At 68.1% G+C, this 41,109-nt stretch carries 34 protein-coding genes and 1 tRNA gene; 28 read left to right on the top strand and 7 right to left on the bottom strand.

The features are described 5' to 3' along the window. From GZ67_RS0113085 to GZ67_RS0113055, 7 genes are all read left to right on the top strand, one after another. Positions 1–936, top strand: a 936-nt coding sequence (locus GZ67_RS0113085) for an Ig-like domain-containing protein (RefSeq protein WP_029273913.1), incomplete at its 5' end; no start/stop codon positions are given. Between the two features lie 86 nt (positions 937–1,022). After that, positions 1,023–2,201: a sensor histidine kinase gene (locus GZ67_RS0113080; RefSeq protein WP_029261817.1), complete on the top strand. Its 1,179-nt coding sequence runs from the start codon at positions 1,023–1,025 to the stop codon at positions 2,199–2,201. Continuing rightward, positions 2,198–2,833 carry a response regulator gene (locus GZ67_RS0113075; RefSeq protein ID WP_029261818.1) on the top strand — a complete coding sequence of 212 codons (636 nt, stop codon included), beginning with the start codon at positions 2,198–2,200 and terminating at the stop codon, positions 2,831–2,833. The genes GZ67_RS0113080 and GZ67_RS0113075 overlap by 4 nt, the downstream gene beginning before the upstream one ends. Before the next feature lie 107 nt (positions 2,834–2,940). Next, positions 2,941–3,702, top strand: coding sequence for an ABC transporter ATP-binding protein (locus GZ67_RS0113070; RefSeq protein WP_029261819.1), 762 nt, complete (start codon positions 2,941–2,943; stop codon positions 3,700–3,702). Continuing rightward, on the top strand, positions 3,699–5,159 hold the full coding sequence (locus GZ67_RS0113065; RefSeq protein ID WP_029261820.1) for an ABC transporter permease: 1,461 nt from the start codon (positions 3,699–3,701) through the stop codon (positions 5,157–5,159). Before GZ67_RS0113070 ends, GZ67_RS0113065 begins: the two co-directional genes overlap by 4 nt. Before the next feature lie 18 nt (positions 5,160–5,177). Then, positions 5,178–5,837: a 2-phosphosulfolactate phosphatase gene (locus GZ67_RS0113060; RefSeq protein ID WP_029261821.1), complete on the top strand. Its 660-nt coding sequence runs from the start codon at positions 5,178–5,180 to the stop codon at positions 5,835–5,837. Positions 5,838–5,968: 131 nt separating this feature from the next. After that, entirely contained in the window at positions 5,969–6,391 is a 423-nt protein-coding gene (locus GZ67_RS0113055; protein WP_051662528.1) for a DUF3054 domain-containing protein, read from the top strand. A 14-nt stretch (positions 6,392–6,405) separates the two neighbouring features. Here the strand turns inward: GZ67_RS0113055 and GZ67_RS0113050 are convergent, their stop codons facing one another. From GZ67_RS0113050 to GZ67_RS0113035, 4 genes are all read right to left on the bottom strand, one after another. Continuing rightward, entirely contained in the window at positions 6,406–6,894 is a 489-nt protein-coding gene (locus GZ67_RS0113050; protein WP_029261823.1) for a SprT-like domain-containing protein, read from the bottom strand. A 47-nt stretch (positions 6,895–6,941) separates the two neighbouring features. Next, positions 6,942–7,469, bottom strand: a complete 528-nt coding sequence (locus GZ67_RS0113045) for a hypothetical protein (RefSeq protein WP_029261824.1) — start codon at positions 7,467–7,469, stop codon at positions 6,942–6,944. A 136-nt stretch (positions 7,470–7,605) separates the two neighbouring features. After that, positions 7,606–8,466, bottom strand: coding sequence for a spermidine synthase (locus tag GZ67_RS0113040; RefSeq protein ID WP_029261825.1), 861 nt, complete (start codon positions 8,464–8,466; stop codon positions 7,606–7,608). A 29-nt stretch (positions 8,467–8,495) separates the two neighbouring features. Continuing rightward, positions 8,496–9,764 carry an LCP family protein gene (locus GZ67_RS0113035; RefSeq protein WP_029261826.1) on the bottom strand — a complete coding sequence of 423 codons (1,269 nt, stop codon included), beginning with the start codon at positions 9,762–9,764 and terminating at the stop codon, positions 8,496–8,498. A gap of 206 nt (positions 9,765–9,970) precedes the next feature. Between GZ67_RS0113035 and GZ67_RS0113030 the strand changes: the two genes are divergently transcribed. From GZ67_RS0113030 to GZ67_RS0113010, 5 genes are read left to right on the top strand one after another with little or no spacing between them, the layout of a single operon-like run. Next, positions 9,971–11,257 (top strand): sugar ABC transporter substrate-binding protein, encoded by a 1,287-nt coding sequence (locus GZ67_RS0113030; RefSeq protein WP_029261827.1) that lies wholly within the window; start codon positions 9,971–9,973, stop codon positions 11,255–11,257. Between the two features lie 15 nt (positions 11,258–11,272). Then, the gene (locus tag GZ67_RS0113025) at positions 11,273–12,247 is read left to right on the top strand and encodes a carbohydrate ABC transporter permease (RefSeq protein WP_029261828.1); all 975 of its coding nucleotides are present in this window, start codon (positions 11,273–11,275) and stop codon (positions 12,245–12,247) included. Beyond that, positions 12,244–13,077: a carbohydrate ABC transporter permease gene (locus GZ67_RS0113020; RefSeq protein ID WP_029261829.1), complete on the top strand. Its 834-nt coding sequence runs from the start codon at positions 12,244–12,246 to the stop codon at positions 13,075–13,077. Before GZ67_RS0113025 ends, GZ67_RS0113020 begins: the two co-directional genes overlap by 4 nt. Continuing rightward, on the top strand, positions 13,074–14,582 hold the full coding sequence (locus GZ67_RS0113015) for a glycoside hydrolase family 3 N-terminal domain-containing protein (RefSeq protein ID WP_029261830.1): 1,509 nt from the start codon (positions 13,074–13,076) through the stop codon (positions 14,580–14,582). Before GZ67_RS0113020 ends, GZ67_RS0113015 begins: the two co-directional genes overlap by 4 nt. Before the next feature lie 15 nt (positions 14,583–14,597). Continuing rightward, positions 14,598–15,467 (top strand): MurR/RpiR family transcriptional regulator, encoded by an 870-nt coding sequence (locus tag GZ67_RS0113010; RefSeq protein ID WP_029261831.1) that lies wholly within the window; start codon positions 14,598–14,600, stop codon positions 15,465–15,467. A 54-nt stretch (positions 15,468–15,521) separates the two neighbouring features. Here the strand turns inward: GZ67_RS0113010 and GZ67_RS0113000 are convergent, their stop codons facing one another. After that, a complete protein-coding gene (locus tag GZ67_RS0113000) occupies positions 15,522–16,442 on the bottom strand; it encodes a sugar kinase (RefSeq protein WP_029261832.1) in 921 nt (306 codons plus the stop codon). Between the two features lie 163 nt (positions 16,443–16,605). On the opposite strand from GZ67_RS0113000, the gene GZ67_RS0112995 reads away from it, so the two are divergent. From GZ67_RS0112995 to GZ67_RS0112955, 9 genes are all read left to right on the top strand, one after another. Then, entirely contained in the window at positions 16,606–18,279 is a 1,674-nt protein-coding gene (locus tag GZ67_RS0112995) for an ABC transporter substrate-binding protein (protein WP_029261833.1), read from the top strand. Positions 18,280–18,369: 90 nt separating this feature from the next. Then, positions 18,370–19,374 (top strand): ABC transporter permease, encoded by a 1,005-nt coding sequence (locus tag GZ67_RS0112990; RefSeq protein WP_029261834.1) that lies wholly within the window; start codon positions 18,370–18,372, stop codon positions 19,372–19,374. A 34-nt stretch (positions 19,375–19,408) separates the two neighbouring features. Beyond that, on the top strand, positions 19,409–20,374 hold the full coding sequence (locus GZ67_RS0112985; RefSeq protein ID WP_029261835.1) for an ABC transporter permease: 966 nt from the start codon (positions 19,409–19,411) through the stop codon (positions 20,372–20,374). Beyond that, positions 20,371–22,077 (top strand): ABC transporter ATP-binding protein, encoded by a 1,707-nt coding sequence (locus GZ67_RS0112980; protein WP_081860001.1) that lies wholly within the window; start codon positions 20,371–20,373, stop codon positions 22,075–22,077. Before GZ67_RS0112985 ends, GZ67_RS0112980 begins: the two co-directional genes overlap by 4 nt. 232 nt (positions 22,078–22,309) lie before the next feature. Further along, positions 22,310–25,813, top strand: a complete 3,504-nt coding sequence (gene rpoB, locus GZ67_RS0112975; protein WP_029261837.1) for a DNA-directed RNA polymerase subunit beta — start codon at positions 22,310–22,312, stop codon at positions 25,811–25,813. A gap of 80 nt (positions 25,814–25,893) precedes the next feature. Continuing rightward, positions 25,894–29,769, top strand: coding sequence for a DNA-directed RNA polymerase subunit beta' (rpoC, locus tag GZ67_RS0112970; protein ID WP_029261838.1), 3,876 nt, complete (start codon positions 25,894–25,896; stop codon positions 29,767–29,769). Positions 29,770–29,956: 187 nt separating this feature from the next. Further along, on the top strand, positions 29,957–30,886 hold the full coding sequence (locus GZ67_RS0112965; RefSeq protein ID WP_029261839.1) for a PfkB family carbohydrate kinase: 930 nt from the start codon (positions 29,957–29,959) through the stop codon (positions 30,884–30,886). Between the two features lie 86 nt (positions 30,887–30,972). Next, positions 30,973–31,057: transfer RNA gene (locus GZ67_RS0112960), tRNA-Tyr, on the top strand. Between the two features lie 202 nt (positions 31,058–31,259). Beyond that, positions 31,260–31,733, top strand: a complete 474-nt coding sequence (locus GZ67_RS0112955; protein ID WP_029261840.1) for a heme-binding protein — start codon at positions 31,260–31,262, stop codon at positions 31,731–31,733. Positions 31,734–31,825: 92 nt separating this feature from the next. Here the strand turns inward: GZ67_RS0112955 and GZ67_RS20220 are convergent, their stop codons facing one another. After that, positions 31,826–32,299 (bottom strand): hypothetical protein, encoded by a 474-nt coding sequence (locus GZ67_RS20220; protein ID WP_029261841.1) that lies wholly within the window; start codon positions 32,297–32,299, stop codon positions 31,826–31,828. A 309-nt stretch (positions 32,300–32,608) separates the two neighbouring features. On the opposite strand from GZ67_RS20220, the gene GZ67_RS0112945 reads away from it, so the two are divergent. The 3 genes from GZ67_RS0112945 (at position 32,609) to GZ67_RS0112935 (ending at position 37,214) form a co-directional block, all read left to right on the top strand. Beyond that, positions 32,609–33,349 carry a hypothetical protein gene (locus GZ67_RS0112945; protein ID WP_136025646.1) on the top strand — a complete coding sequence of 247 codons (741 nt, stop codon included), beginning with the start codon at positions 32,609–32,611 and terminating at the stop codon, positions 33,347–33,349. A gap of 56 nt (positions 33,350–33,405) precedes the next feature. After that, entirely contained in the window at positions 33,406–35,226 is a 1,821-nt protein-coding gene (locus GZ67_RS20215) for a VaFE repeat-containing surface-anchored protein (protein ID WP_029261843.1), read from the top strand. 179 nt (positions 35,227–35,405) lie between these two features. Next, positions 35,406–37,214 carry a sigma-70 family RNA polymerase sigma factor gene (locus GZ67_RS0112935; RefSeq protein WP_029261844.1) on the top strand — a complete coding sequence of 603 codons (1,809 nt, stop codon included), beginning with the start codon at positions 35,406–35,408 and terminating at the stop codon, positions 37,212–37,214. A gap of 22 nt (positions 37,215–37,236) precedes the next feature. Here the strand turns inward: GZ67_RS0112935 and GZ67_RS0112930 are convergent, their stop codons facing one another. Continuing rightward, the gene (locus tag GZ67_RS0112930; protein WP_051662527.1) at positions 37,237–37,755 is read right to left on the bottom strand and encodes a DUF2087 domain-containing protein; all 519 of its coding nucleotides are present in this window, start codon (positions 37,753–37,755) and stop codon (positions 37,237–37,239) included. Between the two features lie 136 nt (positions 37,756–37,891). Between GZ67_RS0112930 and GZ67_RS0112925 the strand changes: the two genes are divergently transcribed. The 4 genes from GZ67_RS0112925 to GZ67_RS0112910 all read left to right on the top strand — a co-directional run. Further along, a complete protein-coding gene (locus tag GZ67_RS0112925) occupies positions 37,892–38,791 on the top strand; it encodes a bile acid:sodium symporter family protein (protein ID WP_029261846.1) in 900 nt (299 codons plus the stop codon). 9 nt (positions 38,792–38,800) lie between these two features. Continuing rightward, positions 38,801–39,292 carry an FBP domain-containing protein gene (locus tag GZ67_RS0112920; protein ID WP_029261847.1) on the top strand — a complete coding sequence of 164 codons (492 nt, stop codon included), beginning with the start codon at positions 38,801–38,803 and terminating at the stop codon, positions 39,290–39,292. Between the two features lie 45 nt (positions 39,293–39,337). Continuing rightward, positions 39,338–40,138 (top strand): enoyl-CoA hydratase/isomerase family protein, encoded by an 801-nt coding sequence (locus tag GZ67_RS0112915; protein WP_029261848.1) that lies wholly within the window; start codon positions 39,338–39,340, stop codon positions 40,136–40,138. 117 nt (positions 40,139–40,255) lie between these two features. Then, a partial coding sequence (locus GZ67_RS0112910) for a hypothetical protein (RefSeq protein ID WP_029273911.1) occupies positions 40,256–41,109 on the top strand: 854 nt, incomplete at its 3' end.

The raw sequence follows: 41,109 nt of genomic DNA, 5'->3' as shown, positions 1-41,109 counted from the left end.
GATGGTGCTGTGGTGACGGATGCGACGCCGACGTTCACCGGAGCCGGTGACGATGGCGACACGATCACGGTGACCGATGGCGACGGTACCGTGCTCTGCACGACCACCGTCGTCGACGGCGCGTGGTCCTGCACGCCGACCGATCCGCTCCCGGAAGGCGCGAACACGATCACCCCGACCGCGACCGACCCTGCCGGGAACACGACGGCGGGCGACCCGATCGACGTGACCGTGGACGCGGTCGCCCCCACGGCCCCGGTGATCACGGGCCCGGCTGACGGTGCTGCGGTGACGGATGCCACGCCCACCTTCACGGGCACCGGTGATGATGGTGACACGATCACGCTGACCGACGATGACGGTACCGTGCTCTGCACGACCACCGTCGTCGACGGCGCGTGGTCCTGCACCCCGACCGATCCGCTCCCGGAAGGCGCGAACACGATCACGCCGACCGCGACCGACCCCGCCGGGAACACGACCGCGGGCGACCCCATCGACGTGGTCGTCGACACGGTGCCGCCCGCTCCGGTCCTGAACCCGGTCTGCGTCCAGAACCCGGATCTCACGATCACCTGTTCGGGCACCGGCGAGCCGGGGACGACCGTGGTCGTCACTGCGCCGGACGGCACAGAACTGTGCCGCACCGCTGTGGTCATGCCGGAGTGGAGCTGCACGTCGTCCGGTCCTGCCGACCCGCAGGAGGTCACCATCACGGTCATCGATGCGGCAGGCAACGTCTCGACGCCCACGATCGCTCCCGTGACGCCGTACGTCCCGCAGCCGTCCGGCGGGGGCGGCGGCACGCTGGGAACCACCGGTGCCGACAGCTCTGCGGCTCTCGCCCTGGGAGCCCTTCTGCTCTTGATGGGCGGGGCGGCGCTCCTGCGCTCGAGGCGATGGGCGCCCGTGGAATCCGATTCCTCGACCGCTTGACGGGAGATCCTCGCCCGCGTACGACACCGCACGGATACATCCACGGACGGATGTGTCCGTGCGGTGAGCTCGCGTAGCGTGGGGGAGTGATCCGGCCACTCTCCCGCACGGCGCTCGCGCTCGACATCGTCGGGGCGACGCTGCTCTTCCTCGTCCTGATGCCGACGTCGCTCGTGTTCTACGGGCCGGGCACCGGGAACGCGGCGATCGGAGGCATATCGGTCGTGGCGGTGGTCTTCGCTGCCGTGCTGATGTTCGGCGGCGTGGCGATCGGCCGCCTCGCGCCGGGCTGGGCGCTGGCCGCCGCGTGGGCCGGCGCGATCCTGCAGATGATCGCCGGGTTCGGCCCGCTGCCGATCGACTTCGCCATCCTGCTCATCCTCTACGCCACGGCCGCGTGGGGCACGCGGCGGGTGCTCTGGTGGGGCTTCGCCTCCGCGCTCGCCGGTGGGCTCGTCGCCGCCCTCTACATGGTGGTCGTCAATGGCGTCGCCTTCGGCGTCGGCACCGGATGGGAGCAGGTGACGACGGGCACGCTCCTCCTCATCGTCTCCGTCATGGCGCTCGGGTTCGCGTGGGTCTGCGGACTGCTGTGGCGGGTCGTGCTGCGCGCGCGCAGCACCCGAGCCGCCCAGCTGCAGGCCGAGTCGCTCGCCGTCGAGGAGCAGGAGCGCGTGCGCATCGCCCGCGACATGCACGACATCGTGGCGCACTCCCTGGCCGTCGTCATCGCGCAGGCTGACGGCGCGCGATACGCGGCTGCGGCGAAACCAGAGATGGCGACCGAGGCGCTCGGAACGATCGCGCAGACAGCGCGCGGCGCGTTGAGCGACGTGCGCATGCTGCTGACCCAGCTCCGGCACCGGCAGGGCGACGGCCCGCAGCCCACGCTCGCCGACCTCGAAGCCCTGTTCGCGCAGGTGCGGCAGGCAGGGATCGAGCCGCGGGTCACCGTCGACCCGATGCCTCCGGGGGAACCACCGGGGGCGATCCAGCTCGCCGTCTACCGCATCCTCCAGGAGGCGCTGACGAATGCGATCCGCCATGGCGACGGCGCCGTCGACGTGCACCTGGCCTGGTTTCCCGATCGGGTCGACATCGACGTGCGGAACACGGTGCAACGGGAGACGACGGTCGCACCCGGTGGGCACGGGGTCATCGGCATGCGCGAGCGGGCACAGCTCGTCGGCGGTAGTCTGCAAGCCGAGCTCCGAGGGGCTCAGTTCGTCGTCCACGCCTCGCTTCCGATCGGAGCATCCGAATGATCAGAGTCGTGCTCGTCGACGACCAGGCGCTGTTCCGCGCCGGCATCCGCATGCTCGTCGCCTCACAACCCGACCTGGAAGTCGTCGGGGAAGCCGGCAACGGACAGGAAGCGCTCGAAGTCGTCCGTGCCACGCGGCCCGACGTGGTGCTGATGGACATCCGGATGCCGGTCATGGACGGTCTCACGGCGACCGCCGAGATCCTCACCCGGCCGGAGCCGCCGCGCATCGTGATGCTCACGACGTTCGACCTCGATGAGGCTGCCGCTCGGGCGATCCGGCAGGGCGCCAGTGGCTTCCTCCTCAAGGACGCCGATCCGGAGTTCCTGCTCGCCGCGATCCGTACCGTGCATTCCGGGTCGAGCGTGATCGCCGCCTCGGCGACGCGCGACCTGTTCGCGCACTTCGCCGAGGCACCCAAACCCGTCCCGCCGCAGTACACCACGCTCACCGACCGGGAGAAGGAGATCTTCGCGCTCGCGGCTCGTGGCCTGTCGAATGCCGAGATCGCGGGCCGGGAATACCTGAGTGAGGCGACCGTGAAGACGCACATCAGCCGGATCCTCACGAAGCTCGCGCTTCGCGACCGGGTGCAGCTGGTGGTATTCGCCTTCGAGCACGGCCTCGCCTGACCGCCGATCGACCGGGGAAGGGCCGAGTGCGGATCATCCCTGCGATGTACGCGGATGCTCCGGCCGGGCGATGACCGGCGCGGGGCTGCGGAAATAGCGTCGAAGGCATGGAGATCACGACCACCGACCTGGGGCTCGCCGCCCGCGTCCAGCACCTGAAGAAGACCTACGGCTCGGGCGAAGGCACCGTCCGTGCGCTCGATGACGTCAGCGTCGGCATCCGTCGCGGACAGTTCACCGCGATCATGGGCCCCTCCGGTTCCGGCAAGTCCACGCTGATGCACATCATGGCGGGGCTCGACAGCCCGACGGAGGGGCGCGCGTGGATCGGGGACACCGAGATCACCGGCCTCGGTGACATCGACCTGACGATCCTGCGCCGCCGCCGCGTCGGTTTCATCTTCCAGGCGTTCAACCTGGTGCCCACTCTCGACGCGTTGGGGAACATCATGCTCCCGTTCGAGCTCGACGGCCGTCGGCCGAGCGCGATCGAGCGGGCGCGCATCGACGGACTGATCGAGACGCTCGGACTCGGCTCGCGCCTCAACCACCGCCCGCATCAGCTGTCGGGCGGACAGCAGCAGCGTGTGGCCATCGCCCGCGCCCTCGCCACCGCCCCCGACCTGGTGTTCGCGGATGAGCCCACCGGCAACCTCGACTCCAAGACCGGGCGCGAGGTGCTGCGTCTGCTCGCCACCGCGAGCCGCGAGCACGGGCAGTCCATCGCGATGGTGACGCACGACGCGATCGCGGCGAGCCATGCCGACCGCGTGCTCTACCTCGGCGACGGCCGGATCGTCGCCGACCACCCGCGCCAGACCGCGGAGGAGATCTCCGCCTACATGCTCGCTGCCGAGGTGGCGGCATGACCGCCGTCGCCACGGTCGTCCCCGAGACGCGGGCGACAGGTCCTCGACTGGCCTGGCTGCGCGACCGGGGCATGGGCGCCAGCATCCTCGTCGCCGCGCTCTCGGCCGCGTTCGGTGTGCTCCTCGTAGAGATCACGGCATACATCGGCGCTGTCCTGCAGGCAGACCCGTTCATCGGAGACAGTGAGACGCTCGCGTTCGTGGTCGCGCTGCTGTCGGTGCTGCTCACCGTGGTCGCGATGTACGTGGCCGCGATCGTCACGGCGAACACCTTCTCCACGATCATCGCCGGACGCACGCGGCAGATCGCGCTCATGCGTCTGATCGGGGCGACCGCGCGCTCGCAGCGGGCTCAGGTCGGACGACAGGGTCTCGTCGTCGGTGTCCTCGGCGCCGTGATCGGCCTGCTCGCCGGGCTCGTGCTGGCGGTGATCGGTGTGCAGGTCGGGACGCAGCTGATCGAGAACACCCCGGCGTCCTTCTCGCTCGCACAGCCGTTCGTCGCCCTGCCCGCGATCGGTGTCGCACTCACGACTTGGGCAGCCGCCTGGGCCGGTTCCCGGCGGGTGCTCTCGGTGACCCCGCTGCAGGCACTGGGCGGCTCCGTCGAGCGGACCCACGACGAGGTATCGGGCAAGGCCGGACGGCACGTCGGCGCCTGGATCCTGCTGATCACCGGAGCCGTGCTCCTCGCCGCGGGCGTGGTCGTCGGACTTCTGACTCCGCTCGGCGTCGTCATCGCCTTCTTCGGCGGTGTGCTGTCCTTCACCGGGCTCGCTCTCGGATCCGTGCTGTTCATGCCGCCGGTGCTGCGCCTGGTGGGCCGGATGTTCGGCTCGAGCGCGACCGCGCGCCTCGCCGCCGAGAACGCGCTGCGCTATCCGGAGCGGTCGTCCCGCATGGCGATCGGCGTGGTGATGGGCGTGACGCTGGTGACGATGTTCGCGGTCGCGCTCGAGTCCGCGAAACGTCTGATGATGAGTCAGGTGACCGGCGAGATCCCCGAGGAGTTCTTCGCCCCGTTCGACGCGTTCGCCGCGATCATGATGGTACTGGTCGCCGTCTCCGCGGTCATCGCGGCCGTCGGCCTCGTCAACCTGCTCACGATCGGCGTGGTGCAGCGTCGCCGCGAGCTCGGACTGCTGCGCTCGATCGGGCTGTCGAACCGTCAGGTGCGTCGCATGGTGCTGCTCGAGGCCACGCACATCACGGTGGCCGCGACGCTGACCGGTCTCGTGCTGGGCGTCACGTATGGGTGGATCGCGGCACAGTCGCTGCTCGGCTCGGTTCCGACCCTGCCGGAGTTCACTCCAGCCGGGCTCGTGGCCCCGCAGATCCCGTGGATCCCCGTCGCCATCATCGTCGTCGCCACGGCGGTGCTCACGCTGGTCGCTGCTGCCACACCCACGCGACTGGCCACTCGGGTGGCGCCGGTCGAAGCACTCGCGGCCGACTGACGGCTCTAGGCTTGTCGGATGCCGTCGCCGTTCGATCAGTCCACGTATCAGGTCCGTCTCGACTGGGGCACGGCGGGTCTCGCCCGTCTCGCACCCGCCGACATCGTCGTGGTCGTGGATGTCCTGCGATTCTCGTCCACCGTGATCGATGCCGCAGTCGCCGACACCGAGGTGGTTCTGGCCGAGGCCGAGGGATGGTCGCGGAATGGCGCCGCCGTCGCCGCCGCGGCCTCCCCGGATGCGATCGTCCTCGTCGGCGGCATCCGCAACGCCACTGCTGTCGCCCGCGCAGTGCAGACCGTGCAGGAGCGTCGACAGGCACGCACCTCGGTGGCGGTCATCGCCGCAGGAGAGGTCGATGCCGGGGGTGTGCTGCGGTTCGCGGTCGAGGATCAGCTCGGCGCGGGCGCCGTCATCCTGGCGCTCTCGGATCGGGGCATCGATCACACGTCGCCGGATGCGGCGGTCGCCGCCGAGGGCTTCCGCGCGCTCCGCGGTGCGCTGCGGCACATGATCGGCGCGAGCGGGTCGGGGCGCGAGCTCGCCGATGGTGTGGCCTCCACCGCTCGTATCGACGCATCCGGCCTGACGCCGACATCGACGACCGATGCCGCCGTGCTCGACGCGGTCGACGTCGTCCCCGTCTTGCGCGAGGGATCGTTCGCCCGGTTCGAGTGAGCCGCGCCGCTCGGGCGGACGTCTCCCCGTCGGGCGGATGCTCGTCGTCGCACTCTCCTCCCCACGCGGAGATCTCCGCCCGACGCCGCGCGGGAGACGATGGTTCGGCCGGCGCGACGTAGGGTCGTGGCATGAGGTACCTCCCCGCCGTCATCGTCGACATCGTGCTCGTGCTCGTCTTCGCCGCGATCGGTCGTGCCTCGCACGATGAGAATCCGGCGGGGTTCCTGCTGACCGCCTGGCCGTTCCTGATCGCTCTCGCGGTCGGTCATGTGCTCGCGGCACTGCTCCCCGGCAGGCCGCGTCGGCCGTGGTCGGTGCTGTGGGGCACGGTGGTCTGGGTCGTGACGGTCGCCGGCGGCATGCTCATCCGCGTGCTCAGCGGTGACACCGCCGAGGTGCCGTTCATCATCGTGGCCACGATCGTGCTCGGGGTGTTCCTCGTCGGCTGGCGGGCGATCACCGCCCTGCTGCGTCGACGCCGTGCTGCCGGGGAGGCGCAGGAAGACGCCGTCGTTCTCGAGGACGAGCACCCCGACGGTCTGCCGCGCTAAGCGCTGAGCGGCGGTCAGCGCGGCATCTGAGCGGCGAGACGCACGTCGGACGGGATCTCGCGGCGGGTCCACGCGAAGACGTGCCTGGCGTCGAACGTGCGTGAGCAGCGTGCGCACGAGGTCGCCCTCGTCGGCCGCCGATGCCGGTAGGTCACGTGGCCGGCAGGGCAGCTTCCCACCCACGGCGCGAGCTCGACAGCGGTCTCCCCGTGATGGGTCGTTCCGCCGACGTAGCCGAGTTCTTCCGCCACGCGTTTCCATGCCGGTCCGTGTGCAGCCGCATGTCCGGCGAGTGCATGCGCGACCTCATGCAGCAGCACCTGGTGGATCTCGTCGTCTTCGAAGCGGGCGGCGAGATAGCGCGAGACCGTGATGCGCTTCTTCGTGTAGTCGCATTGCCCGGCCCGGCGCTTGGCATGGTCGAAGCCGAAGGTCCAGCTGTCGTCGAGATGCAGCGTGATCAGTGCTTCGCCCCAGACGCGCACACGGTCGAGTTCCGCCATGCGCCCAGATTATGCCCTGCGACCGACATCGTGGTCGCAGGGCATGCTCAGCCCGCGACGAGCTGCGAGGGGCGGCGGCGCTCGGCGGCCTCGATCGCGAGCAGCACGGTCTCGAGTTCGCGGTCCTCTGCGCCGGACTCGCGTCGCAGGAACAGCGACTGCTTGAAGCTCTCGCGCGCCGTCTCGTAGTCGCCGGCCTCATAAGCGTTCTTGCCGTGGTGCTGGTACGCGAATGCCGCGATCGACAGCCAGCGCTGGCCTTCGGCCTCGGTCGCGCAGGTCGCCAGCTCTTGCTCGGCAGCGGCGTGTGCCCCCCGATACTGCAGGATCGTGGCGTGCAGCACTCGAGCGCGCAGGACGTCCTTGCGGGTGCCGGCCATGCGCGCCTGGCGCACGGTCTCGTCGGCCAGCACGAGCGCCTCGTCCAGACGGTCGAGCACCTTCAGCAGCCACACGCGCTCGAGCAGTGCGGGCAGGCTGCGCTGCGACTCGATCTCGGCAAGGCGCGTCGCGCACTCGTCGAGATCGACCTTTTCGCGGAGCGTCTCCTGGTCGTATCCCCGGATGAAACTCATTGCTCTCCTTCCGCAGCGTCCCCGTCCAGTCTGCCTTCCGGTCGAGCGCTCGTCGGGGCGGCGCGCCCTGGTCGGCGCATCCGACCCGTGACATACCGCGGCACGGCCGGGGCACACCCGATCGATCCGGTCGAGGTCAGCGGAGGAAGAGCGAGGCGTCGGGGCGAGGCGACGCGACGGCATCGGCATCCGTGACGACCCGCGCCCCCTGCAGGAAGGCCTCGGCCTCGGCTCCCTGCGCGATCTTCGCCGGGTGCGGGCCGGCCGCCAGCATCCGCGGCAGCCACTCCGTCGGCAGGGGAGAGGCGGATGCCGCGATCACGAGGTTTCCGAACCGACGTCCCTTGAGCACCTGCGTGTCGGCGAGGATGCCGATCTCGGGCAGGACTTCGGCGATCGTCGCAGCCTGGCGGCGGGCGAACGCGAGGCCCGGGCCGTCCGCGACGTTGACGAGCAGCACGCCGCCGGGCGCGAGCAGCCCGGTGAGCTCGCGGTAGAACTCGACGCTCGTGAGGTGGGCGGGAGTCTGCGCTCCGGAGTACACATCCGAGACCACGAGGTCGCAGCTCGCCTGCAGGGCGCCCGGAAGCCGGCCCACTCCCTCCCGTGCATCACCGATGCGGATGCGGATGGCGGCGCCCTTCGGCAGCGGCAGATGTTCGCGGACCAGCTGGGCGAGCGGCGCTTCGAGCTCGATGACCTGCTGGCGGGAGCCGGGGCGGGTGGCGTCGATGTAGCGGGGGATCGTGAGCGCGCCGGCGCCGAGGTGCACGGCGGTGAGAGGCCCGGGCGCGAGCTGATCGATCACCGCGCCCATGCGCACGATGTACTCGAAATGCAGGTGCGTGGGGTCATCGAGGTCGACGTGCGACTGCGGGGTGTCGTCGACGATGAGCTCGAACCCGCTGGTGAACTCCGACGGCACGATGCTGGCGATGCCCCCGTGGTCCAGGCGGACCTGCGGGTGCTCGACGTCGCGCGATCGGTTCCGGCCCATGGCCCGAGCCTACGCGTCAAGGGAATGCGTCAGCGCAGCTTGCCGTTGGCGCAGGTCTCCTGCTCGACCGTCTGACCGGAGATGGCCGGGTCGAGCGTCGCGCGCGGTGCGGGAGTCTCGGTCGCCGGGGCGCCCGTGGCCGGAGGGGTCGTCTCCGGGGCCTCGGGGTCGGTGCCCGGTGCGGGCTCGACGAGTTCGACGCCCCCGTTGTTGCTGACGCCGCCGGTGAGCTGCACGGGCTGGCCCGCTTTCAGCGCGTCCCAGATGGTGGCTGCGGCGTCGTAGTTCGGGACGACCCGGTCGGAGTCGTCGGGGTCACCGAACACCGGGTACTGCAGGAAGACGAAGTCCGAGAAGGGCACGTCCTTGATCGAGAGCGCGAGCTGTGCGAGCCGGACGGGATTGGCCAGCTCGTCGCTCGGGTCGATGTTGTCGACGACGGTGTCGGCGAGTCCCAGCACCTTGCCCGGATCGCTGAGCACCTCGTCGCTCATGATCTTCTTCACCAGGCGCGACATGTACTGCTGCTGGTTCGAGACGCGGGCCATGTCGCTCTCATCGCCGACACCGTGCCGGGTGCGGATGAACTGGAGCGCCTCGTAACCCGAGACGGTGCGCGGCCCCGGCTCCCAGTCGAGAGCCGTGTGCCGGTCGCGGATGCCTTCTCCACCGATGCATACCTCCACACCGCCGATCGCGTCGGTGACCTCCATCACTCCGTCGAAGGCGATCTTCGCGGCGAACGGGATCTCGATGCCCGTGAGCTGGGTGACCGTCTTCGCGACGCAGGAGAGCCCGGCTCGTTGGAAGATCGAGTTGATCTGCGTCTTGCTCGTGGCCGAGGCGACCGATCCGTCCGGGAGCGTGCACTCCGGGGTCTCGATCATCAAGTCGCGGGGGAGGGAGACCACCGTGACGTTGCGGGGCTCGGCCGAGACGTGCACGAGCAGATTCACGTCATTGAGGATGCCGCCGTCGGCCTCTGAGCAGCGCTCTCCGAGAAGCCCGGTCGAAACCTCGCCGCATTCATCGGTGCCGATGATGAGCATGCTGAACTCGCCGGGGAAGGCGCCGATCTGGGGAGGCTCCACCTCGGGGGCGTCTTCGAGAGTGACGGCACCGTCGCTGAAGCGATTGAAGTAGTCCGTCACGATGAACGCGGCGACAGCGATCGCGGAGACGAGGATGACGGCCAGCGTGATCCCGGCGATCTTCAGGAGGCCTTTGGCGGGCCCGGGAGTGGGAAGAGTCGCATGGCGCGCGACCGTGGAGCGGTCGGCTTCGTCGTGGCGGCGCATGCCCGCGAGCCTACCGGCGGACCCTGCGGGCGCCGCGCAGGCCGAGCCTGGGCAATACCTGGGAGAGGCCGCAGTGGCGGGGATGTTACGGCCGCATGACGATTGTGAGAGGAACTTGCAGGTAATTAGTTAGTCGTGGATACTTTTTCCTAACCCCCGGCGAATACCCGATATTCGCCTGGACTTTTCAAAGAGGAGATCCCCGCATGCACAAGCGCATTCTTCCGGCCGTGGCGCTCGGCGCCGTGGCCACGCTCGCCCTCGCCGGCTGCGCCGGCGGCGGTGACACCGGCTCCACCGACGGCGAGGGCAAAGAGCTCACCGTCTGGATCATGAAGGGCACCAACCCGGACGCGTCGGCCTTCTACGACGACGTCGCCGAAGCCTTCGAGAAGGAGACCGGCGCCACCGTCAAGATCGACGAGATCCAGTGGGCAGACGCGCACGACCGTTTCGTGACCTCGATCGCCGGAGGCACGACTCCTGACATCGCCGAGACCGGCACCACCTGGACCGCCGAGTTCGCCGACGCGGGCGCGCTCCTCCCGATCGACGAGTACGTCGACGGCGAGAAGGGCCTGCGCGACGACCTGGTCGAGGGCCTCGAGGTCGCCGGCACCTACGAAGACGAGCTTTACGGCATGCCGTGGTACGCCGGTGTCCGCTCGCTCATGTACCGCGCCGACGTGTTCGAGGAGCTCGGTCTCGAGGCTCCGAAGACGTGGGACGACATCGTCGCCGCGGGTGACGCCATCAAGGCCGCAAAGCCCGACATGCTGCCGTTCCCGGTTCCGGGCGACGCCGAGTTCCAGGTCTACCCCTGGGTCTGGGGCGCCGACGGCGAGATCGCCACGAAGGACGGCGACACCTGGACCAGCGAGCTCGACAGCGCCGAATCGCAGGCCGGCATCGAGTTCTACACGGGCCTCGCCACCGAGCACGGCTTCTCTTCCGCAGGTGCCACCACCTGGAAGGAGACCGACCTCCGTGACGCGTTCACGCAGGGCAACGTCGCCATGATGCTCTCGGGCTCGTGGACGCCGAACTCGCTCATCGAGGCGAACCCCGACCTCGAGGGCAAGATCGGCGCCGCGGTCATCCCCGGGAAGGACGGCGGCATCGCCCCGTCGGTGCTCGGTGGATCGCACCTCTCGATCTTCAACACGACGAAGAACGCCGACCTGGCGTGGGAGTTCGTGAAGCTCGTCACGACCGGCGAGTTCGCCGAGCAGTGGTCGGACGAGACCGGCTACTTCCCGGGCGTGCAGTCCGCGATGGAAGAGGCCCTCGCCTCGACCGACCCGCTGGTCGCACCGTTCGCCGAGCAGATGGTCGACGGCGGAGCATCCGTCCCGGTCACCCCGAACTTCGGCGCCGTCCAGGCGAAGAAGACGACCAACTCCATGATCCAGGCCATCCTCAGCGGACAGAAGGACGTCGCGACCGCGACGAAGGACGCTTCCGCCGAGATGACCGAACTGCTCAACCAGTAAGGAAGCATCCCTTCCATGTCGATGGTGCAAGCGCCACTGCCGGCCACGAAGGCGGAGTCCACCTCCGCCTCCGTGGCCGGCGGCCGGAAGCGACGCGGTCTCTCGATCGTCGCGGCCCGCCCCTGGCTTCTTCTCGCGCCCGGGCTGGTCATCCTCGCGGTGCTCATGCTCTGGCCTCTCATCCAGGTGTTCATCTACTCGCTGCAGGACTACGGCCTGCGCGAGATCAACACCGGGGAGAACAACTGGATCGGTCTCGACAACTACGTCGAGGCGCTCACCAACCCGACTCTCTGGACGGTGGTGCTGCCCAACACCGTCGGCTTCGCCGCTGTGGCGGTCTTCGTCACCGTGGCAGTCGGCACGCTCGTGGCCCTGCTGCTCGCGCGGCTCGGCACCACGTGGCGCGTCATCGTCTCCAGCTGCATCATGGTCGCGTGGGCGATGCCCGCCGTGACCGGTACGTACGTCTGGACCTTCATCTTCGATGCCGACCGCGGCATCTTCAACCAGGTCCTCACCGACCTCGGGCTCATGGACGATCCGGTCAACTGGTTCACGAACCAGTGGTCCTTCTACGCGATCGTGCTCCTGAACGTCGTGCACCACGGCTTCCCGTTCGTGGCGATCACCGTGCTCGCCGGACTCCTCGGCGTCTCGAAGGAGATGCTCGAGGCGGCGGCTCTCGACGGCGCCGGCGCCTGGCGTCGTTTCTGGAAGATCATCTTCCCGACGCTCCGCCCGGTGTTCTCGGTCGTGATCATCCTCTCGACCATCTGGGACTTCAAGGTCTTCGCGCAGGTGTACCTGATGCCCGGCGGCGGTGGCGGAAACCGCCAGGTGCTGAACCTCGGCGTCTGGTCGTACGTGGAGTCGTTCGGCCAGAACCGCTACGGCTTCGGTGCAGCGCTCGCCGTGCTGCTCACGCTCGTCCTGATCGGCATCACCATCGTCTACATCCGCTCCCTCATGAAGGAGGACGAGCTGTGAACCCGCGCCCCCGGCTCCGCTCCCGGATCGGACTCGGCATCGCGGTCGCCGCGGTCCTGATCTTCACGTTGTTCCCCGTGTACTGGATGGTCTCCAGCGCGTTCGACGGCAAGGCCTCCAGCGGTGGGCAGTCGCTGATCCCGCAGGAGTTCACGTGGGACAACTTCGCGTTCGTCCTCACCGACGGCGGCTTCGGCACGTACCTGCGCAACTCGGCCATCGTCGCCCTCGTGACGGTCCTCGTCAGCGCCCTCGTGTGCCTGCTCGCTGCCGTCGCTGTCGCGCGGTTCAAGTTCAAGTTCCGCACGATGATCCTGATGATGATCCTCGTGGTGCAGATGGTGCCGCTCGAGGCACTCGTCATCCCACTATTCCTCCAGGTCAAGAGCCTCGGCCTGCTCAACAGCATCCTGGGCCTCATGGTCGTCTACGTCGCCCTGTCGCTCGCCTTCGGCATCTGGATGCTGCGCGGCTTCGTCGCCGCCGTTCCGGTCGAGCTCGAGGAGGCCGCCTACATCGACGGTGCCAGCTGGTGGCGGATGTTCCGCTCGGTGCTGCTGCCGCTCGTCATGCCCGGCCTCGTCGCGACGAGCATCTTCAGCTTCATCACGGCGTGGAACGAGTTCATCTTCGCGATGACGATCCTCGGTGCCCAGACCGACCAGTACACGGTCTCGATCGGCCTCAAGTCGTTCTTCGGCCTGCACTCCAACGACTGGGGCAGCATCATGGCCGCGTCGACCATCATCACCGTCCCGGTCATGATCTTCTTCGTGCTGGTGCAGCGCAAGCTCGCCTCCGGCATGGTCGCGGGAGCCGTGAAGGGATGACCGACGAGCTCGCGCGCCTCGCGAACGGGGTGCTGTGGCCGGGGTTCTTCGGCACCGAGGCGCCGGAGTGGCTGCGCGCCGAACTGCGTCACGGCCTGGCCGGGGTCGTGTACTTCGGTCAGAACGTGGGCGAAGGACTCCCGGCGCTCAGCGCGGCGATCCTCGACGCGAACCCCGACGCCCTGATCGGCATCGACGAAGAGGGCGGCAGCGTCACCCGGCTCGAGTCGGCCACCGGCTCGACGGTTCCCGGAGCAGCCCAGCTCGGTCTGCTCGACGACCTGGTGGCCTCGGAGAAGACCGGCGCAGAGCTGGCTCGGCGCGTGCGCGCGGTCGGCGCCAACGTGGTGCTCGGCCCGGTCGCCGACGTCAACACCGACCCCCGCAACCCGGTCATCGGCGTGCGGGCGTTCGGAGACGACGAAGCGCTCGTCTCACGGCACGTGGTCGCAACGATCGACGGCATCCAGGATGCGGCGGTCGCCGCATGCGTCAAGCACTTCCCCGGTCACGGCGACACCCACATGGACTCGCACCACTCCCTCCCCGAGATCACCCTCGATCTCGAGGAGTTCGAGCGGGTGCACCTCGAACCGTTCCGCGCGGCCGTCGACGCGGGCGTGGATGCCGTGATGACCGCGCACATCGTGGTCCCGGCGTGGGGCGAGCAGCCCGCCACGCTCAACCCCCGGGTGCTCGGCAAGCTGCGCGACTGGGGGTATGACGGCGTCATCATCACGGATGCGCTCGACATGGCCGCCATCCGCGAGACCGTCGGACTCGGTGGGGGAGCAGCCCTGGCCCTCGCCGCCGGTGCCGACCTGCTCTGCATCGGAAACCCGACCAACCCCGGCGACGCCGCGCTTCCCGACCAGGACGAGCGGGACTTCCGTGCGGCCCGTGACGGGATCGTCGCCGCACTGCGTGACGGCTCGCTCTCGCGTGAGCGCGTCGAGGAGGCCGCCCGTCGGGTCGCCGCCCTCGCCGCCAAGCTCCGCGCGGCCGCCGACCGCGACCAGGAGACCGCCGACGACTTCGATGCCGCGGAGGTCGTGCGTCGCGTGCTGATGGTCACCGGTGACACCCCCGCTGCCGCATCCGAGCTCGCGGTGATCGATGCCCGTCGCCGCTCGACGCTCGCGGTCGACAGCGCCGGCTCGTATGTCGCGAACGCGCTCGCCGACGACGGTCTGCGCGTGCGCCTCGATGTGGCATCCACCCCGCTCGCCGAGCAGGACCGTGTGCTGGACGAGGTCGTCGCAGCGCCCGGAACCACGGTGCTGCTGATCGACCGTCCGGATACCGATGCCGCGCAGCGGGCTCTCGTCGAACGGGCGGCGGTGCGGGATCCGGCAGCGGTCGTCGTCAATGTCGGTCTACCGACGACGAACCCGTTGCCGCTGCCGACCGTCGAGGTCGCCGCGGCCAGTAGGCTCGGTGCGCAGATGGCGCGCGATGCGCTTCTGGGGCGTTTCGCCGTGAAGCAGAGGGCCAGCGCCGACTGAGGACAGGATCACTCCATGGACGATGACGTTCTGGCACGTGTGCGGCGCTCGCTCTCGAAGCTGAGCGCCGCGGAGGCGCGGGTCGCGGAGACGATCCTCGGCGACCCGACGCTCGTCGTCGACCTGGCCATCAACGACCTCGCCCAGCTCTGTCGGACCTCGCTGTCGACGGTGGCCCGGTTCTCCCAGTCGCTGGGGTACAGCGGTTACCGGGAGCTGCGCGTGGCGGTCGCCCGCGCGATCACGCTCGCCCAGGCGCAACAGGCGCGGTTCGGTCTGGACACCACGGCCATCGATCCGGACGACGGGCCGACGGCCATCGCCGCGAAGCTCGCCGCGCAGGAGATCGACGCGATCGAGAAGACCGCCCTCGCCCTCGATGCCGCAGCCCTCGACCGGGTAGCCCGTGCGGTTGTCGATGCCCGGCACATCGACCTCTTCGGACAGGCGGCGTCGTCGCTGACGGCGCAGGATCTGCTGCTGAAGCTGTCGCGCATCGGGTGCTCCGTGTCGCATTCGCCGGACCCGCATCTCGCGGTGACGACGGCTTCGCTGCGCACGGCGGATGACGTCGCTATCGCGTTCTCGCACGGCGGGGAGACCGCAGAGACCCTGCGGGCGCTCGAGGTCGCCCGAGATGCCGGTGCGCTGGCTGTCGCGGTCACCAGCGTCGCGGAGTCCACCCTCGCCCTCGCAGCGGATGTCGTGCTGCTCACGCACGCGCACGAGTCGCCGTTCCGGATGGCGGCGATGTCGAGCCGCATCGCCCAGCTCGCTCTGGTCGACGTGCTGTTCGTGCGCGTCGTGCAGCACCGCGGCGAACCGGTGGCCGTCTCTCTGCAGCGCACCCACGACGCGGTTCCCGCGCGTCGCCGCCGCACCTGACTCCCCGCCCATCTCTCCGTGTCGGGAGGAGTTCTCCGCCCCGCGGCGCACGGCTCAGTCGACGTGGTCGCGGGTGCTGAGGAGCGCGCGGGTCGCGATGCGGTGCCCGCGGGCGACGCTCCCGGTGAGCGACAACCCGGTCAGCACCCCGGCGAGGAAACCCGCGGCGAAGGCGTCTCCCGCGCCGATGGTCTCCACGACCGGGGCATCGAGCGCGTCGCTCTCGGCACGCTCTTCGCCGTCGAAGGCGACGGCCCCGCTGGTGTCGGTGACCGCCAGGTAGCGCGGCTGGGGGAACTGCGCGCGCAGTTCCTGAGGATCGCTGGTCCCGAACACCGCTTCCGCATCGGGGCGCGTGCAGAACACGATGTCGGCGCGGCGGGCGAAGCCGGACACGATCTCCCTGCCCTCCGCCTCGCGGCCACGCCACAGCGCCGGGCGCCAGTTCAGATCGAAGCTGACGAGCCGGCCGGGACGATGGTCGGAGTACAGCGCCTCCTGGGCGGCGAGCGCGGATGCGGAGATGGCGGGCGTGATCCCCGAGGTGTGCACGAGCGCGGCTTCGGCGAGCAGGGCGGATGCCACCGGCGCCGCCAGCGTCTCGGGCGACATCGCGGCGGCCGCGGAGCCCGCGCGGTAGTAGTGCATCGTCCCGTCGACCGCGCCGTCCGCACGGGCGACGAGCTCCTTCACATAGAGCCCGGTCGGCGCCTGATCGTCGATCTCCACGGCCGTGTCGTCGACGCCGTGTGCGCGCAGCTCCGCGGTGAGGAACCGGCCGAAACCGTCGTCGCCGACCCGGGAGAGGACAGCAGTTCGGATGCCGGCCGACGACAGAGCGATGGCGGTGTTCCATTCCGCTCCGGCCAGGGAACGGTGAAAGGTGCGGCAGTCCTCCAGCGGTCCGGCTGTGGCGGCGACGAGGGCGACCATGCCCTCGCCGAAGCAGATGGCGAGCGGGGTGGAGTCGGACACGGTCTGGACACTACCCGATCGGCAGGGCGCCCGCCGATACCGGATTGCAATGCGGATGCGTTTGGCATCTGCCGATCTGCTGGGTACCGTCTAGTCATCACCGTCGCCGAGGCGAAGAAGCCTCGGGACGCGCAAAGAAGCGCCCGACAGGGAAGGTCACACAATGCACCAATCAGTCAAGCGTCGGCGAGGACTCATCGCCGTAACCGGAGCCACGATCGCCGCGATCGCCCTCGCAGGGTGCGTCGCGAGCGAGCGGGGCGACGACGATGCGGACGCGGGAGGCGATGTCGACGGGACGTTCGTGTTCGCGGCATCCTCCGACCCGGCCAGCCTCGACCCCGCGTTCGCGCAGGACGGCGAGAGCTTCCGCGTCTCACGCCAGATCTTCGAGGGTCTGGTGGGCACCAAGCCCGGCACGGCAGACCCGGCACCGCTGCTCGCCGAGGAGTGGGAGTCATCCGACGACGGCATGTCGCACACCTTCACGCTGAAGGAGGACGTGACCTTCCAGGACGGCACCCCGTTCAACGCCGAGGCCGTCTGCGTCAACTTCGACCGCTGGTTCAACTGGACCGGTCTCGCCGCCTCCGAAGCGTTCGGCTACTACTACAACAAGCTCTTCAAGGGCTACGCGTCCAACGCGGCCGATGCCGTGTACAAGTCGTGCACCCCCGATGGCGACTACTCGGTCACGATCGAGCTGAACAAGCCGTTCGCCGGTTTCATCCCGTCGCTCTCGCTGCCGTCGTTCGCGATGCAGAGCCCGTCGGCGCTGCAGGAGTTCGGTGCGGACGAGGTCGCCGGCTCCGCCGAGGCGCCGCAGCTGTCCGAGTACGCGATGGGGCATCCGGTCGGCACCGGCCCGTACCAGTTCGACGAGTGGGCACCGGGTGAGCAGGTCACGCTCAAGGCCTACGGCGACTACTGGGGCGAGGCGGGGCAGGTCGATGAGATCATCTTCCGCACGATCGACGACCCGACCGCTCGCCGCCAGGCGCTCGAGTCCGGATCGATCGACGGTTACGACCTGGTGGGCCCGGCCGACACCAAGGCTCTCGCGGACGACGGCTTCACGATGGTGTCGCGCCCGCCGTTCACGATCCTCTACCTGGCGTTCAACCAGGCGATCCCGGAGCTGCAGGACCCGAAGGTCCGCGAGGCGCTGTCGTACGCGGTCGACAAGGACGCGCTCATCAGCCAGGTGCTCCCCGAGGGCACCGAGAAGGCGACGCAGTTCGTTCCGGACACGGTCAACGGGTACAACCCCGATGTCACGACCTACGACTACGACCCCGAGAAGGCCAAGGACCTGCTGGCCGAGGCCGGCTACGACGAGGCGAATCCGCTGAAGCTCACGTTCAACTACCCGGTCAACGTCTCGCGTCCGTACATGCCGGACCCCGAGCAGATCTACACCGTCCTGTCGTCGCAGCTGTCCGAGGTCGGCGTCGAGACCACTCCGGTCTCGGAGGAGTGGGTAGAGTACCTCGACCGCACCACCGGCACCGCGGATCACGGCATCCACCTGCTGGGCTGGACCGGCGACTACAACGACACCGACAACTTCGTCGGCGTCTTCTTCGGACAGAAGAGCTCCGAGTGGGGCTTCGACAACCCGGAGCTGTTCCAGAAGCTGACCGAGGCGCGCGGCGTCTCCAGCCTCGAGGAGCAGACGCCGCTGTACGAGGAGATCAACGAGATGGTCGCCGAGTTCATCCCCGGCGTCCCGCTCGCGCACCCGGCGCCGACCCTGGCGTTCGACCCCCGCGTGAAGAGCTATCCGGCCAGCCCGGTGAACGACGAGGTCTTCACGGACATCGTCCTCACCAAGTAGTCGGCCTGACCATCTGATATGCCGAGTCCCGGTCCCGCACACATGCGCGGGACCGGGACACGGCGTACCTTCTGATCGACGGAGATCTTCGTGCTGCGCACCATCGGCAGGCGACTGCTGTTCCTCATTCCCACTCTGTTCGGGCTCAGCATCCTGCTGTTCGCCTGGGTCAGAGCCCTTCCCGGCGGCCCCGCGGTCGCCCTACTCGGCGAGAAGGCCACACCGGAGGCCGTCGCCAGGGTCAACGAGCTCTACGGCTTCGACGAACCCCTCATCCAGCAGTACTTCACCTGGATAGGGCGACTGCTCCAGGGCGACTTCGGAACGTCCATCCAGACGAACCGCCCCGTCGTCGAGGAGTTCATGCGCCGCTTCCCGGCGACGCTCGAGCTGAGCGTCATGGCGCTGATCTTCGCGATCGGCGTCGGCATCCCTCTCGGATACTGGGCCGCTCGTCGTCACGGCAAGCTCACCGACCACGCGTCGGTGGTGCTGAGCCTGATCGGCATCACCATCCCGGTGTTCTTCCTGGCGTTCATCCTGAAGTACGTCTTCGCCGTGCAGCTCGGATGGCTGCCGTCGGACGGCCGTCAGGATCCGCGAATAGACGCCACCCATCCCACCGGGTTCTACGTGTGGGACGGCATCATCACGGGCGAGTTCGATGCCTCGTGGGATGCGATCCTGCATCTGATCCTGCCGGCGCTCGCGCTGGGCACGATCCCGCTCGCCATCATCGTCCGCATCACCAGGGCCAGCGTCCTGGAGGTGCAGAACGCGGACTACGTGCGCACCGGACGGGCGAAGGGCGTCGGAGCCCCGACGCTGCGCAACCGCTTCATCCTGCGCAACGCGATGCTGCCGGTGATCACGACGATCGGCCTGCAGACCGGACTCCTGATCTCGGGCGCCGTGCTCACCGAGACGGTGTTCGCGTTCCCGGGCATCGGTTCGTTCCTGGCGCGGGCGATCTTCACCAGGGACTTCCCGGTCCTCCAGGGATTCATCATCGTCATCGCGATCGCGTACGCGCTGATCAACCTGGCGGTCGATGTCTCCTACAGCTTCATCGACCCGAGAGTGAGGGTGCAGTGATGTCCCTCGTCATCGTCCGAAAGGAGGCGGTCTCATGAGCATCGCCCTCCCACCCGCCCAGGGCCCGTCGGCCGAGAGCGGCGGCAGCATCGACACCGTCGCGATCGCCCAGGCCGACCTCAAGAAGGGCTCCGGCGGTTTCTGGCGGGATGTGTTCCGTCGGCTCCGCCGCAACCCGACCGCATGGATCGGCGCGGTCATCGTGGTGCTGTTCCTCCTGGTCGCCGCTCTCGCTCCGTGGCTCGCCCCGTACCCGGAGACGGCGCTTCCCGGCGCGAAGTACATCACGCCGACCTACATCCCGGGTCCGGGCGAGGTGCCGGGGTTCCCGCTGGGCCTCGACCGTTTCGGCGGCGACGTGCTGTCCAAGCTCATCTGGGGTGCGCAGGCCTCCCTGATGATCGGCGTCATCTCCACCGCGATGGGACTCGTGGGCGGCATGATCCTCGGCCTCCTCGCCGGCACGTTCGGCGGGTGGGTCGACACCCTCATCATGCGCGTCGTCGACATCATCCTCTCGGTGCCGAACCTGCTGCTGGCGGTGTCGATCGCCGCGATCCTCGGGCAGACGCCGTTCGCGGTGATGATCGCGATCGGTGCTTCCCAGGTGCCCATCTTCGCCCGGCTGCTCCGTGCGTCGATGCTGCAGCAGCGGTCGAGCGACTACGTGCTCTCGGCGCAGACACTCGGTCTCGGCCGCGGCAGCATCACGATGTCGCACGTGCTGCCGAACGCCATCGGCCCCGTGATCGTCCAGGGCACGTTGACGCTCGCGACGGCCGTGATCGATGCGGCCGCGCTGTCGTTCCTCGGTCTCGGCGGCGGCGGCCCCGCGACCGCCGAGTGGGGGCGCATGCTCACCTACGCGCAGGCCGAGCTCGCGATCGCCCCGTGGCTCGCGTTCCTCCCGGGTATCTGCATCGCCGTCACCGCGCTCGGCTTCACCCTGCTGGGCGAAGCGCTGCGTGAGGCGATGGACCCACGGACGAGGGCACGATGAACGCCCGCGACGAAGGCGCGATGCGCGCCGCGAAGGAGAATCAGATGTCCACCGAGCCGCTGCTGTCCGTCCAGGGGCTCGCCGTGGACTTCGCCACCATGGACGGCGTCGTGCACGCCGTCGAGGGTGTCGACCTCGAGATCCGACCCGGTGAGACCGTCGCGATCGTGGGCGAGTCCGGTTCGGGCAAGTCGACGACGGCCATGGCCATCATCGGGCTGCTCGCCGGGGGAGGGAAGATCGCGTCGGGCAGCATCCGGCTCGACGGGAAGGAGATCTCCCACGCGCCGGAGCACGAGCTGCGCACGATCCGGGGTCGCGACATCGGCCTCGTGCCGCAGGACCCCATGTCGAACCTGAACCCGGTCGCGAAGATCGGCACGCAGGTGGCGGAGACACTGCTCGCGCACGGACTCGCCACGCGGCAGAACGTGCAGGCGAAGGTGGTCGAGGCGTTGACCGCCGCCGGCCTCCCCGATCCGGAGCGGCGCGCCAAGCAGTATCCGCACGAGTTCTCCGGCGGCATGCGTCAGCGCGCCCTGATCGCGATCGGTCTGGCGTGCAAGCCACGGCTGCTGATCGCCGACGAGCCGACCAGTGCACTCGACGTCACGGTGCAGCAGACGATCCTCGACCAGATCGGCGCGATGACCCGTGAGCTGGGAACGGCGGTGCTGCTCATCACCCACGACCTGGGCCTCGCCGCTGAGCGGGCCGAGCGGGTGATCGTGATGCACCGGGGCAAGGTCGTCGAGCAGGGCGACGCGCGACAGATCCTCGAGGATCCGCAGCATCAGTACACGAAGTCGCTCGTGCAGGCGGCACCATCGGTCGCCGTCGCCCGGCTGCAACCTCAGGCGTTCCAGGTGAAGGAACGGGTGGACGGAGCAGACGCCTCCAGCGCGGCGGCACCGGTCGACAACATCGTCGAGATCGAGAACCTCACCAAGGTGTACCCGGTGCGCGGGCGCGGAGAGGACTTCGTGGCCGTCGACGACGTGTCGCTGGTGATCCCGCGCGGGGAGACCGTGGCGATCGTGGGGGAGTCCGGCTCGGGCAAGACCACGACCGCGCGGATGCTGCTCAAGGTGATCGAACCCACGAGCGGGCTGATCCGCTACGAGGGCAAGGACATCGCGTCGCTGAGCCGAGCGGAGACCAAGGAGTTCCGGCAGCAGGTGCAGCCGATCTTCCAGGATCCGTATTCGAGCCTGAACCCGATGTTCACGATCGAACGTCTGATCGCCGAGCCGCTCGACTTCTACAGGCGGGGGAGCAGCGCCGACCGGCGCAAGCGCGTCCGGCAGCTGCTCGACGACGTGGCGCTGCCGCAGTCGATGCTGCGCCGGTATCCGTCAGAGCTGTCCGGCGGCCAGCGGCAACGTGTCGCGATCGCCCGGGCGCTCGCGCTGTCTCCGGATCTGATCGTGTGCGACGAGCCGGTGTCGGCGCTGGACGTGCTGGTGCAGGACCAGATCCTGACGCTGCTCGGCGACCTGCAGAGCGAGTACGGGCTGAGCTACCTCTTCATCTCGCACGACCTCGCGGTGGTGCGCCTCATCAGCGATTACGTGTGCGTGATGAAGGACGGGAAGCTCGTCGAGGCGGCGACCTCGGAGGAGATCTTCACGAACCCGCGCGACCCGTACACGCGGCGTCTGCTGGCGTCGATCCCGGGCAACGAGCTGAACATCGCGTCCTGACATCACCGGGTCGGCCGTGCGCCGACCCGGTGATCGGATGCTCATACCGCAGCATCCGAGATTGGTCAAGGACTCCGCTTGCCATGTCGCACAATCGTGCGTATAGTTGGTAGTTGCGCTCGCTTCTCCCTGCCCTCATATGGTGGTCGGCATCTGTTGAGTTCCCGGGCGCACACTCCACCTGACGACAAAGGAATCGAGAAGCCCTGCGGGGCTCACGGAGGTTATTCCCTTGGCTGCTGCTCGCAACGCATCCACATCCACCACCACCAAGAACGGACGCGGAGCTTCCCGTCTTTCGTTCGCCAAGATCTCCGACACGCTGACTGTCCCAGACCTTCTTGCCCTGCAGACCGAGTCCTTCGGTTGGCTGGTCGGAAACGACGCCTGGAAGGCGCGCGTCGCCGAGGCCAAGAAGCAGGGTCGCACCGACGTCAACGAGAACAGCGGTCTCGGCGAGATCTTCGAGGAGATCTCTCCGATCGAGGACCTCGGCGAGACGATGCAGCTGTCGTTCACGAACCCGTACCTCGAGCCGGAGAAGTACTCGATCGAGGAGTGCAAGGAGCGTGGCAAGACCTACGCCGCTCCGCTGTACGTCGAGGCCGAGTTCATGAACCACCTCACGGGTGAGATCAAGACCCAGACGGTCTTCATGGGCGACTTCCCGCTCCAGACCGACAAGGGCACGTTCATCATCAACGGCTCCGAGCGCGTCGTCGTCTCGCAGCTCGTGCGCTCGCCGGGTGTCTACTTCGACAAGACCCCCGACAAGACGAGTGACAAGGACATCGTGTCGGCTCGCGTCATCCCGAGCCGTGGTGCATGGCTCGAGTTCGAGATCGACAAGCGCGACCAGGTCGGCGTGCGCGTCGACCGCAAGCGCAAGCAGTCGGTCACGGTCTTCCTCAAGGCGCTGGGCATGACCAGCGAGGAGATCCTCGCCGAGTTCGCCGGCTACACCTCGATCGAGGAGACGCTCGCGAAGGACACGATCGTCACGAAGGAAGATGCGCTCCGCGACATCTACCGCAAGCTCCGTCCGGGCGAGCAGGTGGCCGCCGAGGCAGCCCGTGCGCTCCTCGACAACTTCTACTTCAACCCGAAGCGCTACGACCTGGCCAAGGTCGGTCGCTACAAGATCAACCACAAGCTGGGCCTGGACCAGCCGCTGAACTCGTCGGTGCTCACCGTCGAGGACATCGTGGCCACGATCAAGTACCTCGTCCGCCTGCACGCAGGCACCGAGGAGACCTTCACGGGCATCCGCGGTGGCAAGAAGGCCGAGATCCGTCTCGCGACCGACGACATCGACAACTTCGGCAACCGTCGCATCCGCGCGGTCGGCGAGCTGATCCAGAACCAGGTCCGCACCGGTCTGTCCCGCATGGAGCGCGTCGTCCGCGAGCGCATGACCACGCAGGACATCGAGGCCATCACGCCGCAGACCCTGATCAACGTGCGCCCCGTCGTCGCCGCGATCAAGGAGTTCTTCGGAACGTCGCAGCTGTCGCAGTTCATGGACCAGAACAACCCGCTCGCGGGTCTGACGAACAAGCGTCGTCTCTCCGCGCTCGGCCCCGGTGGTCTCTCGCGTGACCGCGCCGGCGTCGAGGTCCGTGACGTCCACCCGTCGCACTACGGCCGCATGTGCCCCATCGAGACGCCTGAAGGCCCGAACATCGGTCTGATCGGTGCTCTCGCGACGTTCGCGCGCATCAACTCGTTCGGTTTCATCGAGACCCCGTACCGCAAGGTCACCGGTGGCGTCGTCACCGACCAGATCGACTACCTCACCGCGTCCGAAGAGGTCGACTTCAACATCGCGCAGGCCAACGCCCCGCTCGATGCCAAGGGTCGCTTCCGCGAGAGCCACGTCCTGGCACGCCCCAAGGGCGGCAGCGGCGAGGTCGACCTGTTCGTCCCCGAGGAGATCGGCTACATCGACGTCTCCCCGCGCCAGATGGTCTCCGTCGCGACCTCGCTCGTCCCCTTCCTCGAGCACGACGACGCACAGCGCGCCCTCATGGGTGCCAACATGCAGCGTCAGGCTGTGCCGCTGCTCCGCAGCGACTCGCCGCTCGTCGGAACCGGTATGGAGGGCTACACGGCCATCGACGCCGGTGACGTGCTCACCGCCGACAAGGCCGGTGTCGTGTCCGAGGTCTCCGCAGACCGCGTCGTCGTCATGCTCGACGAGGGCGGAACGCAGGAGTACCACCTGCGCAAGTTCGACCGCTCCAACCAGGGCACGTCGTACAACCAGAAGGTCGTCGTCAACGCCGGTGAGCGCGTCGAGGTCGGAGAGGTCATCGCCGATGGCCCCGCCACCGAGAACGGCGAGCTGGCCCTCGGAAAGAACCTCCTCGTCGCGTTCATGACGTGGGAGGGCTACAACTTCGAGGACGCGATCATCCTGAGCCAGGACCTGGTGAAGGACGACACCCTCTCGTCGATCCACATCGAGGAGTACGAGGTCGATGCTCGCGACACCAAGCTCGGCAAGGAGGAGATCACCCGTGACCTCCCCAACGTCAGCCCGGAGCTGCTGAAGGACCTCGACGAGCGCGGCATCATCCGCATCGGCGCCGAGGTCCGTCCCGGCGACATCCTCGTCGGCAAGGTCACGCCGAAGGGTGAGACCGAGCTGTCGGCCGAGGAGCGTCTGCTCCGCGCGATCTTCAACGAGAAGAGCCGCGAAGTCCGTGACACCTCGCTGAAGGTGCCCCACGGTGAGCAGGGCACGATCATCGCCGTCAAGGAGTTCAACGCCGAAGACGGCGACGACGAGCTCGGCTCCGGCGTGAACCGCCGCGTCGTGGTCTACATCGCCCAGAAGCGCAAGATCACCGAGGGTGACAAGCTCGCCGGCCGTCACGGCAACAAGGGTGTCATCGCGAAGATCCTCCCGATCGAGGACATGCCGTTCATGGCGGACGGCACCCCGGTCGACATCGTGCTGAACCCGCTCGGTATCCCGGGTCGAATGAACTTCGGTCAGGTCCTCGAGACCCACCTCGGGTGGATCGCGAAGCAGGGCTGGAAGGTCGAGGGCACCCCGGAGTGGGCGGCTCGTCTGCCGGAGCAGGCCTTCGAGGCGGCTCCCGGTACGAAGGTCGCCACCCCGGTGTTCGACGGTGCGAGCGAGGAGGAGATCGCCGGTCTCCTCGACGCGACCATCCCGACCCGCGACGGTGTCCGCCTGATCGACTCCACCGGAAAGGCCCAGATGTTCGACGGCCGCTCGGGTGAGCCGTTCCCTGCTCCGATCTCGGTCGGCTACATGTACATCCTGAAGCTGCACCACCTGGTCGACGACAAGATCCACGCGCGTTCCACGGGTCCGTACTCGATGATCACCCAGCAGCCGCTCGGTGGTAAGGCGCAGTTCGGTGGACAGCGCTTCGGTGAGATGGAGGTGTGGGCCCTCGAGGCCTACGGCGCCGCGTACGCGCTCCAGGAGCTCCTCACGATCAAGTCCGACGACATCCTCGGCCGCGTCAAGGTGTACGAGGCGATCGTCAAGGGCGAGAACATCCAGGAGCCCGGCATCCCCGAGTCCTTCAAGGTGCTCATGAAGGAGATGCAGTCGCTCTGCCTGAACGTCGAGGTCCTCTCGGCCGACGGCACGCTGGTCAACCTCCGCGACACCGACGATGAGGCGTTCCGCGCCGCAGAAGAACTCGGTATCAACATCTCCAGCCGCTTCGAGGCCGCCTCGATCGACGAGATCTAATCCGCTGGTGTGCTCGGGAGCCTCGCTCCCGAGCACACCCCAGCAGACTTCTCAAAAAGAATTCCGACACAGGAGAATCAGTGCTCGAGTCAAACACTTTCGATGAGCTTCGCATCGGCCTGGCCACCGCGGACCACATCCGCGCGTGGTCGTACGGTGAGGTCAAGAAGCCCGAAACCATCAACTACCGCACCCTGAAGCCGGAGAAGGATGGTCTCTTCGGAGAGCAGATCTTCGGCCCGTCCCGCGACTGGGAGTGCGCCTGCGGCAAGTACAAGCGTGTCCGCTTCAAGGGCATCGTCTGCGAGCGCTGCGGCGTGGAGGTCACCAAGAGCTCCGTCCGTCGTGAGCGCATGGGTCACATCGAGCTCGCCGCTCCCGTCACCCACATCTGGTACTTCAAGGGCGTGCCCTCGCGTCTCGGCTACCTGCTCGACATGGCGCCGAAGGACCTCGAGAAGGTCATCTACTTCGCCGCCTACATGGTCATCTCGGTCGACGAGGATGCTCGTCACCGCGACCTGGGCACGCAGGAGAACAACATCCGTCTCGAGCTGAAGACGCTCGGCGACCGCCGCGACTCCAAGATCGCGGAGCGCCTGGCCAAGCTGGAGGAGGAGCTCGCTGCTCTCGAGGCAGAGGGTGCCAAGGCCGACGCCAAGAAGAAGGTGAAGGACGCCGCCGAGAAGGAGATGTCCCTCATCCGCAAGGGTGCCGACGAGCAGATCGCCAAGCTCGAGCGCGTGTGGGAAGACTTCCGCACCCTCGAGGTCGGGGCGCTCCGCCCGGAGGACGATGTCTTCCACGAGCTGCAGGACCGCTTCGGTCAGTACTTCGAGGCCTACATGGGCGCCGAGTCGATCCAGCGTCGCCTCGCGGCGTTCGACCTGGTCGCCGAGGCGGAGAACCTGCGTCTGCAGATCTCCGAGGGCAAGGGCCAGCGCAAGATCCGTGCGATCAAGCGCCTCAAGGTCGTCAGCTCGTTCCTCGAGACCGGCATGAGCCCGGCCGCGATGGTCCTCGACGTCGTGCCGGTGATCCCGCCGGAGCTGCGCCCGATGGTCCAGCTCGACGGTGGCCGCTTCGCGACCTCCGACCTGAACGACCTGTACCGCCGCGTCATCAACCGCAACAACCGTCTTCGTCGTCTGATCGACCTCGGTGCCCCCGAGATCATCGTCAACAACGAGAAGCGCATGCTGCAGGAGGCCGTCGACGCACTGTTCGACAACGGTCGCCGTGGTCGTCCCGTCACCGGTACCGGAAACCGTGCCCTGAAGTCCCTCAGCGACATGCTGAAGGGTAAGCAGGGTCGCTTCCGTCAGAACCTGCTCGGCAAGCGCGTCGACTACTCCGGCCGTTCGGTCATCATCGTCGGCCCGCAGCTGAAGCTGCACCAGTGCGGTCTGCCCAAGCAGATGGCTCTGGAGCTCTTCAAGCCGTTCGTCATCAAGCGTCTGATCGACCTCGGTCACTCGCAGAACATCAAGGCCGCCAAGCGCGCGGTCGAGCGCACCCGTCCCGAGGTCTGGGACGTGCTCGAGGAGATCATCCGTGAGCGTCCGGTTCTGCTGAACCGTGCACCCACGCTGCACCGCCTCGGCATCCAGGCGTTCGAGCCGCAGCTCGTCGAGGGCAAGGCCATCCAGCTGCACCCGCTCGTCTGCGCGGCGTTCAACGCCGACTTCGACGGTGACCAGATGGCTGTGCACCTGCCGCTGTCGGTCGAGGCTCAGGCCGAGGCCCGCGTGCTGATGCTCGCGTCGAACAACATCCTGAAGCCGTCGGACGGCCGTCCGGTCACCCTGCCTTCGCAGGACATGATCATCGGTCTGCACCACCTGACCACGGTCAAGGAGGGCGCAGCCGGTGAGGGCCGTGCATTCGGTTCGGTGGGCGAGGCGATCCTGGCCAAGGACGAGGGCACCCTCGACCTGCAGGCGAAGATCCGCATCCGCATCCCGGGTCTGACCTTCCTCGAGGGCGAAGCTCCCGAGGGCTACGAGCGCCACGGTCTCGTGGACGCCTCGCTGGGTCAGGCGATCTTCAACGACACGCTGCCGAAGGGCTACCCGTTCGTCCGCGAGCAGGCTGACAAGAACAAGCTGTCGCAGATCGTCAACAAGCTGGCCGAGGAGTACCCCAAGGTCGAGACCGCTGCATCGCTGGACCGCATCAAGGACGCCGGCTTCTACTGGGCCACGCGCTCCGGTGTGACCGTCGCCCTGAGCGACATCCTCACCCCGCCGAACAAGGCGGAGATCGTCGCCGGCTACGAGAAGCAGGCCGCGAAGGTCCAGTCGCAGTACGAGAAGGGTCTGACGACCGACTCCGAGCGTCGCCAGGAACTCATCAAGATCTGGACCGAGGCAACCGACGAGGTCCAGGCCGCGATGAAGGCGAACTTCCCGGAGGACAACACCATCAACCGCATGGTGTCCTCGGGCGCCCGTGGTAACTGGCTGCAGATCCGGAACATCGCCGGTATGCGTGGCCTGGTGAACAACCCCAAGGGTGAGATCATCCCGCGTCCGATCATCTCCTCGTACCGCGAGGGTCTGTCGGTTGCGGAGTACTTCATCGCGACGCACGGTACCCGTAAGGGTCTGGCCGACACCGCTCTGCGTACCGCCGACTCGGGTTACCTGACCCGTCGTCTGGTGGATGTCTCGCAGGACGTCATCATCCGCGAAGAGGACTGCGGCACGTCGAAGGGCCTCGAGCTCCCGATCGCCGCTCCGAACTCGCAGGGCGAGCTGGTGCGCGACGCGAACGTCGAGAACTCGGTGTTCGCTCGTACGCTGGCCTCCGACGTGGTCGACAGCAAGGGCGAGGTCCTCGCCTCTGCCGGCGACGACGTGGGTGACGTGCTGATCGACAAGCTGGTCGCTCTGGGTGTCGAGACCATCAAGGTGCGCTCGGTCCTGACCTGCGACTCCGCCGTCGGTGTCTGCGCGCAGTGCTACGGCCGTTCGCTCGCGACGGGTAAGACCGTCGACATCGGCGAGGCCGTCGGCATCATCGCGGCCCAGTCGATCGGTGAGCCCGGTACCCAGCTGACGATGCGTACCTTCCACACGGGTGGTTCGGCATCGGCGGATGACATCACGCAGGGTCTTCCCCGCGTGCAGGAGCTCTTCGAGGCGCGTACCCCCAAGGGCGCGTCGCCGATCGCCGAGGCCGATGGCCGCATCGCGATCGACGAGACCGACAAGGGCAAGAAGGTCATCCTCACGCCCGACAGCGGTGAAGAGCCGGTCATCTACCCGGTGCTGAAGCGTGCGACGCTTCTCGTCGAGGACGGGCAGCACGTCACGGTCGGTCAGCCGATCCTGGTGGGCACGCTCGACCCCAAGGAGATCATGCGCGTCATGGGTGCTCGCGAGGTGCAGCGTTACCTCGTCGGCGGCGTCCAGGGCGTGTACCGCTCGCAGGGTGTGCCGATCCACGACAAGCACATCGAGGTCATCGTCCGTCAGATGCTCCGCAAGGTCACGGTCGTCGATCACGCCGACACGAACCTGCTGCCGGGTGAGATGGTCGACCTCAAGCGCTACCAGTCGATCAACCGCGAGACCGTGGCAGAGGGCAAGCGCCCCGCGTCGGGCCGACCGGAGCTGATGGGTATCACGAAGGCGTCGCTCGCGACCGAGTCGTGGCTGTCGGCCGCCTCCTTCCAGGAGACGACCCGCGTGCTCACCGAGGCTGCGATGCAGGGCAAGCGCGACCCGCTGGTCGGTCTCAAGGAGAACGTCATCATCGGTAAGCTCATCCCCGCCGGAACCGGTCTCTCGAAGTACCGCGACGTCACGGTCGAGGCCACCGAGGAAGCCAAGAGCGAGCGTTACCCGAACCGGATCTTCGCATCCGACGGTGCGTACGCCGACGGCGACTTCGGCTACGTCGACTTCGACGCGTTCTCGACGGACGACATCACCCCCGGTACTTACAACTGAGTACTGAGTGATTGAGGAAGGCCCCGGGGTTCGCCCCCGGGGCCTTCTTCGTGCGCGCTGCCATCCGCCGAGTGCACGGTTTGCTGCCGAGCGCACGGCGAGTTCGCGTGGACGACCCGTGCGCTCGACACGAGGCCGTGCACTCGACGGCGGGGTGGCGGGGAAGCGGGCGCGGTAGTGTCGGCGGGTGAGCAACGACACATCTTCCGCTCGGTCCGTGGTCGTGATCGGCGATGCCTTGATCGACGAGATCCACGATGCCGCGGGCGTGCGTGAACTGGTCGGCGGCGCCGCGCTGAACGTCGCCGTGGGCCTGCGTCGGCTCGGCGTCGAGACGACTCTGATCGCCATGGTGGGTGACGATGAGGCCGGCGCGCACATCCGCGAGTACCTCTCCGATCACGGCGTGCGTCTGATCTCGAGCGCGGCACCCCTCGGGTCTTCACGCGCGATCGTGCGGCGGGCGGCGAACGGTGAACCGGAGTACGTGTTCAACGAGGCGGCCCGGCAGCGCAGCATCCGTTACTCGGACGAGGCGCGCGAGGCGATCGCGGATGCTGGGCTCGTCGCGATCAGCTGCTTCCCCTTCGACGTGCCGAGCGAGGTGGACGCTCTCGTCGGTGCCCTCGCTGATGCCCGTGTCGCCGTGGACCCCAATCCGCGCCTCGGGATGCTGCATGATCATGTCGAGTTCGTCCGAGGGTTCGAACGGATCGCCGCATCGGCAGCCATCGTCAAGGTCGGCGCCGACGATGCCGCGCTCCTCTACGATGGCGATCTCGACGCGCTGCGAATGCGGCTTCGCGAGATCGGTGCCGCTGCGGTGCTGGCGACCGCGGGTGCGGCCGGTGCGTCGCTCGACGCGGAAGCGGGCATCGCCTCCGCGCCGGTCACCCCGCTCGCCGGTGACGTGATCGACACGGTAGGCGCGGGAGATGCGACGCTCGCGGCCGTTGCCGCTGGGCTGGTGTCCACGTCCCCGACCGAGCTGGAGGAGTGGCATGTGCTCCTCCTCCGCGCCATGGACATCGCCGCCGCGACGTGTCGTGCGGAGGGCGGTCTGCTGCGGACTCCGGAGTCGTTGGCGGACGCTCAGCGCGGGGTCCAAGGCAGCTGACGGTTCGATTTCTTCGACCCGCCTCGGGCAGGTATGCTTATCTTTCGTGCCCCCGGTTGGCTGTTCAAGTCGGACGGGTGCGCTCTGGCGAGTTACCCAAGCGGCCAAAGGGATCTGACTGTAAATCAGACTGCTCAGCATTCGGGGGTTCGAATCCCTCACTCGCCACCACGGAGGTCCTCGGACCCGACCAGGACGTTTCGAAAGGCCGCTGACTCGAGTCAGCGGCCTTTCGGCTTGATCCGCTCGTCTCGGCGAGAGGACGCGACGGGGGACCGTGCCCACGGTCCCGTGCCCGGCCGCCGACGGAGTCCTCGAATTCTGCCCTCGCCCGCTACAGTCTCACTCGAACCACCTACGAGAGGCAGCACCGATGGCCGATGACGCAAGGCTCGCCCAGCTGGAGAACGAGCACGTCGAACTCGTCCTGCGCCGGTTCGACCGCAAAGACGGGTGGGAACTCGGGCGTTCCCTCGCAGAACGGGCACTCGCAGCTGGTCATCCGGTCGCCGTCGACGTGCGCACCTCGTCAGGGATCCTGTTCCACGCGTCGCTGCCGGGCGCGACCGCCGATAACGACTCCTGGGTGGAGAAGAAGGCCGCGACGGCCCTCCGCTTCGACACCAGCACCGCGCTGCTGGAAGCGCGCATCGAGAACGGCGGGCGCGACATGCACGAACCGGGGTGGCTCGATCCCGCCGTCTACGCCGTCGCCGGCGGTGCTGTCCCCATCCGCGTGGAGGGTGTGGGTGTCGTCGCGGTCGCGACGATGTCGGGGTTGCCGTCTGCGCAGGACCACGACAATGTCGTCGACGGCATCCGCGGGCTCGGACTCCTCGCGGGATAGCGCCTCCGGCCCGGCTGCCGGTCAAGGCTGGAGCGATGTAACGCAGATGGCCGGCCCGCATCGGCGGGCCGGCCATCTCCGTCCTGATCGAATCAGCGCAGCGTGACGTCGATCGTCTCGGTGAACGGATCGATGTCGATGTTGGTCGTGATCGCGTAGCCGGATCCGGACGCACCCGTGGGGCGGAACTGGATGCGGATGTTGGTGATGTCGTTCGCGGTGATGATGCCCGTGATCGAGCCGTCAGGGTTCGTCGTCACCACGATGCCGATGGCGTTGGTGACTGCCAGGGTGACGCCAGGGTCGGGCACGATCGTCACGCTCGTACCGGCGGGAAGCAGCGCGAGGTTCCCGTCCGCGTCGCTGCCCTCCACCGTGAAGTTGGTGACGTTGCCGCTCACGACGCTCACGGTTGCTCCCGTCGCCCAGAAGGTGGCGGGCGGTGCCGTGGTGGAGGCCGCGGCCAGCGGAGTGGCGACCGCGACAGCGACGACCGGCACCGACCACGCCGCCCCCTTGACGAGCGTCCGGCGGGAGAGGCCGTGGGTGTCGAGTTCTTCCTGCATGTTGTTTCCTTGTCCGGCTCTGTCGAGCCCTCTGTTCCGTGGGCTCTCTGTCGTCCCTCGGTAAGGAGTCGGAACGCACTCGGAGGTGACGCGAGGGGGTCAGGAAAGTGGATTCGCGTCACGTTCTCCGCCTTTTCGGCTCTTTCTTCTCCACCTCGCGTCACTTTTCGAGACCGCCTGACTCCTTGTAGGTGTATCGACGCACAGGCGTCCACACCGGAGGCATCGGCGTCCAATCGAGGGGATTCGGAACAGATGAATGAGAACGAGGTAGCAGTCCCGGGGCGCGGCATGTCGCGCAGGACGATCGTGAAGGGAGCAGCATGGTCGCTGCCCGTGATCGCCGCCGCCGTGGCCACACCACTGGCGGCTGCATCGACGACGAACTGCACGGCGACGGTCAGCACGAGCACCGCCACGTACACACGGCTGAGCGCCACCTCGTCCGTGTTCACGTGGACCGACCTCTTCGGTGACGGCAAGGACTTCACGCTCACGCTCAGCGCGGTCCCCAACGGGGCGGCCAACATGACCATCAACACGACGAACAACCTCGTTCTGGATTCCAGCACGCAGGGCAACGAAGCGCTGCCCAGCGTGCGGTTGTCGCTCGACACCGTGAACCTCAACAACATCGGCGGAGGCGAGCGCGTGACCTTCAGCTTCGCGCTGGATGGCGTGCCCAGCATCGTCGAGAACCTCACGTACAAGATCAAGGACATCGACGGCTTCCAGGCGCTCGACGGTCTCGGCGGTGCGGAGCGCGTCTACCTGTCCGCTTCTGCCGGGACCGGGGCCTACAACACGGATTGGATTCGCGGTCAGGGCACGTCCGCCAACCCGTGGCGACCGTTCACCGGTGCCCCCAATGTCGAGGTCATCCCGACCAACCCGGGTGGCAACATCGCGGTCACCGCGCCGTCGGTCGGTGCGTTCGACCTCACCTTCGTCGCCAACAACTCGGGCAGGGAAGCCACGGATCGACCGATCCAGAACATCTGGGTGGGCCCGTTCAGCTTCACCGCGGTGAACCCGGCGTGCCTCGCATGACGGCCGCGATGCCGTCGAGGAGGTCGACTCGGTCGACGGGATGGGTCGCAGGGGCGATGCTCGTCCTCGGTGCGCTCATCGCACCCGCGGGCGTCAGCGCCGCAGCAGCCGCAGAGGTCGCCCCGGGGGACTCCGTCTACATCGGCAGCAAGGAAGGCTACAGCGGTACGGGGATCTTCCCGATCTGGTCCGAAGGGGTCCAGGCCGGGGACCCGGACCTCTGGGCGTACTGCCTCGAGAACCAGGTGACGGCGCAGACGGGTCGGGTAGGCACCGTCGGCGACGGCGACAGCTTCCTCGGCAGCAACTACTTCGTGGACCCGGCCATCCAGGGGAAGGTGCTGTGGGTGCTCGCCCACAGCTACCCCGCGGTGAGTCTGGAAGATCTCGCAGCCGCGGCCGGGGTCGCGCAGATCTCGCGGAACGATGCGATCGAGGCCACGCAGTACGCGATCTGGCGATACACCGACCTCACGTTCGATGCCGCGTGGGCGTGGGAGACGCCGGACTCTGAGGCGGCCTACTGGTACCTCGTGAACGGCGCGAACGCGAACCCGGGTCTGACCCCGGGGGACTTCGAGGTCACGGCCACGGTGACGGCGCCGGGTGTGGCACAGACGGCCGGCACCCTCGTCGGGCCGTTCGTCGTGAACACGAACCGGGCCGCCGTCGCCGTCTCCGTGGACCCCGCCGTCTCGGTCACCGACGCGAGTGGAACGGCCGTGGCACTCGATGCGGTCGTAGACGGGCAGGAGCTGTATCTGGACCTGCGTGCATCGACGGCAGCGGGAAGCGCGACCGTTCGGGTCGCGGCCGAGGGATCGAGCAGCACCGGCATGGTGGTCTCGGTGCCGAACGTGCCGGGTGGCACGCCGACGGCCGACGACCACGCGCAGTCGATCATCCTGGTGGCCCCCGCGGCGACGCAGACGACCGGGGAGGCGACCGTGGAATGGGCCGCTCAGCCCGGTGCAGCGGAGCCGGTGATCGGGACGTCGCTGGTCGACGTCGCCGACGGCGACCGGGTGCTGGGATGGAACGGGGGAGCAGTGATCGACACCGTCGCCTACCAGAACCTGGTTCCGGGCACGGAGTACACGGTCTCGGGTGAGCTGGTGCGCAAGTCCGACGGCCAGCCGACCGGCATCACGGGTTCGACGACGTTCACCCCGACGACGGCGAACGGCTCCGTCGGTGTGAACCTCGTCGTGCCGGTGGGCTTCGCCGGAGACGTGCTCGTGGCCTTCGAGGAGCTCTTCGAGGGCCCGGACGCATCCGGAGACCCGGTGGCCGAGCACAAGGACATCGACGACCTCGCGCAGACCGTCACGGTGGAGCAGGCGCCGGAAGCACCTGAGCCGTTCATCGGAACATCGCTGGTCGATGCCGCTGACCAGGACCATGTTCTGGCGCCGGGCGGCGGAACCCTCATCGACACGATCGCGTACCGCAACCTGACGCCGGGAACCGAGTACACGGTCACGGGTGTGCTGATGGACAAGGCGAAAGGGGAGCCGACGGCCATCACGGGGTCGACCACGTTCACGCCGACCGCTCCGGACGGCTCGGTCGACGTGTCGTTCCGTGTCACGGCAGAGTCCGCCGGCACGGTGCTGGTGGCGTTCGAGGGGCTCTTCGTCGGCACGGATGTCACCGGGGACCCTGTCGCGGTGCACACCGACCTCGATGACGCGGCGCAGACGGTCGCGGTCGAAGCGGCGGATCCCGGTGTGCCCACCACACCGGCTCCGGGTGGAAAGGGAGACCTCGCGGCGACCGGCGCCCCGGCACCGATCGCGGGCATCGCTGCGGCACTGCTCGCTTTTCTGGCCGGCGCTGTTCTGATGCTGACGAGGCGGCGCCGCCTCGACGCCTGACCGGGCGCCCGGACAGGACAGGGTCGCGGAGTTCCCCACTCCACGGCCCTGTCCGCTGCCGCTAATATGAGCCCAGCCCCGTCGTTGAACACAGATTCAGTGGTGGACCGACCGCCTGGATCTGTCTACGGTCAGCTGCTCGTCGGAGATGAGCGGGCGTTCTTCTGGAGAGGGAAGACGTGGAAGATTCTCGCGGTGATGCCGAACTCCTCCGTGCGCTTCGGGACGGTGATCAGGCAGCGTATGCCGTGCTGTGGGAGCGACACATCGGCGCTGCACTCCGCTACGCGCACCGGCTGTTCCCTTCGCGGTCGGAGGATCTCGCCTCCGAGGCGCTGCTCGCCATCTACCAGCAGGTGACGACCTCGGACGCGGGGCCCGAGTTCGCGTTCCGGTCGTATCTCAAGGCGGTGATCCGCAACACGGCGATCCGGTGGCGCAAGGATGCCGACCACATCGACGACACCGTCGAGCCCGATCGGGCCGACTTCCGCGATGCGCTCAGCCTGGTCGAGCGGGAGACGAACGCCCAGCAGTTCCTCGGGGCGTTTCAAGAGCTCCCGGAACGCTGGCAACGCGTGCTGTGGCTGACCGAGGTCGCTGACGTCCCCCGCCCGGAGGTCGCGCGCGAGCTCGGCATCAAGCCCAACGCCGTATCCGCCCTGCAACGACGAGCCCGTTCCGGGCTCAAGATGCACTGGCTCACGTCGCAGGTGCCTCTCGCGCTGCGCGACGACGAGGCTCATGTCGCTCGCCTGCTCCCGCGACACCTCACCGAGCCGCTCGACGAGCTCGTGGCGCAGGAAGTGGCCGGGCACGTGCCCTCATGTGACGTGTGCGGCGACCTGTTCGTCACCCTTCGCAGTGATGCCCAGCGCCTGCACGGCGTCACCCTCTCCGCCGTCGGATTCGGCGCACTGGGAGTCATCCTGCCGTCCACCGGAGCTTTCGCTCCCGGGACCGCGGTGGCGGCCGCGGTCATCGCCACCGGAGCAGGAGCGGGTCTTGCGAGTCTTCTGGCGGGCGGCCTGGGCGTACTCACCGCCGGAACCCTGATACTCGGTTCGCTGCTGCTCCCCGGAGCCACGCCGGCCGTATCCGCGCCCTCCGCGGAGGGCGACAAGCCGTGGAGTGCGGCGCGGTCCGTTCCTCACGTCGGAGCGCCGGCCCCCGTCGTCGGAGCGCCCGACGGGACGGTGGCCACCCCCGCGCCGTCCGCACCCCCGTCCCCTCCGCGAACCGGACGCTGGAACTCCGACCCGTCGATCGACTCCATCGACCTCGTCGACGACCCGAATGCCCCCGGACCGCGCAACCCCACGAGGCCGGGAACGGCGCCGGGGACGACGCCGGATCCGGGGGAGAATCCGGGCTCGCCCCTCGGCCCGGGGGTCACCAGCCCTGCGGCATCCTCCGGCTACCTCGCTCCGGTCGTGGCGGGCACCGCCACGCCAGGGTCGGCTGTCGCGATCGAAGTCGACGGTGCGCGGTACACGCCGGTCGTCGCCGCAGACGGTGCGTGGTCCTTCGACCCTCGCGCCCTGGAGCTCGCCGCCGGCACGTACGACTACCGGGCCTGGGCGTTCGATGCCGCCGGGCAGTCTCCGGCCACGACGGGAACCTTCACCATCCTCCCCATCGTCATCGAGGGCTTCGAGAACATCGTCGGCACCGAGGACATGCAGGTGGAGGAGGCGAGGACCACGGGTCTGGTCATCGCCGCCACCGGCCCCGCGAACGGAACCATCTACGTCAGCACCATGCAGGGGCACTCGGCGACCATTCCTCTCGACGACACCGGGCATGCGGTGAAGCGGCTGCGGCTGAACTCCCGCGGCTGGTACTGGTTCACCTTCCGGGCGATGGACGCGGAGGGATTCATCGGGCCGATGGACGAACATCCGCTCGACGTCTACGACCCCGACATCATCTTCGACCCCTGGGGGCCGGGGCCGGAGGAGATGACGTTCGAGCTCGTCGACCCCTGACGGTGCTTCCGGGCTGCTGCTCTCACCCGTCCGTCGGGACGACCGGTCCGATGCCGGTGAGCGCGTACCGGCTGCCGTCCGCGCGGCGTTCCACGAGCTGGTAGTCCACGAGATAGCGGCGGAGCACGGCGACATCTTCCGAATACGGCAGAAGCCTGCTGTTCGCCTCGCGTTCGGTGACGACCTCTCCTTCGGAGAACACAGCGCGGGCGACCCAGGCGAGGAGCTCCCCGCGCGCGTGGAGGTTCGCCGGGTACTGGCGGATGCGCTTTCCGTCGGTGAACCGTTCGATCCCCTCGCGCCGGGGAACGGTGGCCGACGCCAGAATCTCTCGGAACACGTCGGGCGCGAGCGCCTGGGTCTCCGCGTCGACGAGCCCGCTCTGCGTGACCGCCTCCGTCACCCGTCGGCGTCGGGAGGGCGAGAGACCTTCCGTGGCCGACGCGAGACTGCTGCCCAGCATCACCTCGGCGGCGACCCGGCGCGTCTCCGGGTTCGCGAGAATCGCGATCAGCGGTCGCCAGCCGTTCGAGTCTTCCATCGCACCATCTTTCATCCGCAGCGCCGCCTCGTGCTCCCGCTGCGAGCCGTGGGAACCTCCTGCAGGCTACTCGTGTGGTCATCTCGGCGCGATATACGGGTGACACCGAGACCCTCCATCCGCCACACTGAGTCCCATGGGATCAGCGTTGACCACCATCGGATTACCCGTCGCCCTCGGCATCATCATGCTGGGTCTCGGCCTCAGCCTCACTCTCGCCGACTTCGCGAGAGTGCTGAAGCAGCCGAAGGCGGTGATCATCGCGCTGCTCTGTCAGCTCGTCGTGCTGCCGGCGATCTGCTTCGGACTCGTGCTGGCGTTCCAGCTCCCGCCGATCCTGGCCGTCGGCATGATGATGCTGGCCGCATCGCCCGGCGGTACCACCGCGAACCTCTACAGCCATCTGTTCCGCGGGGACATCGCGCTGAACATCTCGCTCACCGCGGTGAACTCGGTCATCGCGGTGATCACACTGCCGATCATCACCAACTTCGCCATCGCGTACTTCGAGCCGTTCGACGACCGGCTCGGCCTGCAATGGTCGAAGGCGCTCGAGGTGTTCGCGATCGTGCTGCTGCCGGTGGCGCTGGGTATGATCGTGCGGCGCTTCTGGCCGAAGTTCGCCACGGGCATGGACAAGCCCGTACGCATCGCCTCGGTGATCATCCTGATCGTCGTGATCGCCGGCGCGGTGGTATCGAACTGGACGCTGCTGGTGGCCAACTTCACGCAGCTCGCCCTCATCACCGTGCTGTTCTGCCTGATCAGCCTCACCATCGGCTTCCTGATCCCGCGGATGCTGCGGGTGGGCAAGCGGCAGGCGATCGCCACGTCGTTCGAGATCGGCATCCACAATGCGACGCTCGCGATCGTCATCGCGCAGTCCGTGCTCGGCTCCGTGGAGCTGAGTCTGCCCGCCGCCGTCTACGGAGTGCTGATGTTCTTCATCGCGTTCGGCTTCGGCTTCCTCATCCGGGATCGGACGGCCGAGGGCACCGAGGGCGTCGCGGCGCCCTCGGGTGCCTCCCGTTCATAGACTGGAGCGATGCGACCGCTCACAGAGGCCGACGTCAGGGCATCGTTCGTCAATGCGGATGCCGATGAGCTGCGGACCATGGAGATGCCGCACGACTTCCTGCTCGTCGACTGGGACTACCTCGACTTCTTCGCCTGGCAGGATCCGAGCGCCAATCGACGCGGCTATGTGCTGGTCCCGCACGGCGATGGGGTTCTCGGCGTCGTCCTCCGTGCCACCGAGCCGGGGCGCGGACGCTCGGGTCTGTGCAACATCTGCCACACCATGCAGCCGGGCAATCAGATCGCACTCCTCTCCGCACGGCGCGCGGGAGCGGCGGGGCGACGAGGGGACTCGTTCGGCACCTACATGTGTGCCGATCTGTCGTGCCACGAGAACGTGCGTCTGGCGCACCCGCTCGCGCCCAACGAGATCCGGACTCCCGGCCAGGTCGACTTCCGCCTCGACGGCACGCGGCGTCGGATGGAGAGCTTCGTCTCGCAGGTCTGGGAGCAGAACTGATCACGGTTACGCTGGACCACACGTCCTGTGCTCGAAGGAGAAGCCATGAGTGATGCCATCCTGTTCGCCGTCGAAGAGGGAATGGCTCGGCTCACGCTGAACCGTCCTGCTCGCCTCAATGCGTTCAACGCCGACCTCGCCCACGCGTGGAGGGATGCGACGGCCGAGGCGACGTCGCGGTCCGATGTGAAGGCGATCCTGATCGATGCGGCAGGTCCGGCCTTCTGTGCCGGCGGCGACGTCATCGACATGGCTACGACGATGGGTGCATCCGGTGCGGAGATCACCGCGCTCGCCGAGGTGATCAACGCCGGTATCCGGTCGCTCACCGAGTCTGCGGTGCCCGTCGTCGCCGCCGCGCACGGCACCACGGCCGGCGGAGGCCTCGGCATCCTGCTCTCCAGCGATTACGCGGTCGTCGGGTCGCGTTCCAAGCTCGGCAGCCTGTACGCGAACATCGGCCTGACTCCTGACCTCTCGGTGTCGGCGCAGCTCGCCAGGGCGGTCGGCCAGCGTCGCGCCTTGCAGCTCGTGCTTCAGGACCGGCTGCTGTCGGCAGCGGAGGCCGTGGAGTGGGGGCTCGTCGCCGAGTCGGTGGAAGGCGCCGACGGTGCCGCCGAGGCGGATGCCGTGCGTGCCCGCGGCGAGGAGATCGCGCGCTTCTGGCTCGCCGGAGCAGCCGACGCGTACGGGCAGGCGAAGCGGCTCGTACGCTCGCAGCCCGAACGCTCGTTCGTCGAGCAGCTGACGGAGGAGGCGCGCTCGATCGGCGCAGCGCTGGAGACTCCGGATGCGCAGGCCAGGGTCGCGGCCTTCGCTGCCGCCTCCGCGAGGAAGTCGGGCTGACTTCTCCTGCCCGCATCGGCGTCGGGTGACGACTTCTCCTCAGCACGGCGCTCGGCCCTCGCCTGCGGCGATGCGCGTGGCAGGATGAAGGCATCGCCGCTCGACGAGAGGATCGCCATGTCCCAGCCGGACATCACCACGCAGCCGCAGGGTGAGAAGAAGAATATGTCGCTGCTGATCAGAGGATCCCTCTGGATCGCCATCGGTGCACTGATCGCCGCGGCGCTCGTGTGCGTCATCTGGGTGCTCGTGGGGGATCAGGACGGGCTGATCGGAAGAGCCTTCCTCACGATCCTGCTCCTGGCGGCCTTCGCGGGGATCGCGATCCTCGAGGCCGGCCTCGCGCCGAATCGCCCCGACTGGCTGCAACTGGCCAGCATGGTGAGCTGGATCGTCGCGCTCCTCGTCGGAGCCGTCAAGATCTGGCTCCCCGAAGACGGCATGTTCTTCGGGGCCGAGCGCTTCTTCCAGCTGCTGCTCGTCATCGGCATCCTGCAGCTCGCCCTCCTGCATGTGCGGCTGTTCACTCCCGCCGCTGAACGGCACGTCACGACCTTCACCCGTGTGATCTACATCGTCACGATCACCTTCCTGGTCGGACTCGTCGGCATGCTCGTGTTCTTCCTCGCCTTCCCGAACACGTTCCACTACGGCGAGCTCTACTGGCGGATCGTCGTCGCGCTCACGATCCTCGTCGCCGTCGGCACCACGCTCATCCCGCTGCTCAACGCGCTGTTCGCGCCGAAGAAGAAGTCGTCGCCCGCTCGTGGCGTCGCGCCGGCGCCGTCGTGGCCGACCTACGCCGACGGCGTCACCCCGCTGCCGGCGCTGCCCGACTCGTCGCCCGACTGGAACGCCTACTACACCGGATATCCGACCCCGGCGCCGTCGCAGCAGCAGCAGCAGCTTGCCGCGCCCGCGTCGAGTTTCCCGGTCGCGCCGCAGCCCGTGCCCCCGCAGCCCGTGCCGCC

Source organism: Microbacterium sp. Cr-K20 (assembly GCF_000708325.1).
Lineage (GTDB): Bacteria > Actinomycetota > Actinomycetes > Actinomycetales > Microbacteriaceae > Microbacterium.
Note: the sequence above shows the minus strand (reverse complement) of the source record. Positions and strands in the feature narration are given on the sequence as shown.

Excerpts from the sequence above, each read along its gene's own strand:
- GZ67_RS0113055 (WP_051662528.1), top strand. The coding sequence starts at position 5,969 with ATGAGGTACCTCCCCGCCGTCATCGTCGACATCGTGCTCGTGCTCGTC.
- GZ67_RS0112985 (WP_029261835.1), top strand. The coding sequence starts at position 19,409 with ATGAGCATCGCCCTCCCACCCGCCCAGGGCCCGTCGGCCGAGAGCGGC.
- GZ67_RS0113030 (WP_029261827.1), top strand. The coding sequence starts at position 9,971 with ATGCACAAGCGCATTCTTCCGGCCGTGGCGCTCGGCGCCGTGGCCACG.
- GZ67_RS0113060 (WP_029261821.1), top strand. The coding sequence starts at position 5,178 with ATGCCGTCGCCGTTCGATCAGTCCACGTATCAGGTCCGTCTCGACTGG.
- GZ67_RS0113040 (WP_029261825.1), bottom strand. The coding sequence starts at position 8,466 with ATGGGCCGGAACCGATCGCGCGACGTCGAGCACCCGCAGGTCCGCCTG.
- GZ67_RS20220 (WP_029261841.1), bottom strand. The coding sequence starts at position 32,299 with ATGCAGGAAGAACTCGACACCCACGGCCTCTCCCGCCGGACGCTCGTC.
- GZ67_RS0112995 (WP_029261833.1), top strand. The coding sequence starts at position 16,606 with ATGCACCAATCAGTCAAGCGTCGGCGAGGACTCATCGCCGTAACCGGA.
- GZ67_RS0112915 (WP_029261848.1), top strand. The coding sequence starts at position 39,338 with ATGAGTGATGCCATCCTGTTCGCCGTCGAAGAGGGAATGGCTCGGCTC.
- GZ67_RS0113025 (WP_029261828.1), top strand. The coding sequence starts at position 11,273 with ATGTCGATGGTGCAAGCGCCACTGCCGGCCACGAAGGCGGAGTCCACC.
- GZ67_RS0113075 (WP_029261818.1), top strand. The coding sequence starts at position 2,198 with ATGATCAGAGTCGTGCTCGTCGACGACCAGGCGCTGTTCCGCGCCGGC.
- GZ67_RS0113070 (WP_029261819.1), top strand. The coding sequence starts at position 2,941 with ATGGAGATCACGACCACCGACCTGGGGCTCGCCGCCCGCGTCCAGCAC.
- GZ67_RS0112920 (WP_029261847.1), top strand. The coding sequence starts at position 38,801 with ATGCGACCGCTCACAGAGGCCGACGTCAGGGCATCGTTCGTCAATGCG.
- GZ67_RS0112925 (WP_029261846.1), top strand. The coding sequence starts at position 37,892 with ATGGGATCAGCGTTGACCACCATCGGATTACCCGTCGCCCTCGGCATC.
- GZ67_RS0113045 (WP_029261824.1), bottom strand. The coding sequence starts at position 7,469 with ATGAGTTTCATCCGGGGATACGACCAGGAGACGCTCCGCGAAAAGGTC.
- GZ67_RS0113050 (WP_029261823.1), bottom strand. The coding sequence starts at position 6,894 with ATGGCGGAACTCGACCGTGTGCGCGTCTGGGGCGAAGCACTGATCACG.
- GZ67_RS0113015 (WP_029261830.1), top strand. The coding sequence starts at position 13,074 with ATGACCGACGAGCTCGCGCGCCTCGCGAACGGGGTGCTGTGGCCGGGG.
- GZ67_RS0112930 (WP_051662527.1), bottom strand. The coding sequence starts at position 37,755 with ATGGAAGACTCGAACGGCTGGCGACCGCTGATCGCGATTCTCGCGAAC.
- GZ67_RS0112980 (WP_081860001.1), top strand. The coding sequence starts at position 20,371 with ATGAACGCCCGCGACGAAGGCGCGATGCGCGCCGCGAAGGAGAATCAG.
- GZ67_RS0113065 (WP_029261820.1), top strand. The coding sequence starts at position 3,699 with ATGACCGCCGTCGCCACGGTCGTCCCCGAGACGCGGGCGACAGGTCCT.
- GZ67_RS20215 (WP_029261843.1), top strand. The coding sequence starts at position 33,406 with ATGCTCGTCCTCGGTGCGCTCATCGCACCCGCGGGCGTCAGCGCCGCA.
- GZ67_RS0113035 (WP_029261826.1), bottom strand. The coding sequence starts at position 9,764 with ATGCGCCGCCACGACGAAGCCGACCGCTCCACGGTCGCGCGCCATGCG.
- GZ67_RS0112955 (WP_029261840.1), top strand. The coding sequence starts at position 31,260 with ATGGCCGATGACGCAAGGCTCGCCCAGCTGGAGAACGAGCACGTCGAA.
- GZ67_RS0113010 (WP_029261831.1), top strand. The coding sequence starts at position 14,598 with ATGGACGATGACGTTCTGGCACGTGTGCGGCGCTCGCTCTCGAAGCTG.